The sequence below is a fragment of the Pseudomonas sp. HUK17 genome (genome assembly GCF_001566765.1).
The window spans coordinates 55,059-110,419 of record NZ_LSMW01000008.1 but is presented as its reverse complement, the minus strand read 5'-3'; the positions used below and the strand labels follow the sequence as shown (position 1 = coordinate 110,419).

Below are 55,361 nucleotides of genomic sequence, written 5' to 3'. Positions count from 1 at the left end.
CCGTTCCGAGATGTCGATGGACGATGATATTCGTTATGAACAGCATGTCCGGCGGGTGCTGCGCACCCCCCTGCAGGTATTGCAGCCTCTGATGCTGGCGCTGTGGCCGCTGAGTCTGTGGAGCAATCCGCTGATCGGCAGCCCCTACAAGCCGCGCTACTTCGCCGTGATGCTGCTGTTGCTGGCGATCAGCGCCCTGCTCAGCGTTGCACGCAGCGCGCGCATGATGAGTCTTACCTTTACCGGCAACATCTGGGCGCTCGCCCTCGCCTTTCGCATCCAGATCCAGGATGGCGGCGCCGTGGGCCACTACTGGAATCTGCCCATCGCCGTGATCATCGTCCTGGGCACCTGCGGCATGACCTATCGCCTCTCCCACTACCTGATCACCCTCGCCGGCGCCGCCTTCATCCTGTTCATCGGTCAGACCCAGCTGGTTCCCACCGCCATGCCAATACACCTGGTCTGGTTGCTGGCCAGTGCCACCCTGGCCATCGGCATCGCCTACAACCACGCCAACAGCCAATGGATGCGACGGACCTTCATTCTCAAGGAGCGCTATCGGATCCTGGCGGAAACCGACGAACTGACCGGGATCGCCAATCGCCGCAAGCTCCTGCAGCAGCTGGACGAGTCTCGCGGCGAGAGCGGGCAGACGCCTGCGCATTTCGTCATGCTCGATATCGACAACTTCAAGGAGATCAACGACCGGCACGGTCATCAGGTCGGCGATCAGGTACTGGTCGCCACGGCGCGGGAAATCGATCAGCTCGATCCGAGGCTGCAGGTCGGTCGCCTGGGTGGCGAGGAATTCGGCCTGCTGATCCGCGGCCTGGACGATGCGCGGGTGAGCCACCTGCTGGAAGTCCTGCGTAACCGCCTGGCCGCCGCCGCCCCTCTGGGCATCAGCTTCAGTGCCGGGGCGCTTCGGCTCGACCCGGAAGTTTCTCTCAACGAGCTGCTGCGGCGGGCGGACGAAGGTCTCTATCAGGCCAAACGCCAGGGCAAAGACCAGATGGTCTGGCCACACTGAGTGGCGTTAATCCAGCTTTTCCACCTTTACTGCGGTGGTGCCGTCGTCGACCATGTCCACCCGCCGCGCAGCGGCCCGTGAGAGGTCGATGATGCGACCCCGGATATAGGGTCCGCGGTCATTGATGCGTACCACCACGGCGCGATCGTTTTCCAGGTTGGTCACCTTGACCCGGGTGCCGAGCGGCAGGGTCTTGTGAGCCGCGACCAGTTCGTTGTTGTTGAAGGTCTCGCCACTGGCGGTTTCCCTGCCGTGGAACTTGCGCGCATAGAAGGACGCCTTGCCGCGCTGTTCGAAGCTGGCGTCCTTCTTGATCGGCGCCGCGACGGTCTTGGCGTCCTTTTCCTGGCAGGCGGTGCAGGCAAGCATCAGGAGCAGTACGAGGGATCTGGGACGGCTGAACACGTTTCACCTTCCTCTTCTTCTTCGTTTTGGGAAAGCAACGCACTGGGGAGTGGATTCAGCTAGCTCTGAGCCGATCCGCTACCCAAGGGTTCGCGAAGTATGGCCATAGGCCGCCATATCTGTGACGAACCCCTCAAGACCGCCCTAGGGCACCGGCAGCACATACCTGAGGATGGCGACGAAGTGCAGGGCGCTGCCGGCCATGACGAAGCCGTGCCAGATGCCATGCCAATGACGGAAGCGATCGTCGAAGACGAAGAACAGGATGCCGACGGTGTAAAGCACCCCACCGGCCACCAGCCAGGCGAAGCCTTCACCGCCCAGGCGATCCAGCAGCGGCCCCACCGCCACTAGCACGATCCAGCCCATGACGGCGTAGATCACCAGCGACAGGATGCGCGCTTCCGAACGCGGCTTGAGTTCCTGCGCCATGCCGATCAGCGCCAGGCCCCAGACGATGCCAAACAGCGTCCAGCCCCAGGGCCCGCGCAGGGTCACCAGGCAGAACGGCGTGTAGCTGCCGGCGATCAGCAGATAGATCGACAGATGATCGAGCTTTTGCAGCAGGCGTTTCGCCCGCCCCTTCACGCTGTGGTAGAGGGTCGAGACGCTGTAGAGGATCACCAGCGCCACCCCATAGATGGCCACGCTGACGATGCGCCAGGGATCCCCCTGCAGGCTGGCCAGCACCACCAGAGTGACGGCACCGGCCAGGGCCAGCAGGGCGCCGACCAGATGGGTCCAGGCATTGAGACGTTCGCCGTGATACATGCGTCCTCCGGTATGGGTCGCAAACGGGCTCAGGGTCTCGCCGAGCCCTCGCGATGGGCAGTGAGGCGCTCGTAGCGGTCGAGCAGCGGCTGGATGGAAATCCCATGCACCGCGATGCTCAGGGCCACCACCGACAGTGTCAGGTCGACGATGGTCCCGGCCCACTCGGCCGTGACGTGATGCGTGAGCGCGTAGCACAGATAATACAGGCTACCGATACCGCGGATGCCGAACCAGCCGATCAGCGCCCCCTGCTGGCGATCGATACGGGTGAAGGGCAGCATGGTCGCCACCCCCAGCGGGCGAATGACCACGAACAGCAAGGCGCCCAGCAGCAGCGCGCGGCTGTCCCAGTGGGTGATGAGCACCACGCCCAGCAGGGTCACCAGGAGCACCTCGAAGGAGCGCTCCACCAGGCTGCCGAAGGCCAGCATGTCGCCCATCATCACCCCGGCGGCCATGCGCGGCTCCTCGATGTCCTCCGCCTTGGCGACCGTGGCGTGCTCCGGTGCGCCGGTGAGATGCCCGATCACCGGCTGCGCCAGGTGCTCGGAAGGCGTTTCCGCATGCCCCGATGTCTGGACTTCCGCCTGGCGCAAGCCCAGGCCGGCGGCGAACACCGCGAGAAAGCCGAAGGCGCCGATCTCGTCGGCCAGCACATAGGACAGGGCGATCAGTGCCAGGGCGAGGAAGTCGTTGGGCGAGATGGTGCTGTCGCCATGCCGGGTGCGTAGATAGATCATCAGCCGACCCACGCCCTTGCCCATGAAGTAGCCCAGCAGCAGCCCAGCCGGTACGCCCCAGACCACGCTCTTGAGAAACCACTCCAGGGTCCAGTCCCATTGCAACTGACCATGTTGCAGTAACAACAGGCCGAGCAGGACGAAGGGAAAGGCGGTGCCGTCGTTGAGGCCGGCCTCGCCGGAGAGACCGAAGCGGACCCGGTCGAAATCCTGGGCGTGGTTGACCTGCACCAGCCCGGCCAGCACCGGATCGGTGGGCGCGAGGATGGCGCCGATCAGCAAGGCCACGCCCCAGGGCAGGCCGAGCAGGTAGTGAGCGACCAGGCAGACGCCGGCGATGCTGAGAATCATCACTGGCCCGGCCAGCAGATAGGCGCCGTGCCAGGAGGAACGATGGAAGGACAGCCGCAGCTTGAGGCCGCTGACGAACAGCGAAAAGAGCACCGCCACCTCGGTCAGGTGGCCGATCCAGGTCGCCGATTGCTGGAAGTTGACCTCGGCCAGCCCCAGGCCGATGGGACTGATGAGCATGCCAAAAGCCAGACAGACCACCGAGGTGGTGACCGGTAGCCAGCGCAAATAGGCGGAGGTCAGGGCGAGGATCATCAACAACGATCCCAATACCCCGACCCAGACGAGAAAAGTCATGTGGGTGGCGTGATCCAGAACAGCAGAGGAAGAGTGGGTGACGGACGCCACCCTCTTGATGGAGACTGCGCCAAGGCCTTGGCGGTGCCCCCTATCTGCCGAATGGCGCACCACGCGGTGACCCCGTGGCTCCGGCCAGGGTCCCATGTCCTAATAGTCCCCCTGGAAAGCCTCTTCTCGCATGAGCGATCACCGCCTCCGCAAGCAACGCCGCCTCGAACGCCTGCAACGCTTCCTCGACTGGGCCGGCCGCACCCATCCCGACTTCGTCGCCAGGCAACAGCATCAGGAACTCTGGTTCAAACCCTACTCGGGCTATCCCCTGCCGCACCTGGGCCGTATCGCCAAGGCCTTCTGGCTGGGTCTCGACGAGGCCGCGGCGGTGGCCGCCGGCAGTGCGCCCGATCCCGACCGTCTGCTGGGCCAGGCGCTGCTCAGTGCCAGCAAGACCTTTGCCCATCCGGTGGACGTCTTCGGCAGCGAAAAGCTCTTTACCGGCGGCGCGACGAGCGAGCTGCTCGAACCCCACTGGGCACTGAACCTGGCCGACAGTGACTCCGCCGAGACCTTTGCCGCGGCGGTCGGCCAGCGCCTGGGCGATGCCGTGCGCGAGCGGCTGAGCATCCTGGCGGCCCCCTTCGCCGAGATGGCCGAGGAAGATCGTCAGCGCGTGCTGGAGCGGGTGCCCCAGGCGCTGATCCGCCTGGACGACTTCCTGCCGCGCGCGGTGGAGGTGCTCAATGAGACGCGCCACGAGTTGAGATTCAACGTGGTGCTGACCCACGAGGACATCCGCCTGGAAATCCCCCGACGGCTGGCGGCCAACCAGGGGCGTCTGCTTGGCGACGCCGATGTGGCCGCGCTCAAGGCGGAGGCCGAGCGGGAATTGCGCGAGCGCTTCGCCGTGCTGGTGGGCGAAGCCGATGCTCTGGACTTCGACCTGCACCAGCTCGGCACCCCGCGCCTGCAGGAGCTGATGCGCCTGGAGAGCGACAAGCTGCGTCGCGCCCTACGCCACGCCGTGGGCCAGCAGCGCGAGAAGATGGCCTTCGCCGTGCTGCTGGAAAACAATCCGCGCTTCGGCCAGTACCACCAGAACTATCCGGCCCGGCGCCTGACCCGCACCTGGACCGCGCTGCTCGGCCCCACCAACAGCGGCAAGACCCACAGGTCCATCGAAGCCATGGCGGCGGTGACCCACGCCATCTACCTGTCACCGTTGCGGCTGATGGCGCTGGAGAACCAGGAGCGCCTGGAATCCCTCGGTGTGCCCTGCTCCCTGGTCACCGGCGAGGAAGAGATCATCCGCCCTGGTGCCACCCATTTCTGCTGCACCGTCGAAGAATTTGCCCGCTTCCGCCGCCAGCAATGGGAAGTGGTGGTGGTCGACGAAGTGCAGATGCTCGCCGATCCGCAACGCGGCTGGGCCTGGGTCGATGCCCTGGTCAGCGCCCACACCAAGCGCCTGCTGATGACCGGTCCGGCGCTGATCGAACCCTCGCTGCGCACCCTCTGCGAGCTGTGCGAGGACCGTCTGGAGATCAAGCCCACCAAGCGCCTGTCGCCGGTCACTGTGGCGCGCCACGCCACCACCCTGGAACGCCTGGAACCCGGGTCGCTGCTGGTGGCCTTCAGCCGGCGGCTGGTGCTGGAACTCAAGGGCCTGCTGGAGATGGCCGGCCGCCGGGTCTCGGTGGTCTATGGCGCCCTCTCGCCGGAGGTGCGGCGGGAGCAGGCGCGGCGCTTCCGTGACGGCGAGACCGAGATCATGGTGGCTACCGATGCGGTGGGCATGGGCCTCAACCTGCCGGCCCATACCCTATGCTTCTACACCGACGAGAAGTTCGACGGGGTGCAGAATCGCCCGCTACGGGTGCAGGAGGTCAAGCAGATCGGCGGCCGCGCCGGGCGCTTCGGCCATCATGCCGAAGGCGAGATCACCGCGCTGGAACCCCATGTGCTGCGCAACATCAAGCGGCTGTTCCACAGCCCGGACGATCCGGTGGACCTGCACCAGTTCCAGGTGCGGCCGAGCCTGGAGCACCTGCGCGCCCTGTCCGACTTCATGGAAGAGCCCAGCCTGCTGCGCACCTGGCTGACCTTCAACCGCAACATCAACTATGGCGATGCTTTCGTCTCGGTGCTGCCCGAGGAACTGGCCGAGTGGATCAAGCTGATCGACCTGCCGGGGATCGATTTCCAGCTGCGCTGGATCTTCGCCTGCACGCCGATCCGCGGCGGCCTGGAAGGCCCGGCCAGCGGCCAGGCCCAGCGCTGGCTGCGCCTGGTGGCCCGGGGCGAGCCGGTGGACCTGCCGCGCATCCCCCTGGGAACCGATCTCGCCGGCCTGGAAAGTGCCCTGCACGTGGTGGAAACCTATCTGCACCTGGCGCGCAGCCTGCCCGAACTGTTTCCCGCCCTGGAACGCGGCCAGGAGCATCGTGACCTGCTCAACGACGCCATCACCCGCGAGTTGTCGCGCCGCCGTCGGCCGCGGGGCCAGGAGAAGGGTCAGGGCAAGGGCGGCCGGCGCCAGGGGCGTGGGGAGCGCCGGGGTGGGCGCTTCGGGCGTTAGTTTCGTAGGTTGGCGCTGAGCGCAGCGAAGCCCAACAACGTGGACACCCCTACCCGCGATCGCCTCTCCCCCTTTCCCGCCGGGAGAGGGGGCGGTTGGCCGCGGAGGGTGGATAACGGCGCGGCCTTCCACCGTCTTGCGTTGGGCTTGCCCGTGGAAAACGCTACGCGATTTTCACGCTACCGGCCGGCCGCTCTTACCGAGACGTCGCCACCGGCAGCCGCGCCTTGAAGCTCCAGGTGAAGAAGAATTCCGCCACCTGCTCGCCACTCTCGTCGGTGCCGACGCTGCGCAGTTGCAGCACCTGGGGCTCGCCCGTCTCCCGGGCCAGCCGCAGCGCCGCAGCTATGGCCTCGCCCTGGTCGCAGCGAAAGACGAGGGTGCCCACGGCCTTCTTGGTGAAGCGGGCGCTCATGGCCACCACCAGCATGGCGTAGCGACTACCGGAACGGCGGATGTGCCGGTCGGCGAGGATGCCGGTGGAAAATTCCGCCGCCATGCCCTCCACCGCCCAGAACATGCTCTTGAAGGGATTCTGGTTCAGCCAGCCATGGGTGACCTGAATCTGGCAGCCGGCATCGTCCAGCTGGCGCAGGCGCAGGCCGGCGATCTTGGCGATGGGCACCTTGGTCCAGACGAAGAGATTGAACAGCAGTCGATTCATGGCGAGCGCATCCGGCAGCCTGGCCAAGGCGCCAGGAGCCCGCAGCTTAGCGCTTCGTCTCGGGCCGCTCCACGACTGACGGGCGCGGCCCGGTAGACAGTTCGCGACCCCTGGGTCGCGTACCCGGGGCGCCTCGTCGAGGAGGCGCCCGCAAGCCTTACAGCGGATTGGCGTTGAGTTGCTCGGCGTAGCGGCGGGTCATGAAGACCGCGAACAGCAGGCCGGCCACCGCCAGGCTGCCGCCGACCAGGCCGACGTAGGGCATGCCGACATGGGTCCCCACCACGCTGCCCAGCAGGGCGCCGCCGCCGATGCCGACGTTGTAGATGCCGGAGAACAGCGCCATGGCGACGTCCGTGGCGTCCTTGGCCAGGGCCAGCACCTTGGCTTGCAGCGCCAGGCCGAAACTCATGATGGCGATGCCCCAGACCACGCTCAGGCCCTCCAGCATGAAGCTCTTCCAGGCGAAGGGCAGCAGCAACAGCAGCGACAGGGCGATGCCGGCGATGGCCGCGACCAGAAAGCCATTGGGGAATCTCAGACTGTAGCGGCTGAACAGCAGCGAACCTATGACCCCGGAACCGCCGAACAGCAGCAGCAAGGCGGTGATCTGCATGCCGCCCATGCCCGCCACTTCCACGGCGAAGGGCTCGATATAGCTGTAGCCGGTGAAATGGGCGGTCACCACCAGGGTGGTGAGCAGGTAGATGCACAGCAGCGCGGGGCGCTTGAACAATACCGGCAGGCTGGCCAGGGAACCGGAATTCTCGCTGGGCAGCAGCGGCAGGTTGCGCGCCAGCCAGAGCACCGTGCCCACCGCCAGCGCCGCGATGGCGACGAAGGTGTAGCGCCAGCCCAACAATTCGCCCAGCACCCGGCCCAACGGGATGCCCAGCACCATGGCCAGGCAGGTACCGGTAGCCAGCAGGCCGAGCGCCTGGGTCTGCTTGCCGGCCGGGGCGATGCGCACCGCCAGCGAGGCGGTGATCGACCAGAACACCGCATGGGAGAAGGCGATGCCGATGCGACTGGCCACCAGCACCTCGAAGCTCCAGGCCACCCCGGACAGGCCGTGGCAGGCGACGAACACCGCGAAGACGAACATCAGTAGCCGCCGTCGCTCGATGGAGCGCGTGGCGAGCATCATCGGCAGCGACATCAGGGCGACCACCCAGGCGTAGATGGTCAGCATCAGCCCGACCTGCGAGGGACGCATGTCGAAGCTGCGACCGATGTCGCTGAGCAGCGCCACCGGGACGAATTCCGTGGTGTTGAAGATGAAGGCGGCCAGGGCCAGGGCGATGACACCGGACCAGCTGGGCTTCCGGGCTTCGGCGGTAGCATCCATGGGGGGTCTTCTACTCCAGAGCGAAGGGGTGGATAGCGACTTCCGGTCAGAAAGCCGACGACGAAAACCCACGAGCAAAGGCTTGGCCCGCCTGCGACGCCAGGTCGCGAGCGAGAAGTCTGCTGTAGGTAGGGATTGGAATTGGATGTAGTAAAAATTCTACGCTGCTGCGTCGGACCATCACAACCTCTCGCAGTTGCGCCCAGTGATGGCGATCGCCTGGTCGAAGCGGCCAACTGCCTGATCGGCGTCGCTTTTTCGCCCAGGGTTCAGCGCGCCGACCGCCTGGCGCTGCGACAAAACATCGCGAAACCTTTTATCCAGCTCTGGCTACCAGCGAAACGCGCCGGATGATTTGACCTTACCCCAGGGGCAAGCTCTAGCCTCGGCGTCATCAGCCCAGTCAGGAGTCCGAACATGCGTATTGTCCTTTCCTCCACCCTGCTCGCGCTCACCCTGCTGGCGGGCGGCGTCGCCCAGGCCGCCGAAACCCAGCACCAGAACCACCAGGACATGCAGAAGAGCATGGAGGCCATGCACCAGGGCATGGAAGAAGGCCTCAAGTCCAAGGACCCGGATCTGGCCTTCGCCAAGGGCATGCTGGCCCACCATGAGGGCGCCGTCGACATGGCCCGCTACCAGCTCCAGCACGGCAAGGACCCGGAGATGCGCACGCTGGCCGAGGACATCATCCAGGCCCAGCAGAAGGAGATCGATCAGCTCAATCGCTGGATCAAGGCCCACGCCAAGTGATGGTGCGCCGCGCCCGGGACTGGCACAGTGAAAGACCAGTCCGGTCGCGGAGACCGCCATGCTGATCGATCATCTGGATCATCTGGTCCTGACCACCACGGACCTCGCCGCCTGCGAGGATTTCTACACCCGGGTGCTGGGCATGCGCCTGGAGGTATTCGGTGCGGGGCGCAAGGCGCTGCGCTATGGCAACCAGAAGATCAATCTGCATGAGCGGGGGCACGAATTCGAACCCAAGGCGCACCTGCCGGTGCCGGGCGCCCTCGACCTCTGCTTTATCGCCCACCAGTCGCTGGACGCCGTGATCGCCCATCTCCAACGCGAAGGCTGGCCGATCCTGGAAGGCCCAGTGGCACGCACCGGCGCCACCGGACCGATCCGCTCGGTCTATGTCCGCGATCCCGATCTCAACCTCATCGAGATCGCCGAGTACCCGACCTAGCGCGGCCGGCCGAACACCTGGGTCCAGTAGAGACTGTGGGTGCTGCGCGGATTCAAGGCGTAGGCCGCCCCCATCTCGGTGAACTCCGGATTCATCAGGTTGGCGCAATGCCCCGGGCTGGCCAACCAGCCCTGCATGGCCTGAGCGACCGAACCGGCACCGGCAGCGATGTTCTCGCCGATCCGAGTCCAGCCGTAGCCCTGCTTGGCCACCCGCTCGGCAACGGTGCCGCCGCCGGGCGCCGTGTGGGAGAAGTAGTCGCGGCCGGCCATGTCCTGACTGTGGGCCAGGGCGGCATTGGCCAGGGCCGGATTCCAGCGCAGCGGCGCGGTGGCGGCGAAGCGCCGGGTACCGCAGGTGCGGGCCTGGGCCCGGGCGCGATTGACCTCGGCCAGGACGGCCTTGCCGGCCGTCTGCCAGTCGCCCAGTCCGGCGCTCACCACCGGGCGCGCCAGCACCAGCTGCCAGCGCGGTCCCTGCTGACTCACCCCGATCTGGGCATAGTCGTTGCTGGCCAGCGGCCGGCAGTACTGCTGGCGCAGCCCGGCCATGGCCGCCTGGGCGGTGGGCGCGCCCGCCAGCATGATCACCTGCACCGCCGACGCCTGGTAGCCCGCGGCGCGCAGATCGCTCTGCAGGCGATCCCGGCCGCTCAGCCGGACGGCGGCCAGGCGACTGTCGGCGGCAAGGGGCGCGGCGGCGCGCACGCCGGGGCAGCCCTGGGGCGCGGCGCGATAGGCGTTGATCAGACTGACCAGCCGTGCCTCCTCGGGCGTCGCCGCCAGGGCGACATCGGCCAGCAGGCCTGTGGTCAGCAGCAGGGAAAAGGCAAGAAGGCGAGGCATGGGCGGGCCGATCCGGAAAACAGGGAAGCGCTATTTACCCGCCCGGCACCCGGGGCGCAACCCAAACGGCTCGCCAGCCGAGGAACGGATGGCAGTTTGCTTGCAGGGGTGATTGGAGTAGGCTCGCCCGCTCATTCAACAGGAGTCTCTCCCATGGCCAAAGCCTCTGCCCGCCACATCCTGGTTTCCAGCGAAGACAAGTGCAACGAACTCAAAGCCGCCATCGAAGGAGGCGCCGACTTCGCCCAGGTGGCCAAGGACAACTCCAGCTGCCCCTCCAGCCGTCAGGGCGGCGACCTGGGCACCTTCCGCCCGGGCCAGATGGTCAAGGAATTCGACACCGTGGTGTTCAGCGCCCCGCTGCACCAGGTCCAGGGTCCGGTAAAGACCCAGTTTGGCTATCACCTGGTGGAAGTCACCAGCCGCGAGGATTGATCGCGCCGGTGCTCCCGCTCGCGGCGGGGGCACCTCCCTTCCCTGCGCCCAACCGGCTATCCTGCAGATTTCCTGCCTCCCGAGGATAGCGCCATGTCCCTTCCCCTCGAACGTCACGGCCAATGCCTGTGCGGCGCCGTCCAGCTGGATTGCCGTCTCGACAACGCCCACGTATCCGCCTGCCATTGCCGAACCTGTCGTCGCTGGAGCGGTGGCCCGCTGCTGGCGGTGGAATGCACCCAGCCTCCCGTGATCGGCGGTAGCGACGCCCTGATGGTGCATGCCTCGTCCGACTGGGCGGAGCGTGGCTTTTGTAGCCACTGTGGCACCCATCTGTTCTATCGCCTCAAGGCCGAGCCGCATTACGCCATTCCGGTAGGCCTACTCGAGGGCGAGGACTGGGTGCTGGACAGCGAGATCTTCATCGAGGAACAGCCGGCCTGGTACTGCTTCGGGCACTCGCGTCGTCGGCTGACCGGCGCCGAGGCCTTCGCCGAGCACGGCGAACAGGATTAGTCCAGCCGCGCCCCGTTCTCCGCGTCCGTCATGACCGCCGGTCGCCTGGGTCAGAATGTCCTCAAGGCGCCCGCCGCGATCCTTATCGCGCCAAGGCTCGTGCCAGAGCCTCGGCCTCCTTTCGCCCTCTGATGCAGTTGCCCGCTTGCCTGCGGCCTGGGCGCACACCCCTATCAAGCCGCCGCCAACGGCGCCGATGCCTGGGTGAGCTCCCTTTCCCAGCCTGCCCACAAGAGGAACAATCATGGGGTTTCTGCAACGCTTCGGCGCGCGCGCCCGCCTGGGCGGTAGTGGCGTGTTCAGCCTGACCTGCTCCGCCCGCGAACTAGGCGACCGCCTTGGCGGCGTCGCCCTCCAGCCCACCTTCATCACCGGCTTCGTCTCGCCGCACCTGGACCTGGACGTCATCGCCCGGCAACTGGTGGCCCGCTTTCCCGAAGCCTCCATCAGCCTGTGTACCACCTCCGGCGAACTCTGCGGCAGCGAACAGCGCCTGTACTGCGCCGCCGATGGCGCCTGGGACCGGCTGGTGCTGCAATTCTTCGACGCCTCGGTGATCGCCTCGGCCGAGGTCGTGCACGTGCCGCTTGACAGCGAGGACATCCGCCGTGGCGGACCGCGGCGCAGCATGAAGGAACGCCTGGCCCGCCTGACCGAGTCGCTCAAGCGCCTGCAGGTGCGCACGCCCATCGATCACCGCGATACCCTGGCCTTCGTGCTGTTCGATGGCCTGTCCGCCTCGGAATCCTTCTTCATGGAGGCGCTGTACGAGTCCGGTCGCTTCCCCTGCCTGTTCGTCGGCGGTTCCGCCGGCGGCAAGGGCGACTTCCGCCAGACGCTGCTGCACGATGGCCGCAAGGCCTATGAAAACCACGCCCAGCTGGTCTTTCTGAAGATGGCCAGGAACACCCGCTTCGGGGTGTTCAAGAGCCAGAATTTCAGCGCCACGCCGCTCAGCCTCAATGTCCTCACCGCCTCCCTGGAAGAACGCTACATCAGCCAGGTGGTCGACAGCCGCGGCCAGATCAAGAGTATGGTGGCCGCCCTCTGCGAGGCCCTGAGTTGCCGCGCGGACCAGCTGGAACAGCGCCTGGCGGACTACTCCTTCGCCATCCGCGTCGGCGAGGAGCTGTTCGTTCGCTCCATCGCCCGCATCGACTACGAGCGCGAGCGCATCCACCTGTTCTGCGACGTGGCGCCCGGTGAGGAGCTGGTGATGGTCAAGCGCACCTCCCTGGTGGACACCACCCGCCAGGACTTCGCCCGCTTCCTGCAGGGCAAGAGCGGCACCCCGCTGGTGGGGGTGCTCAACGACTGCATCCTGCGCCGCGCCAACAACGGCGCCGAACTGCCGCGCATGGGCGAGGTGTTCGGCCAGACGCCGGTGGTGGGCTTTTCCACCTTTGGCGAGATCCTTGGCCTCAATCTCAACCAGACCCTCACCGCGGTGTTCTTTTTTCGCACCCCCGAAGGTGCGCCCTTCCGCGACGACTACGTCGACAACTTTGCCGCTCACTATGGCGAATTCAAGGCCTTCTTCCTGCGCCGACAGATCAAGAAGCTGGCGGGCCTGAGCCAGGTGGTGGTCAACCAGATCGACGAATTCAAGCGGCAGAACTTCACCGGCATCGTGGATGCCCAGGGCCTCGACGACTCCATCCAGGCGGTGTTCGGCGGCCTCGCCGATCTGGGCCAGGTCCTGCGCCAGGCGCACCAAAGTCGCCAGGAGATCGGTGAGCAGCTGCGGCACTACTCCGGCGAACTGCACAGCAGCATGGACGATCTGGCCGGCAACATCCTGCAGCAGGGCGAAGTCACCCGCCAGGCCGACGGCACCGTGCAGAACCTCACCGACCAGGCCGAGGAGGTGGTGCGCAGCGCCAACGAGCTGAGCCAGTCGAGCCTGCGCATCCAGTCCATCGTCCAGGTGATCCAGCAGATCGCCGGCCAGACCAACCTGCTGGCGCTCAACGCGGCCATCGAAGCGGCGCGCGCCGGCGAAAGCGGCCGGGGCTTCGCGGTGGTGGCCGACGAGGTACGCAACCTCGCGGCCATCACCCACAAGAACGCCGCCGAGATCGGGGCCGACATCGACCAGCTGTCCCGCGCCATCAGCGAGGTCGGCGCCCATATCGCCGGCCAGGCCAAGGACGTGGGATCGCTGCAGGAGCTGCTCGCCGCCCTGCGCGAGTCCGGTCGCCTCACCGCCCAGACCTCCCACCGCACCAAGGACATCGCCGACACCCTGACCGGCCTCACTGCCGCCACGTCGTCCTAGGCCGCAAGGGACTTACCGTTCGTCGGCACTGACCGGCAAGTCCCACCGCCCTCCTCGCCTCTGCCCCCCACCGGGGGCAAAGACCAGAGCTCCGCGGAGCACCTCCCGAGTGACCGCAGGGTCACGGCCAGTGCCGTGGCTTGCGGCCCTGTTTTGCTCAATCCGGCGACCAATGGGTCAGCAATAGACGCTCCAAACCCGCTCCTGGCCGCCTCTACGACTTTTGTAGTGACTATACGAAAGCACTACAAAACACGGTTGACGAGGCACTGATCTCCTGCAAATCTCTAGTTGCACCGGACGCGAACCCCCTATCCATGCGGGTCGCGCCTGGGCTCCGGGTGACCCTCGGGCCGTCTTGCGTAGTGATGCTCAAGAGGCACTACAAGAGAAGACGACTGAAATGCCGCGCTGCTCGAGGCAGCGTCGCCAGAGGTGACGTCCGGATCCATGCAGGTACGTACGGCGACATGACTCGACAGCTGGGCTGACCTTTCGCCTTCGCGACCGGCATCCGGATGGCAACCGCCATCCCGCTGCCGGACGTTGGGAAAAGACTGGTACCCAAGCCAACCTCATCGAGAAGGATCGACTCATGTCCGCTTACGAGAACGACGTTCAGGCCATCGCCGCCCTCAAGAACAGCACCGGCAATCACTGGAGCGCCATTAATCCGGAATACGCCGCCCGGATGCGCCTGCAGAATCGCTTCAAGACCGGTCTCGACATCGCCCGCCACTGCGCGGCCATCCTGCGCCGGGACATGGCCGTCTACGACGCCGACAGCAGCGCCTACACCCAGTCGCTGGGCTGCTGGCACGGTTTCATCGGGCAGCAGAAGCTGATCGCCATCAAGAAGCACCTGGGCAGCACGAAAGGCCGCTACCTCTATCTGTCGGGCTGGATGATCGCCGCGCTGCGTTCGGAATTCGGCCCGCTGCCGGATCAATCCATGCACGAGAAGACCAGCGTCCCGGCGCTGATCGAAGAGCTCTACACCTTCCTGCGCCAGGCCGACGCCCGCGAGCTGGCCATGCTGTTCCGCGAGCTGGATGCCGCCCGCGGCGCCGACGAGAACGCCAAGGCCGCCGCCATCCAGGCCAAGATCGACAACTACGAGACCCACGTGGTGCCGATCATCGCCGACATCGACGCCGGTTTCGGCAATGCCGAGGCCACCTACCTGCTGGCCAAGAAGATGATCGAAGCCGGGGCCTGCTGCATCCAGCTGGAAAACCAGGTCTCCGACGAGAAACAGTGCGGCCACCAGGACGGCAAGGTCACGGTGCCCCACGAGGACTTCCTGGCCAAGATCAACGCGGTGCGCTACGCCTTCCTCGAACTGGGCGTGGACGAGGGCGTCATCGTCGCCCGCACCGACTCCCTGGGCGCCGGCCTGACCAAGCAGATCGCCGTGAGCAAGCAGCCGGGCGACCTGGGCGACCAGTACAACGGCTTCCTCGACTGCGACGAGGTGGACGCCAGCCAACTGGGCAACGGTGACGTCCTTATCAGCCGCGGCGGCAAGCTGCTGCGGCCCAAGCGCCTGGCCAGCGGCCTGTTCCAGTTCCGCGCCGGCAGCGGCGTGGACCGGGTGGTGCTGGATTGCATCACCTCGCTGCAGAACGGTGCCGACCTGCTGTGGATCGAGACCGAGAAGCCCCACGTCGGGCAGATCAAGGCCATGGTCGATCGCATCCGCGAGGTCGTGCCCAACGCCAAGCTGGTCTACAACAACAGCCCGTCGTTCAACTGGACGCTGAGCTTCCGCCAGCAGGTGTTCGACGCCCTGCAGGCCGAGGGCAAGGACGTGTCCGCCTACGACCGCGCCAAGCTGATGAGCGTGGACTACGACGACACCGAGCTGGGTCGCCTGGCCGATGCGCGGATCCAGAGCTTCCAGCGCGACGCCGCGCGGGAAGCGGGCATCTTCCACCACCTGATCACCCTGCCCACCTACCACACCGCGGCCCTGTCCACCGACAACCTGGCCAAGGGCTACTTCGCCGAAGAAGGCATGCTGGCCTACGTCAAGGGCGTGCAGCGCCAGGAGATCCGCCAGGGCATCGCCTGCGTCAAGCACCAGAACATGGCCGGCTCGGACATGGGCGACGACCACAAGGAATACTTTGCCGGCGAGGCCGCGCTCAAGGCGGCGGGCAAGGACAACACCATGAACCAGTTCCATTGATCACGGCCACTGCGGAGGACACGCTCATGAACCTGAACGACAACCCCAGCCTGGACGACCTCAAGCAACTCTTCGGCCGGCTCAAGGACAAGAACCACACCCATATCCTCTGGGTCTGCGAGAGCGGCGCGGTGCACGTCGACCGCCTGCCCGGCGGCGAGACGCCCGAGCAGTTCGAGGAGCGCCATCCCAGCCTGCGCATCCGCTTCAAGACCTATAACAAGGGCAGCGGCTACGTCGGCAAGTCGGCCGCGGCGGACGACAACTTCATCAGAAGCGTCCACGCCGCCCTACAGGAGCACTGGCGCCTGGCCGGTCGGCAGCAACAGCCGGCCTATGTGGATCGCTACTGCTAGCCATGAAAAAGGGCGCGCCGGGTGATTGACCACCCGCCGCGCCCTGCCCCACCTCCGAGGCGACTCGTCCGCTCCTGCATGGCCTTGCAGGCTCGGGCGAGTCGCCTCTTCTGCTTACAGGACGAACAGATCCACGAAGCGATGCACCGGAGTGGCTTCCAGTCCCGCCTGATCCTTGCACAGCTCGAAGATCTGGGCGCAGCGACCGGCCGGGAAGCGCGTCGCCAGGTTGTTCTGGAACTTGCGCTCCAGCAGCGGAATGCCCTCTTCACGGCGACGGCGATGACCTACCGGGTACTCGATGGCGATCTTCTCGGTACTGCTGCCATCGGTGAAGAACACCTGGAGGGCGTTGGCGATGGAACGCTTGTCGGCTTCCAGGTATTCGCGGCTGTAGCGCTCGTCCTCGACGATCTCCATCTTCTCGCGCAACTGGTCGATGCGCGGATGGGCCTGGTGGAAGGCATCCTCGTAGTGTTCGGCGACCAGATCGCCAAATAGCAGCGGCACGGCGATCATGTACTGCAGGCAGTGGTCACGGTCGGCGGCGTTGGCCATGGGGCCCTGCTTGGAGATGATGCGGATGGCCGATTCGTGGGTGGTCACCACGATCTTCTCGATCTGGTCCACCCGGTCGCAGACCTGGGGATGCAGGATCACCGCGGCCTCGGCGGCGGTCTGGGCGTGGAATTCCGCCGGGAAGCTGATCTTGAACAGCACGTGCTCCATCACGTAGCTGCCGAAGCCCTGGGGGAAGCGGAACTGGCGCTGGTCGACGGGCTTGGTGGCCAAGTCCTTGTTGGTGTGGCTGAACAGCACGTCGTAGAAGCCCCACTGGGGCGCGCTGAGTACGCCAGGGATGCCCATCTCGCCACGCAGGGCGATGTCGGCCAGGCGCACGCCGCGGCTGGAGGCGTCGCCGGCGGCCCAGGACTTGCGGCTGCCGGCATTGGGTGCATGGCGATAGGTGCGCAGCGCCTGGCCATCGACGAAGGCATGGGACAGGGCTGACAGCAGTTGCTCGCGGTTGGCGCCCATCAGCTTGGCGCTGACCGCGGTGGACGCCAGCTTGACCAGGAAGACGTGGTCCAGGCCGACGCGGTTGAAAGAGTTCTCCAGGGCGAACACCCCCTGGATCTCGTGGGCCATGATCATGGCCTCCAGCACCTGGCGCATGGTCAGGGGTGCTTCGCCCTGGGCGACGCGGCGCTGGGAGAGGTGGTCGGCCACCGCCAGGATGGCGCCGAGGTTATCGGAAGGGTGGCCCCATTCGGCCGCCAGCCAGGTGTCGTTGTAGTCCAGCCAGCGAATGATGCAGCCGATGTCCCAGGCCGCCTTGACCGGATCCAGGCGATAGCTGGTGCCGGGCACCCGCGCGCCCTGGGGTACCACGGTGCCTTCCACCTGGGGGCCGAGCAGCTTGGTGCACTCGGGGAAGCGCAGGGACAGCAGGCCGCAGCCGAGGGTGTCCATCAGGCAGTTGCGGGCAGTGTCCAGGGCTTCCCGGGATTCCACCTGGTAGTTCAGCACGTAGTCGGCCAGGTCCTGGATGACCTGGTCGTAGTCGGGCCGGTTGTTGAGATCGACGTTGGCGCTCATGGGGTTTTGGTTCCTTACATCGTGGTCATGGCGGTCCGCCGATGCGGCCGCTCCTACAAGTTTGGTCATGGCTCGCTCCCGCAGGAGCGGCCCATGGCCGCGATCAGAGATGTTCAGCGATTGGCGATGGGCGTGAAGGCCCGCTGCTCGACACCGATGTAGTCCGCGCTGGGGCGGATGATGCGGTTGTCGGCGCGCTGCTCGAAGACATGGGCACACCAGCCGGCCGTGCGCGAACAGACGAAGATCGGGGTGAACAGCGGCGTCGGGATGCCGAGGAAGTGGTAGGCCGAGGCGTGATAGAAGTCGGCGTTGGGAAACAGCCCCTTCTCTTCCTTCATGGTGCGGTCGACGGCCTCCGAGACCGGGAACAGCACCCTGTCGCCCACCTCTGCCGCCAGCTGCCGGGCATAGTCCTTGATCACTTCGTTGCGCGGATCGCTGTCGCGGTAGATGGCGTGGCCGAAGCCCATCACCTTTTCCTTGCGTTCGAGCATCTGCTTGAGGCCGGTGACCGCTTCCTCGGGCGAGGCGAAGCGCTCGATCAGCGCCATGGCCGCCTCGTTGGCCCCACCGTGCAGCGGCCCGCGCAGGGAGCCGATGGCACCGGTGACGCAGGAATAGAGGTCGGACAGCGTCGAGGCGCAGACCCGGGCGGTAAAGGTGGAAGCGTTGAATTCGTGCTCGGCATAGAGGATCAGCGAGACGTTCATCACCCGGGCATGCAGGTCGCTGGGTGCCTTGCCGTGCAACAGGGTGAGGAAGTGGCTGGCGATGTCCGGGGCGTCACTGCTGCAGTCGATACGGGTGCCGCTCTGGCTGAAGTGATGCCAGTAGAGCAGGATCGCCGGGAAGGCGCCGAGCAGGCGGTCGGCGACCTGCTGCTGGTCGGAGAAGCTGTGCTCCGGCTCCAGGGTACCCAGCAGCGAGGCACCGGTGCGCATCACATCCATGGGGTGGGCACTGGCGGGAATGCGCTCCAGGCCTTCCTTGAGCGGCTGCGGCAGGTCGCGCAGAGCAGCCAGGCGCTGGCGATAGGCGTCCAGTTGCGCCTGGGTGGGCAGCTCGCCATAGAGCAACAGGTGAGCCACCTCCTCGAAGTCGGCCCCAGCAGCCAACTCACGGATGTCATAGCCCCGGTAGGTGAGTCCGGCGCCGGTCTTGCCGACGGTGCATAGCGCGGTGCGGCCGGCGACCTGGCCACGCAGGCCGGCGCCGCCGAGGGTTTTGCTGTCTGCCATCGTCTCGCTCCTCTTGGAGTTGTTGTGCGAAAAAGCGGGCGTTCAGGGTGGAGCGTCAGGATTTGCCTTGCTGGAACAGGCGATCCAGCTGGTCCTCATATCGGTGATAGTCGATGCGGTCGTAGAGTTCGGCGCGGGTCTGCATGGTGTCGACCACCGCCTGCTGGCTGCCGTCGCGGCGGATCGCGGTGTAGACGTTTTCGGCAGCGCGATTGGCGGCCCGGAACGCCGACAGTGGATAGAGCACCAGACTGACGTCGGCGCTGGCCAGCTCCTCGGTGGTGAACAGCGGCGTGGCGCCAAATTCGGTGATGTTGGCGAGGATCGGCACCTTCACCGCCTGGGCGAACTGGCGGTACATGGGCAGCTCGGTGATGGCCTCGGGAAAGATCATGTCGGCGCCGGCCTCGACGCAGGCGCAAGCGCGGTCGATGGCGGCCTGCAGGCCTTCCACGGCCAGGGCATCGGTGCGTGCCATGATGACGAAGTCCGGGTCGGTGCGGGCATCCACCGCCGCCTTGATGCGATCGACCATCTCCTGCTGGCTGACGATTTCCTTGCCGGGTCGATGACCGCAGCGCTTGGCGCCCACCTGATCCTCGATATGCATGGCCGCCGCGCCCGCCTTGATCAAGGCGCGGGTGGTGCGGGCGACGTTGAAGGCCGAGGCACCAAAGCCGGTATCGACGTCCACCAGCAGCGGCAGGTCGCAGACATCGGTGATGCGACGCACGTCGATCAGCACATCTTCCAGGCCGCTGATGCCCAGGTCCGGCAACCCCAGGGAGCCGGCCGCGACCCCGCCGCCGGAGAGGTAGACGGCCTGGAAGCCGGCGCGCTTGGCCAGCAGCGCATGATTGGCGTTGAGGGTGCCGACCACCTGCAGCGGGCGTTCGGCGGCAACGGCGGCGCGGAATTTCTGGCCGGGACTGACGGCAGGCATGGCGTTACCTCGACTGATCGGTGACTAGGGGATGGTGCTGCAGGTTGCGCTTGGAGGCGGCGATGTGGCGGCGCATCAGCAGTTCGGCCAGTTCGCCATCGCCTTCGGCCAGGGCATCGAGGATGCGATGGTGCTCGGCGAATGCCTGGCGCGGCCGATTGGGGGTGGCGGAGACCTTGAGCCGGTACATGCGCACCAGGTGATAGAGCTCGCCGCAGAGCAGCCGCACCAGCATGCCGTTGCCGCTGGCCTGGATGATGCGGTAGTGGAAGTCGTGGTCGCCTTCCTGCAGGTAGTAACCGGTGCCGGCCTGGAACGCCGGATCGCGCTCGTGGGTATCCAGCAGCTGGCGCAGTTCGTCGATGCCCTGGGGCGTGAGGCGTTCGGCCGCCAGGCGGCAGGCCATGCCTTCGAGGGATTCGCGGATCTCGTAGAGCTCGACCAGCTCAGCCAGACTCAGGGCGGCGACCCGCGCGCCGGCATGGGGCACCCGCACCACCAGGCGCTGGCCTTCCAGCCGGTGGATGGCCTCGCGCAGCGGCCCGCGGCTGATGCCGTAGGTGCGCGCCAACTCGGGCTCGGAAATCTTGCTGCCCGGCGCCACGTCGCCACGGACGATGGCCTCGCGGATCCGGCGGAAGACCTGCTCGGAGAGGGTCCCACTGTCGGTCTCGGGCGCTTCGACCTGGAGGGGGCTATCGATCATTGTCGACACCTTTTGTGTTTATGGGTCAGATAACTACGCCTGAACGCCATTACAGTCAATCTTTGTCGACAATCCAGCTGTGACACCCTGTATCTCGCTCTCGCCCCAGGCGGTTCGCTACACTAGCGCGCCGCCCACCCCAGCCGACCTCGCCATGCCCCTCTGCCAGTTGCATCCCCTGCCCTACCACGCCGATCCCACGGTGCGGTTCGCCCTGTTGCAGGGCGAGCCCGGCGCGGTGCTGCTGGACTCCGGGCGGCCGGTAGCCGAGCGCGGTCGCTACGACCTGATGGCGGCCTGGCCGCGCGAAGTGCTGCAACCCGACTTCGGCGAGTCGGGGCGAGCCTTTTTCGCCCGGACACGCACCGCCCTGGCCAGCCTGGGCCAAGCGGACCTGCCGGAGGGCGTGGACCTGCCCTTCGCCGGTGGCCTGCTGGGTTATCTCGGCTATGACTTCGGTCGCCGCCTGGAGCGCCTACCGGACGGCGCCCGCGCTGACCTGCAGCTGCCCGATGCCCGCCTGGGCCTCTATGCCTGGGCGCTGATCAGCGATCATCAGGCGCGGACCAGCCAACTGGTCTTTCATCCCAGGCTGGACGAGACGGAAAGGCAACGCCTGATCGCGCTGTTCGCTGCCGATGCACGCCCCGAGGCCGACGGCTTCCGCCTGACCGCGCCCTTCGCCGCCGACATCGACCGCGCCACCTATCGCCAGCGCATCGAGGCCATCCAGGCCTATATCGCCGCGGGCGACTGCTACCAGGTCAACTTCGCCCAGCGCTTCCGCGCGCCCTTCCAGGGTTCGCCCTGGCGCGCCTACCGGGCCCTGCGTGCGGCCTGCCCGACGCCCTTCTCCGGCTACCTGGCACTGGACAGGGGCGCCCTGCTCAGCCATTCGCCCGAGCGCTTCCTCCGAGTGAGTCGCGGCCAGGTGGAGACCCGGCCGATCAAGGGCACCCGGCCACGCCGTACCGATCCCACCGCCGATGCCGCCGAATCCCGCGCCCTGCTGGCCAGCCCCAAGGACCGCGCCGAGAATCTGATGATCGTCGACCTGCTGCGCAACGACCTCGGCCGCAGCTGTCGGACCGGCTCGGTACGGGTGCCCGAGCTGTTCGCCCTGGAGAGTTATCCCAACGTCCACCACCTGGTCAGCGCCGTCACCGGTGAACTGGCCGCTGGGCTGGACGCCCTGGACCTGCTGGCCGGCAGTTTCCCTGGTGGCTCCATCACCGGGGCACCGAAGATCCGCGCCATGCAGATCATCGACGAGCTGGAAGAGACCCGCCGTGGCCCCTACTGCGGCTCGCTGCTCTATCTGGACGTACGCGGCGAGAGCGACAGCTCCATCCTGATCCGCAGCCTGCTGGCCGAAGACGGGGTACTCAGTTGCTGGGGCGGCGGCGGCATCGTCATGGATTCCCACTGGGAAGACGAATACGCCGAATCCCTGGCCAAGGTGCGGGTGCTGCTGGAGACGCTGGAAGCCCACAGCTGATCCGGCTTTGCTACCATGGGGGCATCCTCTCGCCGGCTGGAGCCCGCCATGTCTCTCGATCTCGCCCGCATCAACGCCGACCTTGGCCGCGATCCCGAAAAGCTCGTCGCCTGGGCCCTGGGGCTGGGTAAAAGTGCCATCGTCACCACCAACTTCCGCCCCTTCGAGGCGGTGATCCTGCATATGGTCAGCCAGGTCAAGCCGGACATCCCGGTGGTCTGGATGGACAGCGGCTACAACACCCCCGCCACCTACCGTTGCGCCGACGAGATCGTGCGCAAGCTGAACCTCAACCTGGTGACCTACCTGCCCAAGCGCTCCCGCGCCCACCGCGAGGCCATCGACGGCCCGGTGCCGGGGCTGGACGATCCGCGCCACGCCGCCTTCACCGAAGAGGTCAAGCTGGAGCCCTTCGCCCGCGCCCTGCGCGAGACGGCGCCCGAGGTCTGGTTCACCGCCCTGCGCGCCACCGACACCGCGGTGCGTGCCCAGATGGATCCGGTCAGCGTCAATCCGGACGGCCTGATCAAGGTCGCGCCGCTGCTGCACTGGACCTCCAAGGACCTCTACCAGTACCTCACCGCCCACGACCTGCCCAACGAATTCGACTACTTCGACCCCACCAAGGGTGACGAAAACCGCGAGTGCGGCCTGCACCTCGCCCACTGAGTCGATGCCTCCCGCGCGCCCCCTCCCGGGCGCGCCCTGCTCCTGCTGAAACCTCGCCCATGATCGCTTCCCGCCCTATCCACTCCCGCAAGGGCGTCTTTGCCGTGGTGCTCGGCAACGCCGTGGAGTTCTTCGACTTCGGCGTCTACGCCACCTTCGCCGTGCTGATCGGCCAGGTGTTCTTTCCTTCTGACAATCCTTTCGCCAGCCTGATGGCCAGCGTCATCACCTTTGGCGTCGGCTTCGTCGTCCGCCCGCTGGGCGCCATTCTCATCGGCGCCTGGGCCGACCGCGTTGGGCGCAAACCGGCGATGCTGCTGACCATGGTGCTCATGGCCCTGGGCACCGGTGGCATCGCCGTGCTGCCCGGCTACGAGCAGATCGGCATCGCCGCGCCCATCCTGCTGGTGCTCACTCGGCTGTTGCAGGGCCTGGCCTGGGGTGGCGAGGCCGGCCCGGCCACCACCTACATCCTGGAAGCGGCGCCGCTGCACAAGAGGGGCACCTACGCCTGCTGGCAGGTAGTGGCCCAGGGGCTGGCCGCGGTGGCGGCCGGGCTGATCGGCTACGGCCTGACCCTCTGGCTGACGCCCGAACAACTGCTGGCCTGGGGCTGGCGCCTGCCCTTCCTGCTGGGCTTGGCGATCCTGCCCATCGGCCTCTATATCCGTCGCGGCCTGGTGGATACCCATGTAGGGGAAACACGAGGTACCGGGGCGGTGCTCGGCGAGGTACTGGCCACCCAGCGGCGACCGCTGCTGCTGGGCCTGCTGATCCTCTCCGGCAGCACCATCACCCAGTACTTCCTCAACTACATGACCACCTTCGCCCTGGTGGAACTGAAGCTGCCGGCCGGGATCGCCATGCTCGCCACCCTGGTGATGGGCGCGGCCATGGCGGTGTGCTCGATCCTGGGCGGCGTGCTCAGTGATCGCTATGGCCGGCGCATCGTGCTGATCCTGCCGCGATTACTGCTGCTGGTGCTGCTCTATCCGGCCCTGGAACTCATCACCCAGGCGCCTGGCTCCGGCACCTTCCTGTTGACCTTGGCGGTGCTCTCCGGCCTGCACGGCATGAGCGGCGCGGCGCTGATCGTGCTGCTCGTGGAAAGCTTTCCCCAACGGGTGCGGGCCACCGGTTTCTCCCTGGTGTACGCGGTAGGCGTGGCGGCCTTCGGCGGCACGGCCCAGATCGTGGTGACCTGGCTGATCGGCGCCACGGGGGATCGCATGGCGCCGGCCGCCTATCTGCTGCTGGCCAATCTGGTCTGTCTCGGCGCCGCCTGGTTCGCCGCCGAGACCTGCCCGGGGCGTCAGCCGGCGGAGCGCTCCGCGGCATAACCCTCTTCCCGACGGTTCTTGCGCTCCAGGCGGGTATAGACGATGCCGGTCAGCAGCAGGCCGAATACCAGCACCGCGGCCAGCAGATAGAGCCCCGAAGCCAGGGTACCGGTCGCGGCCTTGAGCGCGCCGATGCCATAGGGGCCGAGATAGCCGCCGAGGTTGCCCACCGAATTGATCAGGGCGATACCGGCGGCGGCGCTGGCCCCGGCGAAGAAGCGACCCGGCAGGGTCCAGAACAGCGCGGTGAGGGAAAACAGACAGAAGGCCACCACCGACAGCGCCGCCAGCTGCAGCACCGCGGTACCGAACCAGGCACTGCCGGCCATGGCCAGGGCGCCCACGGCATAGAGCACCGCCAGGTGCCCATAGCGATCGCCCAGACGATCGGAACTGCGCGGCACGATGAGCAGGCCGAGGATGCCGAAAGCATAGGGGATGGCGGAGATGAAGCCGGTGGTGAGATCGCTGCCACCGAACTGGTGGATCAGCGTCGGCAGCCACAATCCGAGACCGTAGATGCTCAGGGTCACCGGCAGGTAATACAGCGCTAGCAGCAGTACCCGACGATCCTTGAGCGCATGCAGGGGATTGCCATGGCGGGTCTGGTCGAAAAGGTGCAGGTCCTTTTCCAGCTCCGTGGCCAGCCAACGCTTTTCCTCGGCGTCCAGCCAGGTGACCTGCTGCGGGCCGTCCGGCAGCCGGGTCAGGGTCGGCCAGGCCAGCAGCACCGCCGGGGCGCCGATGCAGAGGAACAGCCACTGCCAACCGTGCAGACCAAGGGCGCCATCCAGCTGCAACAGCATGCCCGACAGCGGTCCCGTCACCAGCATGGCGATGGGCTGGGAGAGGATGAACAGCCCCATGATCTTGCCGCGGTGGCGCACCGGGAACCACTGGGTGAGGTAGTAGAGCACCCCGGGAAAGAAGCCGGCCTCGGCGACCCCTAGCAAGAAGCGCATGACATAGAAACTGTTGGGCCCCTGCACGAAGGCCATGCCCATGGTGATGGCACCCCAGGTGATCAGGATGCGGGCGAACCAACGACGCGCACCGAAGCGTTCCAGCAGGAGGTTGCTGGGCACCTCGAAGAGGAAATAACCGATGAAGAACAGGCCGGCACCGAGGCCATAGGCAGCATCGCCGATGCCGACGTCGGCGCCCATGTGCAGCTTGGCGAAGCCCACGGCAGAGCGGTCGATGTAGGCGACCAGATAGAGCAATACGAGAAAGGGGATCAGCTTACGCGTGATCCGGCGGATGAGGACGGATTCGGGGTGCATGGCGTTCTCCGACTTGTTGTTGTTGTGCGGTTGAAGCGCAGATTGCTCAAAATTCTAACGTACTATCATTGAATCGTTAAACACCCAATTTAGGCCATTAATCGACTCTTAAGGTAATTTTGATAATACTAAAATATTGTTACGAAGTAGGAAATCTTACCTCTTGATTTCCGCTGATCCCCGTTACAGAGCCGCTTGGCCCGCGATAACATCGGTTATCGCGCTGATGGTGTTATAGTGATGGCACGACGACTTCGGATGCCTTTCGATGAATTACAAGACACCGCTGCCGCGCAAAAGCAGACACGCTCGCATCGTCCACGAACTCGGTACTCAGATCGTGTCTGGCCAGTTTTTGCCAGAACAACGCCTGCCTCCCGAGTCGCAACTGTGCGAAGACTACGAGGTGAGCCGGCCCGTCCTGCGGGAAGCCACCAGAGTGCTGGTCGCCAAGGGCTTGGTCAGATCCAAGCCCAAGGTCGGAACTGTTGTGAAGCCACGCAACGAGTGGCATCTGCTCGACCCCGACGTCCTGCATTGGCTGTTGCAGAGTGATTCCCGGCACTCCTTTTTTGAAACCCTGGTCAAGGTGCGTAACATCATCGAGCCGGAGGTCGCTGCCATGGCGGCGGCCAATGCCCAGCCCGAAGACCTGACGGCGATCGAAGAAGCCTATGAGCGCATGGAGCAGGCCGAGGATCTGACCGCCATGGCCGAGCCGGACATGGCCTTTCATCTGTCCATCGCCAATGCCACGCACAACGAGTTGCTCATTCACCTCTACAGCATCATGCTGATCCCGGTACGGGACTACCTGGAACGCTCTGCGGCGCTGTTCAAGGATGAAAGCCTCGGTCTGCTAGTACCGCGACACAAGGCCATCCTGACCGCCATTCAGCATCGCGATCCGATCTGCGCCCGCCATGCCGCTATCGCGCAGCTGGCCGGGGTCGATGACCTGGTCACCGAGACCTTCCGGACGGATCCCTTGTCTGCCAAGGAAGTTTCGTATGATCATTAAGGGCAATAACCCACTCGCGGTATGCCCTCATGTCCAGCAGCTACCACGCTTCCACCGTCGAACAGCTCGGCCAGCGTCTGGCGGCTGGGCAATTCCCACCTGGTAGCTCGCTCAAGGTAGAGGCGGACCTCTGCCAGGAACTCGGCGTCAGCCGTACCATCCTGCGCGAGGCGATCAAGACCCTGGCGGCCAAAGGCATGCTGGAAGTCGGCCCCAAGGTCGGTACCCGGGTCCTGCCGCTCAGCCGCTGGAACCTGTTCGACACCCAGGTGGTGGGCTGGTTGGCCACGGGCGGCCTGCCCGCGCATTTCGTCAAGGACCTGCTGGACCTGCGCCACGCCATCGAGCCGGCCGCGGTGCGCTGGGCCTGCGAAAGAGCCACCCCCGAGCAGGTCCAGGCGATTCAGGTCGCCTACCAGCATCTGGAAGCCTCCCTCGACGGTGGCGACTACAACACCGCCGACCAGCGCTTCCACGAATGTGTCCTGGCGGCCAGTCACAATCAGTTCATCGAGCAGATGGTGCCCGCGCTGGGCGCGCTGCTGGCAGCCTCCTTCACCCTGTCGTCGGCCGACCCTGACGAGCTGCGACGCACCCTCCCCCTGCACAAGACCCTTGCCGATGGCATCGCGTCCCGCGATGCCGCGCGCGCCGTCTGGGCCTGCATGATGCTGATCGACAGCGCAGCGGTGACCCTCGCCCGCTATACCGACTGACGTCCCGGTCGGCAACCTCGGCGTCTCTCCAGGTTCCTATGCTTGGATTTTCCGTCCTGCCACAACAAGAGAGGTGAACGATGGATTGGCAGCCGCTGCTTCCCCAGCGCTTCAAACTGGCCGAGGGTCCCTTCTGGGACCAGGAGACCCAGGCGCTCTACTGGGTGGACATCGCCGGCTTCAAGGCCTGCCGCCTGCGCGGCGAGCACTACCAGGAATGGCAATTGGATAGGCCCTGCTCCGCCTTCGTGCCTACAATCCGTGGCGACGCCCTGGTGACCTTGCCGGATGGCGTCTTCCGCCTGGATCTCGATTCCCCGCCAGAGCGTCCCGCCCTGGAGCTGTTCTGCGTCGCCGATCCCGATCCAGGCAATCGCGGCAATGAAGCGCGCTGCGATGCCCAGGGCCGGCTCTGGCTCGGCACCATGCAGAACAATCTCGATGCCCAGGGTGGCGATGTGGCCATCGATCGCCATTCGGGCGGGCTGTTCCGCATCGACCCTGATGGCAGCGTCAGTCGTCACGCCAGCGATCTCGGCATCGCCAACACCCTGGTGTGGAGCGCAGCCGACAACCACGTCATCAGCGCCGATACCCTGAAGGACACCCTCTATCGCTATCCACTGGATGCCAGCGGCAACCTGGGCGAACCCACCGTTTGGGCCGGTCCCCACGAGCGCGGCTCGCCGGATGGCTCGGCCATCGACAGCGAAGGCTGTGTGTGGAACGCGCGCTGGGACGGCAACTGCCTGCTGCGTTTCTCGCCCGAGGGCGAGTTGCTGGAGATCGTCGAGCTGCCGGTCCAGCGCCCCACCAGTTGCGTCTTCGGTGGACCGGATCTGCGCACCCTCTACGTTACCAGCGCCGCCGCCGATGGCGCTCTCGACGGCGCCCTGCTCACGGCGACCGCGCCGGTAGCCGGCATGCCCTGCCACCGTTTCGCCGGCTGATTCATCCTACCGACCCTGGCGCCCTCTGCAGCGCCTTTCAGCGCTAGACCCTATGTAACAGCCTGGTGACAGAGGTGACGAAAAATCTCGTCACCTTTTCCTTGCGCCCGCATTCATCCAATCATACTATCAATAAAGAGCGGCGTCGTCTGACCTCCACGACGGCAGCCCGCCGCCTTGCATTGCCTGGCCACACCAATAAAAACAAGGAGTTCCAGCTATGTTCCGTGTTCCGGGAGTTCGTTCTCTGCTGCGTGCCGCCCTCGCCGCCGGTGCCGTCAGCCTGTCTCTCTCCGCCTTCGCCGCCGATCCGGTCAAGATCGGCTTCCTGGTCAAGCAACCCGAGGAACCCTGGTTCCAGACCGAGTGGGCCTTCGCCGAGAAAGCCGCCAAGGACAAGGGCTTCACCCTGCTCAAGATCGCCGTGCCGGATGGCGAGAAGACCCTTGCCGCCATCGACAGCCTGGCTGCCAACGGCGCCAAGGGCTTCGTGATCTGCCCGCCCGACGTCTCCCTCGGCCCGGCCATCGTGGCCAAGGCCAAGCTCAACGACCTCAAGGTGATGGCGGTGGACGACCGCTTCGTCGACGCCAAGGGCAAGTTCATGGAAGACGTGCCCTACCTGGGCATGGCCGCCTTCGAGGTCGGTCAGCAGCAGGGCGCGGCCATGGCCGCCGAAGCCGAGAAGCGTGGCTGGAAGTGGGATGACACCTATGCGGTGATCAACACCTACAATGAGCTGGATACCGGCAAGAAGCGCACCGACGGTTCGGTGGAAGCCCTGAAGAAGGCCGGCCTGCCCGCCGACCACATCATCTTCGCCCCGCAGAAGACCCTCGACGTGCCTGGCAGCATGGACTCCACCACCTCGGCCCTGGTCAAGCTGCCCTCGGGCGCCAAGCACCTGATCATCGGCGGTATGAACGACAACACCGTGCTGGGCGGCGTCCGCGCCACCGAAAGCGCCGGCTTCAAGGCCGAGCAGGTGATCGGCATCGGCATCAACGGCACCGACGCCATCGGCGAACTGAAGAAACCCAACAGCGGCTTCTTCGGCTCCATGCTGCCCAGCCCCCACGAAGAGGGCTACCAGACCGCCAGCATGATGTACGAGTGGGTCACCACCGGTAAGGAACCGCCCAAGTACACCGCGATGGACAAGGTCACCCTCATCACCCGCGCCAATTTCCAGCAAGAGCTGGAAAAGATCGGCCTCTGGAAGTGATGACCCCGGCGGCGCCGGTCCTGGCGCCGCCCCCTTTCATATTGGAGCCTTTATTACGATTTAGCGAGCTAGCGACAAACAAGGCGAAAAGGCTTTAGGAAGCGCAGTTTACGATTAGTAAATGAGCATTCCGACGGGGCTGGCCCTCCAGAGGCTTTTCAACACAGTTTGGCCGACGCGCAGCAGATCGTAAAAAGGTTGTGACGGGAGTGCCTCATGGCAGCCTTGGAACACACCACCGCCCAGAGCGCCGACAGCCTCGGTTTCGTCGGCATCGGCAAGACCTTTCCCGGCGTCAAGGCGCTCGCCGACATCTCCTTCAGCGTGCGTCCCGGCTCGGTGCACGCCCTCATGGGCGAGAACGGCGCCGGCAAGTCGACCCTGCTGAAGATCCTCAGCGGCTACCACGCCCCCACCACCGGACATCTCAACATCGACGGCCAGGAGCTGGTGTTCAAGAGCACCGCCGAAGCGATCCGCGCCGGCGTCGCGGTGATCCAGCAGGAGCTGCAGCTGGTGCCGGAGATGACCGTCGCCGAGAACCTCTTTCTCGGTCACCTGCCCGCGCGTTACGGCATCGTCAATCGCGGCCACCTGCGCCGCCAGGCCCTGGACCTGCTCAAGGGTCTGGCCGAAGAGATCGACCCCAATAACAAGGTCGGGCGCCTGTCGCTCGGTCAGCGTCAGCTGGTGGAGATCGCCAAGGCGCTCTCCCGCGGCGCACGCGTCATCGCCTTCGATGAACCCACCAGCTCGCTGTCCGCCCGCGAGACCGATCGGCTGATGACCATCATCGCCCGGCTGCGCGACGAAGGCCGGGTGGTGCTCTATGTCTCCCACCGCATGGAAGAGGTCTTCCGCATCTGCGACGCGGTGACGGTATTCAAGGACGGTCGCCACGTGCGCACCATCGAGCGCCTGGCCGACATCACTCCCGACCAGCTGATCACCCTGATGGTCGGCCGGGATCTCGCCGACATCTACGACTACCGGCCGCGTGAGATCGGCGGCGGCTGCCTCAAGGTCGAGGGCCTGCTCGGCCAGGGCCTGCAGCAGCCGGTGGGCTTCGAGGTCTGCCAGGGCGAGATCCTCGGCCTTTTCGGCCTGGTCGGCGCCGGCCGCACCGAGCTGCTGCGCCTGCTGGCGGGCCTGGAAAAGCACAAGGCTGGCAGCCTGAGCCTCAAGGGCGCCCCGGTCAGCCTCAGGTCCCCACGCGACGCCATCGCCGCCGGCATCCTGCTGTGCCCGGAAGATCGCAAGAAGGAAGGCATCGTGCCCCTGGCCAGCGTGGCCGAGAACATCAACATCAGCGCCCGCGCCCACCATGCCAGCCTCGGCTGCCTGATCCAGGGTCGCTGGGAAAAGGCCAACGCCGAAAAGCAGATTCGCGCGCTCAACGTGAAGACGCCCCATGCCGGGCAGAAGATCAAGAATCTCTCCGGCGGCAACCAGCAGAAGGCCATTCTCGGTCGCTGGCTGTCGATGCCCATGCAGGTGCTGCTGCTCGACGAACCCACCCGCGGCATCGACGTGGGTGCCAAGTCGGAGATCTACGCCATCATCCATGACCTCGCCGCCCGCGGCATCGCCGTGGTGGTGGTCTCCAGCGACCTGATGGAGGTCATGGGCGTGGCCGACCGCATCCTGGTGATGAGCGAAGGCGCCATCACCGGCGAGGTGGCCCGCGCCGAGTTCAACGACGAGCGGCTGCTGCAGCTCGCCCTGCCCCGTACCCGCGCCTGAGGGCGCGCCTTGCTGGTCGAGATAACAATAAAGAGGTCCTATCCATGTCCGCTCAACCCCACAGCCTGACCCCGCCGCGCCGCGGCTTCGACATGCGTCGCTTCCTCGACGACTGGGCCATGATGCTGGCCGCGCTGGTCATCTTCGCCCTCTGCGCGCTGTTCGTGCAGAACTTCCTCTCGCCGCTGAACATGCGCGGGCTGGGCCTGGCGATCTCCACCGTGGGCATCGCCGCCTGCACCATGCTGTTCTGCCTGGCCTCAGGCCACTTCGACCTCTCGGTGGGCTCGGTCATCGCCTGTGCCGGCGTGGTCGCGGCGGTGGTGATGCGCGACTTCGACAGCGTCTTTCTCGGCGTCGCCGCCGCCCTGGCCATGGGCCTGGTGGTGGGCCTGATCAACGGGCTGGTGATCGCCAAGCTCAAGATCAACGCCTTGATCACGACCTTGGCGACCATGCAGATTGTGCGCGGCCTGGGCTACATCTTCTCCGACGGCAAGGCCGTGGGCGTCTCCCAGGAGCAATTCTTCGTGTTCGGCAACGGCCAGCTGTTCGGCTTGCCGGTGCCCATCGTCATCACCCTGCTGTGCATCCTGTTCTTTGGCTGGCTGCTCAACTACACCACCTTCGGCCGCAACACCATGGCCATCGGTGGCAACGAGGAGGCCGCGCTGCTGGCCGGTGTCCACGTCGACCGCACCAAGATCATCATCTTCGCCATGCATGGGGTGATCGGCGCCCTGGCCGGCGTGGTACTGGCCTCGCGCATGACCTCGGGCCAGCCGATGATCGGCCAGGGCTTCGAACTCACGGTGATTTCCGCCTGCGTGCTGGGCGGGGTCTCCCTGGCCGGCGGCATCGGCATGATCCGCCACGTGATCGCCGGCGTGCTGATCCTGGCGATCATCGAGAACGCCATGAACCTGAAGAACATCGACACCTTCTACCAGTACGTCATCCGCGGAACCATCCTGCTGCTGGCGGTGGTCATCGACCGCTTCAAGCAGCGCTAAACCCAGACTCTGCCCTCCCCCGCGGCGCCAGGTGCGCCGTGCCAGGGACCGATTTGCCCGTGAAATGCCCGAGGACAAGACAATGACCACGCCCAAACGCCCGCTCCGCTCCGCCCAGTGGTTCGGCAGCAACGACAAGAACGGCTTCATGTACCGCAGCTGGATGAAGAACCAGGGCATCCCGGACCATGAATTCCAGGGCAAGCCCGTCATCGGCATCTGCAACACCTGGTCCGAGCTGACCCCCTGCAACGCCCACTTCCGCAAGATCGCCGAACACGTCAAGCGCGGTATCTACGAAGCCGGCGGCTTCCCGGTGGAATTCCCGGTGTTCTCCAATGGCGAGTCCAACCTCAGACCCACCGCCATGCTGACCCGCAACCTGGCCAGCATGGACGTGGAAGAAGCCATCCGCGGCAATCCGGTGGACGCCGTGGTGCTGCTGACCGGCTGCGACAAGACCACGCCAGCGCTGCTGATGGGCGCCGCCAGCTGTGACGTGCCGGCCATCGTCGTCACCGGTGGCCCCATGCTCAACGGCAAGCACCACGGTCGCGACATCGGCGCTGGCACCATCGTCTGGCAGATGCACGAGGCCTACAAGGCGGGCGCCATCGACCTCAACGAATTCCTCTCCGCCGAAGCCGGGATGTCACGCTCGGCCGGCACCTGCAACACCATGGGCACCGCCTCCACCATGGCCTGCATGGCCGAAGCCCTGGGCACCTCGCTGCCGCACAACGCCGCCATCCCGGCGGTGGATTCGCGTCGCTACGTACTGGCGCACCTGTCCGGCATGCGCATCGTCGAGATGGTGGAAGAAGACGTCCGGCTATCGAAGATCCTCACCAAGGAAGCCTTCGAGAACGCCATTCGCGTCAACGCCGCCATCGGCGGTTCCACCAACGCGGTGATCCATCTCAAGGCCATCGCCGGCCGCATCGGCGTGGACCTGGAGCTGGACGACTGGACCCGGGTCGGCCGCGGCACCCCCACCATCGTCGATCTGCAGCCCTCCGGCCGCTTCCTGATGGAGGAGTTCTACTATGCCGGCGGCCTGCCGGCAGTGATCCGCCGCATGGGCGAAGCCAAGCTGCTGCCCCACCCCGAGGCCCTGACCGCCAACGGCAAGAGCCTCTGGGCCAACTGCGCCGAGGCGCCCATCTACGGCAACGACGAGGTCATCCGCGCCCTGGACAACCCGCTACGCGCCGACGGCGGCATCTGCGTGCTGCGCGGCAACCTGGCACCCAAGGGCGCGGTGCTCAAGCCCTCGGCCGCGACCCCGGCGCTCATGCAGCATCGCGGTCGCGCCGTGGTGTTCGAGAACCTGGAAGACTACAAGGCGCGCATCGTCGACCCGGACCTGGATATCGACGAGACCTGCGTGATGGTGCTGAAGAACTGCGGACCCAAAGGGTATCCGGGCATGGCCGAGGTGGGCAACATGGGCCTGCCAGCCAAGCTCCTGGCCAAGGGCATCACCGACATGGTGCGCATCTCCGACGCCCGCATGAGCGGCACCGCCTACGGCACCGTGGTCCTGCACGTGGCGCCCGAGGCCTCGGCCGGCGGTCCGCTGGCGGTGGTGCGCGAAGGCGACATGATCGAGCTGGACTGCGCTTCCGGCCGCCTGCACCTGGACATTCCCGACGAAGAACTGGCTGCGCGCCTGGCCGACTGGCAACCGCCGGCGGATCAGCTGCTGGCCGGCGGCTACCGGCGCCTCTACGTCAACCACGTGCTGCAGGCCGACGAAGGCTGCGACTTCGACTTCCTGGTCGGCTGCCGCGGTTCCGAAGTGCCACGCCACTCCCATTGACCGGCTCTACCCCCTCTCCCACCGGGAGAGGGTCGGGGTGAGGGGCTGGCGCAGCCTCTCTTTCCGGAACTCGGGGCCCTCTGCCCCACTCTTGCACAACAACAAACCGAAAAGGTGGTCGAGATGAAACGCACGTTAGCCCTCACCGGACTTGGACTGTCACTCATGATCAGCACCCTTACCGCCCAGGCGGCCGGCCTCACCAGCCAGCAGTCGAGCTTCGGCAAGCTGCCCGATGGCACTCCCATCGAGAAGTTCGTCCTGACCAACAGCCACGGCATGCAGGCCACGGTCATCACCTACGGTGGCGTGCTGCAGGCGCTTAAGGTGCCCGACCGCAAGGGCCATGGCGAAGACGTGGTCCTGGGCTTCGATGACGTCCAGGGCTATCTCGACAACCCCAACGTATTCTTTGGCGCCACCATCGGCCGCTTCGGCAACCGCATCGCCGAGGGCCGCTTCAGCCTCGATGGCAAGAGCTACCAGATCCCCCAGAACGACAAGACCAACGCCCTGCACGGCGGCCCCCAAGGCTTCAACACCAAGGTGTGGAAGGCCGAGCCGGCCAAGGGCGACGGCTGGGTCGGCGTGACCCTGAGCTATGTCTCCCCCGATGGTGAGATGGGCTTTCCCGGCACCCTGACCACCCAGGTGACCTACCAGCTGGACGAGCACAACCAGCTAACCCTCAAGTACCGCGCCACCACCGACAAGCCGACGGTACTCAACCTGACCAACCACAGCTACTTCAACCTGGCGGGCGCTGGCAGTGGCACCGTGCTCAAGCAGGTGGCGATGCTCAATGCCGACAAATACACGCCAGTGACCGCCAAGCTGATCCCCACCGGCGAATTGCCACCGGTGGCCGGCACGCCCATGGACTTCCGCAAGCCGACCGCCATCGGCAAGCACATCGCCGACGACAACCAGCAGCTGAAGTACGCCGAACCCAAGCAGGGTGGCTATGACTTCAACTGGGTGCTCAACACCGCTGGCGATCTGCAGAAAGCCGCTGCCGTGGTGACCGACCCGGGCTCCGGCCGCACCCTGACCCTCTACACCACCGAACCAGGCGTGCAGTTCTATACCGGCAACTTCCTGGAGGGGAACATCAAGGGCAAGGCCGGCAAGACCTATGGCCACTGGGGTGCCTTCACCCTGGAAACCCAGCACTACCCGGATGCCCCCAACCAGCCCAACTTCCCCACCACCCGCCTGGATCCCGGCCAGACCTACACCCAGACGACCATCTTCAAGTTCGCCAGCAAGTAAGGCTGCTCCTGATGCAAGAAAGGCCGCTCTCAGGAGCGGCCTTTTCTGTTGGGCTCGTGCCGGGCGCTTCCCTCACCCCAACCCTCTCCCAGAGGGAGAGAGGGTTGCTCCGACGCGGCCCGTAGCCTGGTGCCTGGTAGCGTGGAAAGCAGCGAGCCCTTTCCACCACCCAATAAAAAACCCGGCGTCTCGCGACACCGGGTCTTCTTTCACTCAAGACAGCGCGATCAGATCGCGGCCTTGGTGTTCTCGCCGTTCACCAGGCGCTGGATACCCAGCGGGTTGGCGTTCTGCAGGGCTTCCGGCAGGAAAGCATCCGGGTAGTTCTGGTAGCACACCGGGCGCAGGAAGCGATCGATGGCCAGAGTGCCGACCGAAGTGCCGCGGGCATCGGAGGTCGCCGGATAGGGACCGCCATGGACCATGGCATCGCAGACTTCCACGCCGGTGGGATAGCCGTTGAGCAGCAGGCGACCGGCTTTCTGCTCCAGCAGGCCGATGATGGCCTCGAAGCGCTGCAGATCGGCCGGTTCGGCCAGCAGGGTGGCGGTCAGCTGACCGTGCAGGCCTTGCAGCGCCTGCTGCAGCTGGGCTTCGTCGGCTACCTCGACCACCACCGTGGTGGGGCCGAAGACTTCTTCCTGCAGCAGCTCGTCGCTTTCCAGCAGCAGATTCACGTCAGCTTTGAACAGCTGCGGACGCGCCTGGTTGCCTTCCTGATTGGCGCCGGCAAGGTGTTGTACACCCGAATGGGCCAGCAGCGCCGCGACGCCCTTCTCGTAGCTCTTCAGGGTGCCCGGATTGAGCATGGTCTGGGGTGCCTGCTCGTTCATGGCACCGGCCAGGCGTTCCAGGAAGCTGCTGAATTCCGGCGAACGCACGCCGATGACCAGGCCCGGATTGGTGCAGAACTGGCCACAGCCCAGCACCACGGAGGCCGCGAGTTCACCGCTGATGGCGTCGCCACGGGCCTTGAGCGCCTCGGGCAGCACGACCACCGGGTTGATGCTGGACATCTCGGCGAAGACCGGGATGGGTTGCGGACGAGCCGCGGCCATGTCGCACAGGGCACGACCACCACGCAGGGAGCCAGTGAAGCCCACCGCCTGAATGGCCGGGTGCTTGACCAGCTGCTCGCCCACGCCACCGCCGTAGATCATGTTAAACACGCCCTTGGGCATGCCGGTCTTCTCGGCGGCGCGGATCACCGCGTCGGCCACGTATTCGGCGGTGACCATATGGCCACTGTGGGCCTTGAACACCACCGGACAACCGGCGGCCAGGGCCGCGGCGGTATCGCCACCGGCGGTGGAAAACGCCAGCGGGAAGTTGCTGGCGCCGAACACGGCCACCGGACCCAGGCCGATGCGGTACTGACGCAGGTCAGGACGCGGCAGAGGCTTGCGGTCGGGCAGCGCGGTGTCGATACGGGCACCATGGAAGTCACCACGCCGCAGCACCTTGGCGAACAGGCGCATCTGGCCGCTGGTACGGCCACGCTCGCCCTGGATACGGCCAGCCGGCAGCGCGGTTTCCTGGCAGACCAGCTGGACGAAATCATCGCCCAGGGCATCCAGTTCGTCGGCGATGGCGTCGAGGAAGCTCGCGCGCTTCTCGGCGCTCAGCTTGCGGTACAGGGGCGCGGCCTGCTCGGCGGCACGGGCGGCGGCATCGACTTCGGCCGCGGACGCCTGGAAGAATTCGTAGGGCAGTTTCTCGCCGGTCGTGGCGTCGATGCTATAGACCCGCACCTCGCCCTCGCCGCTGCGAGCGCCACCGATGTAGTTCTTGCCTTGGATCTGCATTGTTCTCGACTCCTTATACCTAGGGGTTCAGGGAAGACCACCCGCGTCGGGGCGGTCTTCGAAAGGGTGGCACGCTCAGCGTCTGAGCGGCCGGACCAGCCTGTGCGATACCCACTCTAGCATTCGCATAGTCAGCAGTCATCATACAACTATCAGAGTTGGCGGACCTGCCCTGGCTGGAAGGCGGCCGTGCTGGCCTTGACGCCATTGCTCAGCGGCTCGCCGAATTCCGGCACCGCGATCTCGAATCTGTCGCCCGGTTCGACGCGCACACCGTCGGCGAAGGACAGGGTCGCCGTGCCGAAGAAATGCACATGGACATCGCCCGGCCGTAGGAACTGCGCATACTTGAAGTGGTGATACTCCAGGTTCTCCAGGCTGTGGCACATGTTGTCCTCGCCCGAAAGAAACTCCTTCTCCCAGACCACCTGCTCGCCGCGACGGATGCGGCTGGTACCCACCAGATGGCGCGGCAATTCCCCAGTACGCAGCGCCGGCCCAAAGCTGCAATAGCGTAGTTTGGAATGGGCCAGATAGAGATAGTTCTTGCGCTCCAGCACGTGGTCGGAGAATTCGTTGCCCACCGCATAACCCAGGCGATAGGGCTTGCCGTCGTCGCCGATCACATAGAGACCGGTCAACTCGGGCTCTTCCCCCGCGTCCTCGGCGAACTCCGGCAGCGGGATGTCGGCACCTGGGCGCACCAGGATGCCGCCGTCGCCCTTGTAGAACCATTCCGGTTGGGCACCGGCGGTGCCGGTCGCGGGCCGACCGCCCTCCACGCCCCATTTGAACATGCGCATGGAGTCGGTCAGCTTGGCCTCTTCCTGGCTGTTCTGCTGGTGCATCTTGTCGCGGGTAGCGGCGCTGCCCAGGTGGGTCAGGCCGGTTCCGGTGACCAGGCAGTGCGCCGGATCTTCATGGTCCAGCGGCGGCAGCAGACGGCCGCCGTCGAGCAGCTCGGCATAGGCTGGTCCGGGCTCCAGGCCCAGGGTCTGCACCTGAGACTCTAGCGAAACGCCGGCACGGATGGCCTGCAGCGCCAGGGTCCGGGTGCTGGTGGCACCGCGGACCTGCTGGACTTCGCCGCGCTCGACCACGCCGACGCGACGCTGGCCCTGTTGGTCTTCGAACTGAATCAGGTGCATGGCATTCTCCTTGTTGGTTATCGCCTGAGGAAGACTTTACTCGGCGCTACAGGGCCTGCCTAATGAGAACTCCCTATCCCGTGATAACCAACGGTTATTCCCATGCTGCCATCCCTGGGCTCCATCGCCTCTCGCCTACGCCTGCGTCAACTACGGTTGCTGATCGCCCTCGACGAAGAAGGCTCGCTGCACAAGGCCGCCGAACGCATCGCCATTTCCCAGCCCGGGGCCACCAAGGCCCTGCACGAAATCGAAAGCACCCTGGGCGCCACCCTCTTCCTGCGCACCCACCAGGGCCTACAGCCCAATGACCTGGGCCGCTGCGTGATCCGCTATGCACGACTGATCGAGAGCGACCTGGCCCATCTGCGCGAAGAGATGCTCGGCATCCTCCAGGGGGAAGGCGGCCGTCTGGCAGTGGGGGTGATCATGGGCGCCGTGCCGCGATTGATCGCCGCGGTGTCCCGCCTGGGCGCGGCGCAACCCCAGCTCGGCATCGAGATCATCGAGGACACCAGTGTGCGCCTGCTCGATTTGCTCGACGCCGGCCGCATCGAACTGGCCATCTGCCGCAGCAGCGTCAGCCGTCGTCCGGATGCCTATGACTGCCTGGAGGTGCGCGAAGAGCGGCTGGAGATCGTCTGCCATCCCCGCCATCCCCTGGCCGAGGCGCCAGAGCTGAGCCTGGCCGACCTGGTCGACAGTCGCTGGATCGTCTATCCGGCCAATCTGCCGATGCGCCTGACCCTGGAACGGGAATTCCGCGCGGCGGAGCTGGAGTTTCCTCGCTATCCGGTGGAAACCGCCTCCACCTTCACCCTGCTCGGCTTGCTGCAGGAAGACCCCAACCAGGTGGCCATGCTGCCCAGCGACATCGCCCAGTTCGGCGCAAGACACGGCCTGCTGCGTCGCCTGCCGGTCGTCCAGCGCACCCGCAACGAACCCTATTCGATCCTGGTGCGCCAGGGCGCGGGGTTGTCGGCCGCGGCGCAGCTGCTGCTGGAGCAGTGGCGGTTGGAGGGGTGAGGTAGGTGGGCAAACGCATCGCGGCCATGGGCCGCTCCTACATTAGCGTCCGTGCTTGTAGGAGCGGCCCATGGCCGCGATTGGTCTGACTTGCTGCAGCGGCCGCATCGGCGGACCGCCGTGGCCGCGATAACGCCGCTAAGAAGCCCTCTTAATACGTCGGCAGCGTCACCCCATGGAACAGCGTCTCCAGCTCCTGGCGGGTCGGCGTCTGCATGGCCTCGGTCAACACATCGCGGGTCAGGTGTGGCGCGAAGCGGCCGATGAAGTCGCACATGAAGCCGCGCAGGAAGGTGCCGCGGCGCAGGCCAATCTTGGTCACGCTGGCTTCGAAGAGGTGGCTGGCGTCCAGGCAGACCAGGTCGGCATCGGCTTTGTGATCCACCGCCATGTCGGCGACGATGCCCACGCCCAGGCCCAGGCGCACATAGGTCTTGATCACGTCGGCGTCCGCGGCGGTCAGCACCACGTTGGGTTCCAGCCCGTGACGGGCAAAGGCCTCGTCGAGCTTGGAGCGCCCGGTGAAGCCGAAGACGTAGGTCACCAGCGGCTGTTCCGCCAGTTGTTCCAGGGTCAGATTCTCGACCTTGGCCAACGGATGGTTCTGCGGAACGATGACGCAACGGTTCCAGCGATAGCAGGGCATCATCACCAGATCATTGAAGCGCTCCAGGCCTTCGGTAGCGATGGCGAAGTCGACGGTGCCGTCGGCGGCCATCTCGGCGATCTGGGTCGGCGAGCCCTGATGCATGTGCAGGGCCACGTCCGGATACTGCTTGATGAACTCGCTGATCACGTCCGGCAGCGCATAGCGCGCCTGGGTGTGGGTGGTGGCGATGGACAGGGTGCCCTTGCGCTCGTTGGAGAATTCCTGGGCGATCTGCTTGATGCTCTCGCACTTGCGCAGGATCTCGCCCGCGGTCTGGATGATGCGCTCGCCGGCCGGCGTTACCCGGGTAAGGTGCTTGCCGCTGCGGGCGAAGACCTCGACCCCCAGCTCGTCCTCGAGCAGGCGGATCTGCTTGCTGATGCCGGGCTGCGAGGTATAGAGGCTCTGGGCCGTGGCGGAGACGTTCAGATCGTGGTGGGCGACTTCCCAGATATATCGCAACTGTTGCAGCTTCATGCCGGCTCCTCGCTGACCCATGCGCAAGCATATAACAGTAAAGCAGGCTTCAAGCTTTTTCTAGACCGAAATCGAATTAAGTCGCTGGGGGACAAGGGCTGACGCTGGCGGATCACCCCTGGCGCAGCGGCACCAGGTACACAGGGATGCGCGCGGTCTGCAGCAGGCGGCTGGCAGTACGACCCAACGGCGCGACCTGGGCATCGCCCTGGCTGCGACCGCCGATCACCAGCAAATCCGCGGCGAACTCCTGAGCCTGCTTGAGGATGACCACTGGCGGATCGCCCTGCACCACCCGTACGGCCCTCACCAGGCCCACGGTGGCGGGGGTTTCCTGCAGGTCCTCGCGCAGGGACTCGAACACCTGCTGTTCGATGGTCTCCAGGACGAGGTCCAGACCGCCATTGCGCAGGCGATCCAGAGATTCGCCATCCAGATACTGCTGCAGCAGGGTGGAGGCCAGGAGGCCGAGCGGCTCCACCACATGGACGACATACAGCCGGGCCTGATGGATGCGAGCGAGATTCAAGGCGTGCTGAAAGACATAGGACGAACACAGGCCCAGGTCCGTGGCATAGAGCAGCGAGCGGATCACGATTCCTCCTGGCCAGATCAGCCGATCAGGCCGGTACGACGCGGGATAGCCCTTTCCAGCGTAGCAGGGGATTGCGGTTCACGCTGCGAACCGCACACCAGAGCCCTTTCAGGGCAGCTCCTCGGGCTCGCGCTCCGCGGCGGTCAGGATCGCCGCCACCAGCGCCGGCTCCCGTAGCGGCGCCTGCACCGGACCGAGAAAATCGCCATCCCGGACCAGGAACAACGCCGGCAGATGAAAGACGCCATAGCGCTGCACCAGTCCCCCGCTGCGTTCGGCATCCACCCAGTACAGTCGCTCGACCGGCAACGTCGCCACAGGCAGTACCTGGCGTGCCAGGCGGCAGGTGGCGCAGCCAGCGCTGGTAAAGATCAGCAGCGAGCGCCCAGACGCCGCCAGCAGGACGGCATCCGCCGTGCCATCGTCCAATTCCATCGCTTCCTCGTCGCGATCATCGCCAAAGCCCGCCCTCGGGCGCGCCAATAGCGTCGTAACCATTGTGAGCGGGCGGGACACGCGTTAAGGTGCCCCACCCTCTCCACCGTATTTTGCCTGCACGGGCCCCGTCCTGTCGCAGCGCCGTGACCGACGAGTAGCACCATGGCCGCACAGCCCCGCCTTAACGACCTCAACATCGAAGCCAACGAGCCGCTCATCACGCCCGAGCAGCTCAAACAGGAGATCCCGCTGAGCGATCTCGCCGCCGACACCGTCGCCCAGGGCCGCCAGGTCATTCGCGACATCCTCGACGGCAAGGACCATCGCCTGTTCGTGGTGATCGGCCCCTGCTCGATCCATGACATCAAGGCCGCCCACGAATACGCCGAGCGGCTCAAGACCCTGGCCGCCCAGGTCAGCGACAGCCTCTATCTGGTCATGCGCGTCTACTTCGAGAAACCCCGGACCACGGTGGGCTGGAAGGGTCTGATCAACGATCCCTATCTGGACGACTCCTTCAAGATCCAGGACGGCCTGCACATCGGCCGCCAGCTGCTGCTGGACCTGGCGGAAAAGGGCCTGCCCACCGCCACCGAGGCCCTGGATCCCATCTCCCCCCAGTACCTGCAGGACCTGATCAGCTGGTCGGCGATCGGCGCCCGCACCACCGAATCCCAGACCCACCGGGAAATGGCCTCGGGCCTTTCCTCCGCGGTCGGCTTCAAGAACGGCACCGACGGCAGCCTGACCGTGGCCATCAATGCCCTGCAGTCGGTTTCCAGCCCGCACCGCTTCCTGGGTATCGACCAGCGCGGCCAGGTTTCGGTGGTGATGACCAAGGGCAATCCCTACGGCCACGTGGTGCTGCGCGGCGGCAACGGCAAGCCCAACTACGATTCGGTCAGCGTCACCCTGTGCGAGCAGGCGCTGGTCAAGGCCAAGGTCAAGCCGAACATCATGGTCGACTGCAGCCACGCCAACTCCAACAAGGATGCGGCCCTGCAGCCGCTGGTGATGGACAACGTCGCCAACCAGATCGTCGAGGGCAACAATTCCATCGTCGGCCTGATGGTGGAAAGTCACCTGGGCTTCGGCAGCCAGCCGATTCCGGCGGATCTGTCGCAGCTGGAGTACGGCGTCTCGGTGACCGACGCCTGCATCGACTGGGCCATGACCGAGAAGAGCATTCTCGACATGCACCGCAAGCTCAAGGATGTGCTGCCGCGCCGCGCGCGCAGCTGATCCAGCAGCGGATACGAAAACGCCGGGCTCAGCCCGGCGTTTTTCATGGCGCGGCCGTTTAGGCCAGCGGCGTCACCTGGCCACGCCGCTCCAGGTAGTGCTCCACATAGGAGCAGGAGGGAATGACGCTGTAGCCGCGACTCTCGGCGTAGTTCAGCGCATGCTCGGTCAGCCGCGCTGCCAGGCCGCGCCCACGCAGGGTATCGGGTACGAAGGTGCGATAGAAATCCATCGTCTGCTTGCCCAGATCCATATAGGCGAGATAGGCGCGCTGGCCGTCGACGGAAAGCTGGAACTGATGATTGGCTTCATCGTGTTCCACGTGCAGGGACTCGTTCATGACTACTCCTTGGCGGTTTGGCTCCGCCTTATCCATTGTTATCGGTGTACCCGAAGACGAGAACGCACCCTTCCTGTGCGGGACTGAGCCACAGCGCGTCAGACCCCTCCGGAAGAAGCAGGTTCTGACCAGCCGTCGCACCGAGAAATCACACTATATCAGGCGGCATACGCGGGAGCAGGCGCGGCTTTGAACTTGACAACTTCCGGTCATCCTCTAACGTTTTGTTTTGAAACGTTCGTGGCTTTCAGCCATCCAAGCAGTTGCTGATACCGGCTGCACGCATTCGGGGACGAACTCGGGGGAGCGAAGGAGGATTTCCGCAAAAAATCTTTCTTCAACGGGTTTAGCTCAGTTTACTTACGACCGGTAATGAGTAGTATGTAGCCGCAATTTTCCACCTGGAAAATTGATCTTAAAACAGGATGTCTACCTCAAGGGGTTTACGATGAACAATGCTCTGAAATTCGCCGCCCTGGCTCTGGCCGCTGCTCTGGCCACTGGTTGCAGCACCGCTAACAAGGAAAGCGAAGCTCGCCTGACCGCTACCGAAGACGCCGCTGCCCGCGCCCAGGCTCGTGCTGACGAAGCCTACCGTCACGCTGACGAGGCTCTGGCCGCCGCTCAGAAAGCTCAGCAGACCGCTGACGAAGCCAACGAGCGCGCCCTGCGTATGCTGGAAAAAGCCAGCCGCAAGTAAGCGCCTCGGCTGGAAAGGCGAGTGGCAACAGTCGCCTTTCCCGGAGCAAACAAAAAGCCCGCCATCTCAGATGGCGGGCTTTTTGTTTGCCTGGCCGGCTGAGCGCGCTCAGCCAGTCCAGCTCACAGCGACTTGGCGGGCGCCTTGGCCACCGTACCGGTAACCATGCCGGCAGGCAGGTCGGCGATTTCCACCGGCAGGCCGTCCTGGCCCTGGACCACGTCACGCACCGTGTTCCAATTCACCGCGCTGTTGGCCTGCAGCAGGTCGTCACGCTTGATCAACGCATTGACCACCGCGGCCTGACGGTCGATCTCGGTCGGATCGCCCTTCACCGTCACCGGCTGATGAGCTTCCAGATAGAGCTTGCCCTGGCTCACGCCGAACTTGTAGGGCTCATCGATGATGCGCACCGGGGTACCCACGGGCAGCATGCTGACCAGTTCGGTCACATTGAAGTTGTACATGCGGAAGCAGCCATGGCTGACCTGCATGCCGATGCCGAATTTCTTGTCCGAGCCATGGATCAGATAGCCAGGCAGGGTCAGGCGGATCTTGTAGGGACCCAGGGGATTGTCCGGACCGGGCGGCACCACCTTGGGCAGCGGATCGCCTTCGGCGGCGTGCTCGGCACGCACCGACTCCGGCGGATACCAGGCCGGATCCTTGATCTTGTCCACCACCTTGGTCACGCCGATGGGCGAGCCCCAGCCTTCGCGGCCGATGCCCAGCGGATAGGTGAACACCGAGTGACCACCCTTGGGGTAGTAGTACATACGGTACTCGGCGATGTTGATGACGATGCCTTCGCGCGGGCCGGGCGGCAGGATGAAGCGCGTCGGCAGCACGATCTCGGTACCGGCGCCCGGCAGCCAGGCATCCACGCCCGGGTTGGCGGCCACCATCTCGGTGTAGCCCAGATCGTACTTCTGGCCGAGGTCGGCAAAGGTGTCTTCGTAGGCGGCCTTGATGACCTGAACCTCGCCGACCACGTCTTCACCGGGCGGCGGCAGCGGCAACTCCAGTGCCTGCGCCGTACCCGCGCTCAACAGACCAAACAGCGAGAGGGAACCGACCAGGGTCGAAACGCGCGCGGGCATGGGATGAATCCTTGCAAGGAGCAAAAAGGTGACGGCGCGAATTGTACACGCCTCGATCCGCGTCCGGCAGGGCCTCAAAAAGCCTGTAACGGATTGGGCAGCCCCCGTTTGGCGCCTTGCAACCGCTGCAGGCAGGCCGGGCACAGGGTCTTGAGCGCCAGTCCGCGGCGATCCAGCGGGTGCAGCCGCGGCCGCGCCGGCAGCAGGGTGCCGCACAGGGTCCGGTCGGTAGGCGAGCCCAGCTCCAGCTGCCGGGCGACGATATGGACCCGACCCTCGCGGCAGGCGAACAGGTCGAGCTGGGCATCGGGCTGGATCAGCTGATAGCCGTGCATGGACCGGGAAAGGCGGGACATCGGGATACTCCAGGGGCGGTTCCGCCGGGCGGTCGATTGGCCGGACCGGCGGGGCGCGCAACCTTAGCGGAAAGCCCCGTCGGGGAAAAGTCCGACGTTCAGTCGCGCAGCAGCGGCTGCAGCTGCGGCCAGGCGTTGTCCAGCAGCCGTTGCTGGGCATTGGCTTGGGGATGAATGCCGTCCGGCTGCATGAAGGCGGGATCGCCCCCTACCCCTTCGAGCAGGAAGGGCACCAGGGCCACCTGCTGGGCCTTGGCCACGTCCGTGTAGACCTGGGCGAAGCCGTCGGTATAGCGCGGCCCGTAGTTGGGTGGCAGGCGCATGCCCAGCAGCAGGACACGGGCACCCTGGGCCTTGGCCTGCGCCACCAGGGCGGTGAGGTTGCGCTCGATCTGGGCCAGGGGCTGACCGCGCAGGCCGTCGTTGCCGCCCAGCTCGATGGCCACCACCTCGGGCTGGTGATCGGCCAGCAGTCTGGGCAGTCGCGCCAGGCCACCGGTGGTGGTGTCGCCGCTGATGGAGGCATTCACCACCTGATAGTCGAGCTGTTGCTCCTGCAGGCGCCGCTCCAGCAGCCGCACCCAGCCCTGACCCTCGGCCAGGCCGTAGCCAGCGCTGATGCTGTCGCCCACCACCAGCAGGGTGCGCGCCATGGCCAGCGGTGTCAGGGTCAGACAGAGCAGGGCCAGCAGCCAGGCAATGCCTTGGCGCAAAGGTGCGCTGGACTTCGTCCGGCTTTTTGACTCTAACTCGCCACAGCCGCCCGCGTGCGGGCCCCTCGAATACGGCATCGGATACCTCATGAGCGAAGTCATTTTGCTGGCACGCGACCTTAGCAAGGTCGTCACGGGCGCGGAAGGCGCGCTGCCAATCCTCCAGGCGCTGGATCTGCAACTGGAAGCCGGCGACAGTTTGGCCATCGTCGGCAGCTCGGGTTCCGGCAAGTCCACCCTGCTGGGGCTGCTGGCCGGTCTCGACCTGCCCAGCAGCGGCGAGGTGCATCTCGCCGGCCAGCGCCTGGACACCCTCGACGAAGACGCCCGCGCCCGCCTGCGTGCGGAACGGGTGGGCTTCGTCTTCCAGTCCTTCCAGTTGCTGGACAGCCTCACCGCGCTGGAAAACGTCATGCTGCCGCTGGAGCTGGAGGGTGCGCGCCAGGCCCGCGAGCAGGCGGTGGCCCTGCTCGAACGGGTCGGCCTGGGCGAGCGACTGCGGCACTACCCGCGCCAGCTCTCCGGGGGCGAGCAGCAGCGGGTGGCCCTGGCCCGCGCCTTCGCCCCGCGCCCCAGTATCCTCTTCGCCGACGAGCCCACCGGCAATCTCGACAGCCGCACCGGCGCCCACATCAGCGATCTGCTGTTCGAGCTCAATCGCGAGCGGGGCACGACCCTGGTGCTGGTGACCCATGACGAGCGCCTGGCCGCGCGCTGCGCCCGCCAACTGCGCCTGGAAGGCGGCCGGCAGGTCGCGGCATGAGGCGCACCGGTCTACCGCTGAAGCGGCTGTTCGGACTGGCCTGGCGCCAGAGTCTGCGCGAGCTCCGCGCCGGCGAGATCCGCATGCTCTGCCTGGCGCTGGTGGTGGCGGTCGCCGCCAGCGTCGCCATCGGCTACTTCACCGCCCGCCTCGGCGCGGGCATGGAAAATCGCGCCAGCGAATTCCTCGCGGCCGACCTGGTGCTGCTGGGCAGCGAACCGGCGCGACCGGAGCAGGTGGACGCCGGTCTGCGGCTCGGCCTCGACCACAGCCGCTCGCTCAACTTCAGCACCATGGCGGCGGGTGCCGAGGCCCTGCAGCTGGCCAGCGTCAAGGCGGTCCAGGCCAACTTTCCGCTTCGCGGCGAGGTGCGCAGCGCCGTGGCGCTAGAGGCGCCCGACCAGCCGGGTGGCGCCCCGGCGCCCGGGGAGGCCTGGGTCGAGCCGCGCCTGCTGCTGGCCTTGGACGCCAAGGTCGGGGATCGCCTGGACATTGGGCGCAAGACCCTCACCATCACCCGGGTGCTCACCTATGAACCGGATCGCGCCGGTGACTTCTACAGCCTGACGCCGCGGGTGCTGATCAATCTCGACGACGTGGCCGCCACCGGGGTCATCCAGCCCGGCAGCCGGGTGCGCTATCGCGAACTCTGGCGCGGCGAAGCCCAGGCCCTGGCCGCCTATCGCCAGGCGCTCACGCCGGCTCTGGCCGCCAACCAGCGCTTCGAGGGACCGGGCGACGGCAATCGGCAGCTGGGTGACGCCCTGGAGCGCGCCCAGCGCTATCTCGGCCTGGCCAGTCTGGTGGCGGTGGTGCTGGCGGGCGTGGCCGTGGCGCTGTCGGCCAATCGCTTCGCCACGCGGCGCTTCGACGCCAGCGCCCTGCTGCGTTGCCTGGGCCTGACCCGCCGTGACGCCCTGCTGCTCTATGGCCTGCAACTGGGCCTGCTGGGGCTGGCGGCGAGTCTGCTCGGCGCCCTGCTCGGCTGGCTGGCACAGCTGGTGTTGTTCGAACTGCTGCACGGACTCCTGCCAGCGCGCCTGCCAGCGGCCGGGATAGGTCCGGCGCTGGCCGGCATGGGTACCGGGCTGGTGGCCCTGGTCGGCTTCGCCCTACCGCCCCTGGCCGCCCTGGGCCGGGTACCGCCGCTGCGGGTACTGCGCAGCGATCTGCAACCCGTGCCCCTGCGGACCTGGCTGGTCTACGGCTGCGCCCTGCTCGCCCTGGGGCTGATCATGTGGCGCCTGTCGCTGGATCTGCGCCTGACCCTGGCGCTGCTGGTGGGCGGCCTGGTCGCCGGCCTGCTGTTCGGCAGCCTGCTGTACCTGGCCCTGCGCGGCCTGCGTCGGGCCATGCAGGGTGCGCCCCTGGCCTGGCGGCTGGGTCTGGGCCAGTTGCTGCGTCATCCACTGGCGGCGGTGGGCCAGACCCTGGCCTTCGGCCTGATCCTGCTGGCCATGAGCCTGGTGGTGCTGCTGCGGGGCGAGCTGCTGGAGCGCTGGCAGGCGCAACTGCCGGCCGAAGCGCCCAATCACTTCGCCCTCAATGTGCTGCCGGACGAGCGCCAGGCCTTCGCCACGGCGGTGGCCGGCCTTTCACCCCACGCCAGCCCGCTCTATCCCATCGTCCAGGGCCGCCTGGTCAGCGTGAAGGGCCATCCGGCCCAGGAAGGCCTGGAGGACGACTCCCGCGGCGGTCGCGCCACTCGACGCGACCTCAATCTGACCTGGTCGGCTGGGTTGCCGGATGGCAACCGCCTGGAAGCCGGTCACTGGTGGGATGCGCTGCCCGCGGGCGATCTGCCCGGCGTCTCGCTGGAAAGCGAGCTGGCGCGCAGCCTCGGTGTTGGGCTGGGCGACACCCTGGGCTTCGTCATCGGCGACCGCCAGATCGAGGCGCGAGTCAGCAGTCTGCGCCAGGTCGGCTGGGACAACTTCCAGCCCAACTTCTTTGTCATCTTCGCCCCGGGCGCCCTGGAAGACGTGCCTTTCACCTACCTGGGCAGCTTCTACCTGCCGCCCGGCCACGACCGCGAATTGCTGGCCCTGGCCCGGCAATTCCCGGCGGTGACCCTGCTGCCCATCGACGCCTTGCTCGACCAGCTGCGCAGCATCCTGCGCCAGGTCAGCGTGGCGGTGGAATTCGTGCTCCTGTTCGTGCTGGCCGCCGGTATCGCCGTGCTGCTGGCCGGCTTGCAGGCGACCCTCGACGAGCGCATTCGCCAGGGTGCCCTGCTGCGTGCGCTAGGCGCCCGGCGGGAGTTGCTGCAACGAGCGCGGCGGACCGAATTCATCCTGCTCGGCGGCGCCAGCGGCTTGCTCGCGGCGCTCGGTTGCGAGATCGTCAGCGCCCTGCTCTACCGGCTGGCCTTCGACCTGGACTGGCAACCCCATCCCTGGCTGCTGCTCTTGCCGGTGCTGGGCGCCCTGCTGGTCGGCGCGGCCGGTCTGCTGGGCACGCGGCGGGCCATTACCGCCAGTCCGTTACTGATCCTGAGAGAAAGCTGATCCATGAGTCGTTATCGTCCGCCGCGCACCGTCGGCACGCCGCTGATCACCGCCGCCGGCGAAGCCCGGCTGCGCGCCGAACTCCACGAGCTGTGGAACGTGCGCCGGCCCCAGGTCACCCAGGCGGTGAGCGAGGCGGCCGCCCTGGGGGATCGTTCGGAGAACGCCGAGTACATCTACGGCAAGAAGATGCTGCGCGAGATCGACAGCCGGGTACGCTTCCTGCGCAAACGCCTGGAAAATCTCAAGGTGATCGACGAGCGGCCCGCCGATCCTACCAAGGTCTACTTCGGCGCCTGGGTCACCCTGGAAGACGAAGCGGGCGCCGAAAAGCGCTACCGCATCGTCGGCCCGGACGAACTGGACCTCAGGCAGAATCTCATCAGCATCGACTCGCCCCTGGCGCGCGCCCTGGTGGGCAAGGCACTGGACGCGGAAGTCCGCCTGCAGACGCCGGCCGGCGAACAGTGCTGGTATATCGTCGAGATCGAGTACCTCGATAACTGATCGCTTCGGCAGGCGCTTCCGTCTGAAAAAATGTGATTCAAGTCACATAAATAGGGCAACATCTAGGGCGCAACTGGCGGAGGACCGCCACCTTCTCAAGCAAGGATTCGCTGCATGAGAGCGCCGACGCTTTACGCTTTGCCTAATCAACGCCTACTGCGCTGGCTCGTGACCAGCCGGGACCCGCTCGACGAAAATCTGCTGCGGCAGCTGCTGGCCGGCCCGTTTTCCTCGCGGGGCTCTATGTTCGTCGGGGCCCTGAACAGTCTGTTGATCAGTTGGACCTGCGCCCTCCTGCATCCCACGCCCTTGTTCATCGGCTGGATGATTCTCGATACCCTGATCTGGATCACCCGCCTGTTGCTGCTGCACTGCATCCAGCTGATGGAAGGGCTCGCGCCGCCGCGGCTCAGCGAAGTCTCCCTGCTACTCGGGCTGCTGTGGACGGCCACCCTGGGCCTGGGCACGGCCGCCTGCGTCCTCAGCGGCGATGTGGTGCTGCAGGTGCTGGGCTGTACCTCGGCGGTGGCCATGAACGGTGCCATCACCATGCGCAACCAGGGCATCCCGCGCTATGCCTTCTTGCAGATCCTGCTGACCGACATCCCGATGAAACTGGCCACCCTGTTCCAGCCCGAGCCCATGCTGCGACTGTTCCTGCTGCAGGCACCGCTCTATCTGACGGCCAACTGGATGCTGCTGGACAGGCTCAACCGCACCCTGGTGCGCGCCCTGACGGCCGAAGTCGATAGCCGTTGGCATGCCACTCACGACAGCCTGACCGGACTCTACAATCGCGCTGGCATTCTCGCGCTGCTCGAAGGCGCCCTGTACCGGCCTCGCTCGGAGTCCGGGCGCGTAGCGGTCTTCTATATCGATCTGGACGACTTCAAGGGCGTGAACGACTCCCAGGGCCATGCTGCCGGCGATCGTCTGCTGCAAGCCTGCGGCGAGGTGTTGACCCTGAGCGTGCGGCAGAGCGATTTCGCCGGACGCCTGGGCGGCGACGAGTTCCTGCTGGTGATGCAGGACGCCACCGAAGACGGGGCTCGGGACCTGGCCCAGCGTATCCTCGGACGCCTGGTGTCACAGGGCACGAGCGTGAGCATCGGCATCGCCCTGCAGCGGGCCATGGAGGACAGCCCGACCCTACTGGCGCGGGCGGACCAGGCGCTCTACACCACCAAGCTGGCCGGCAAGGGCGGCTTCAGGCTGGCGGATACCTGTGCTAGCGCCGTCGGGTAATCACGCCCTGGCGCGCCACCCGAGTCAATTCCCGCACCAGGGCTGCGAGACCGGCTTGGCCCGGCGACTGCACCACGGCGAAGTCGAAGCTGTCGTCGCCGAAGCCGCGCAACTGCTCGGCGCGGTCGGCGAAGCGGATTTGCAGGGTACGGCTGTGGGGCCAGCGCTTGGGCCAGCCTTCGAGATAACGCAGCAGGGTGGGCTGGTCGGGACCGCCGAGCAGGATGGCCGGATGACAGGCGAGCTTGCCCTGGGTGAGCGGAGTAAGGCGTAGCGGGAGCGGTAGCATGGACGAAATTCCGCCTCGTGGATCCAGCTGGGCGGTAGTACGAGGCCTGTTCCGTCCAGCGCTTTAGCGGTATTTGGGAGCGCCCCGCAAGTTGCTGTTTAAATCGGCGCAGGATCATCCTAGGGAGGGCTCGACCGCCCTGTCAAGCGACCCTCAACCGTCTTCGTGCCTGGCACCTTTGGCGTTCGTCGTGGCCACTGCCGGCGCCTCGAGACGCGCTCGTTCGCGACTGAAGGCCACCCGATACTTGTTGACGCTGGCCACGTAGTTGACCACCCCGATGCCCACCTCCTCGGCGGCGATGCGTTCGACCTGGAAGAACCAGCGATCACCGTCCAGCCCCTGTTTGCGGGCCTTGGCCCTGAGCGCCTGGACGCGCTCCGGGCCCAGGTTGTAGGCCGCCAGGGTAAAGGCGCGGCGTTCGCGCTCGGTCAGGCGTGGACTGGAAAAGAATTCCCGGCGCAGGCGAGCCAGATAACGGGTGGCGGCCTTGACGTTGTCTTCGGCGGAATGCAGGTTGCGCACCCCGACACTGCGCGCCGCCCGGGGGGTGATCTGCAGCAATCCTGCGGCGCGTCCGGCGCCGCGGGCGTGGGGATCCAGGCCGGACTCCTTGTAGGCCATGGCGGCCAGGGTCAGCCAGTCGAAGTCGTAAGCCTTGGCGTAGCGTTGCAGCAGCGGTCGCACCTGGGCCAGGCGCTTGCGGTCGTGGGCTTGCAGCGGATCGCGCACCTGGTAGCGGCGGGCAGAGGCCTGGCGAAAGGCCTTGTCGTCGTCATGCGCCTGGGGTTGCCGGGCGAAGGCCCGTATTCGTTCGGCGAGCTGGTGCGCCGGGGCGCGCAGATACCAGAGCTGTGCCTGGTCATGGGCCACCACCACCCGATCAGCCACCCGCAGGCGCGACAGCACCCGCGCCCAGCGATGGGCCAGCCCGGACTCGACGACGGTGAGCGGATAGATGCCGGCCTGGGTCAGTTCCAGGACGTCTTCCACCGCCAGGGTCGGATCGGCCCACTCGACCTGTACCGGCCGCAGCCGGCGCCTTTCCAGCTGGGCGTTGAGCCGTGCCAGGGCCGGGCCGGCGGCACTGCCCTGGGGCAGCACCACCCGGCGCCCGGCCAGTTGTTCCAGCTGACGCGGCAGGCGCTGGCCGCGTCCACCCACCACCACCAGGCTGGTGGGCGCCGCCACCGACGCGGCGATCAGCGCCGAATGCGGCGGTGGCAGCAGGGTTTCGCCCGGCGCCACCAGATCGCCCTCGCCTCTCTGCAGCGCCGCCAGCAGATCGTCCTTGGCCTTGGGGACAAGGACCAGGCGCAACGGCCGGCCCCCCGGTTGGTGCCGCAGGTAGCGGGCGAAGGCCTCCAGACGCCGATACTCGATGCCCAGGGCCTGACCGTTCCATTCGCCAGAGCTGTGGCGACTCTGGTTGACCAAGACGCGCAATTCTCCGGCACGCTCGATGGCGACCAGATCGCGGGCCGCGACATGGCGCGGCGCCTCGGGTGGCAGGGCGCCGAGCCGCGCCTGGGCGGAACCGGCGAGCAGGCAGCCGAGGATGGCAAGGGTGAATCGAAACGGCATCCAGGACTCCTGACCTGGCCGGGACAGCGCCGATAGCACCCGGACTACGGATAGAATGAGAGAACAAAGTCTGTAGAAGGTCCGCACCATGCAATTGATCGACATCGGCGTCAACCTCACCCACCCCAGTCTGCTCAAGGAAGTGGACGCGGTGATCGAGCGGGCCCAGGCCGCCGGTGTGATGCAACTGGTGCTGACCGGTACCACCCTGGAAGACAGTGAGAACGCCCTCAATCTCTGCCTGCGCCTGGACGCGGGCGAAGCGCTGTTCAGCACCGCCGGCGTCCATCCCCACGAAGCCTCGACCTGGAACGCGGCCGCTGCCAGGACCCTGCGTGACCTGGTCAGCCAACCCAAGGTGCGGGCCCTGGGCGAATGCGGCCTGGATTTCAATCGCGACTTCACCCCGCGACCGCAGCAGGAGCGCTGCTTCGAGGAACAGCTGGCGCTGGCCGCCGAACTACACCGCCCGGTGTTTCTCCATGAGCGCGACGCCAGCGAGCGAATGCTGGCGATCCTGCGCGACTATCGCGACCATCTGCCGGCGGCGGTGGTGCACTGTTTCACCGGCGAGCGCAAGGCGCTCTATGGCTACCTGGATCTCGACCTGCACCTGGGCATCACCGGCTGGATCTGCGACGAGCGCCGTGGCCTGCACCTGCACGAGCTGGTCGGGCAGATCCCGGTCGGGCGGCTGATGCTGGAAACCGATGCCCCCTTACCTGCTGCCACGCACCCTCAGACCCAAGCCGCGCCATGGCCACAACGAACCGGCCTTCCTCCCCGAGATCCTGCGTACCGTGGCGCGCCTGCGCAACGAAACGCCCGAGCAGACCGCCCTGCACACCACCGCCACCGCTCGTGCCTTCTTTGCGCTGCCGGAGATCGCCGTGCCAGAGCGGGTCGAGGAATTCGACTAGGCGCAGGACGCCGTTGCGCTAAAGTCGAGGCCGCGCGGGCCGTTAAACTCAGGGCTTGTTCCACGGCGTTGCGCCCCTGTTCGCGGGACGTTGACGCCAGTCAAGATCCGGGGCGCGCCGGCCTGCCAGGCTGTGCGGCCCCGCCGACTGGAGGCCCCCTATGTTTGCCTGGCTGCGCGATATCTCTCTCAAGTACAAGTTCTGGGCGGTCAATGCCGTTGCCTTCGTCACCAGCCTGCTGCTGGTGCTGTTCGCCATGCAGCTGGAAGTCTCCGGTCGCGCCGAACAGCTCAAGGCGGTCAAGGCCGCCGTGGGCGACGCGGCGGCCAAGCTGAGCGCCCCGACCTTCGGCGACATCTTCCTGGCCCGAGCGCCGGAATACGCCCTGGCCGTGGGTGTGCTGATGCTGGTGCTGCTGGTGGCCTCGCAGCTCCTGATCCGCTTCATCCTCGGCAATCTGCAACGCCTCAAGGACACCATGCTGCGGGTGGAGCGCGACGGCGATCTCACCGCCCGGGTCGAGGTGCGCGGGCATGACGAGGTCGGGCAGATGACCCAGGCCTTCAACGCCATGCAGGACAGCTACACCCGCGTTGTCGGTACCGTGGCCGCCAGCGCCTCGCGGTTGGACGAAGGCGCCGGGCGCCTGGCCAGCGGCATGCAGGGCGTCCGCGGCGGCATGCAGGATCAACAGCACGAGACCGATCAGGCCGCCACCGCCATCAACGAGATGAGCGCCACCGTGCAGCAGATCGCCGAGCACGCCGCCGGCACCCGCGACCAGTCCCAGGAAGCCGACCGCCTGGCCGGCGCCGGCCAGCAGGCGGTGGAGCGCGTCAGCCATTCCATCGCCGACCTGTCCCAGGGCGTGCAGCAGACCGCGGTGATGATCCAGGAGCTGGCCGAGAACAGCGAGCGCATCACCAGCGTGGTCAACGTCATCCATGGTATCGCCGAGCAGACCAACCTCCTGGCGCTCAACGCCGCCATCGAAGCCGCCCGCGCCGGCGAGGCCGGCCGTGGCTTCGCCGTGGTGGCCGACGAGGTACGCAACCTGGCCAAGCGCGTCCAGGGTTCCACCGACGAGATCACCCGCATGGTCGACGGTCTCCAGGCGGGCACCCGCGATGCCGTGGAATTCATGCGCGAGAGTTCGCTCAAGGCCGACGACTGCGTGGTCCAGGCCGGCGCCGCCGGGCAGGCCCTGGCCGACATCACCGCCGCCGTGACCCTGATGCGCGACAGCAACACCCAGATCGCCGTGGCCGCGGAACAGCAAGCCCAGGTGGCGGAAGAGATGAGCAGGTCGGTTGTAGGCATCCGCGATGTCACGGAAAGGACCATGCTGCTGACGCAGGAGTCGGCCAGCACCAGCACCGAACTGGCCGCCCTCGCAGGAACCCTGAATCAGGCGATCCGCCAGTTGCGCCTATAGCCTCCATAGCGAGAGCGCATTCGCACGGTTGCACGACAGGCGGCAAGATGCCCGCACGTTTTCGGAGAACCGTCATGCGCTCGGTCACCACCCTCACTTCCGCCGTGCTGTTGTTGCTGGGCCTGGGCTGCATTGCCCAGGCGCTGGGCAGCGCACACCCTCAACCGCTGATCCTGGCGGCCGTCGTCTGCCTGGTGGCCTTCGCCCTGCAAGCGCCTGACGCCCTTCCCGTGCCTCAGTCGCTGCGCGCCTGACGGCCACGCAGCTGGCGTTTCAATCGCTTCAGCGTCCTGGCCAGAGCCGCCGTGTCCTGCGGCCGACCGGCATAGCGCTGCGCCTGGAATTCCTGGGCAAAGGCCAGGATCGCCGCGCGTGCCGCTGGCAGTTCCGCCATGGCGCGCCCGGCGAAGCGGCCGGCCGTTTCGCCGCTTTCGCGCGTCACCCCCTGGCGTGCCAGCAGGCGTTCGAACTGGGCGAA

General features: G+C 66.2%; 52 protein-coding genes and 2 pseudogenes (1 of these 54 only partly in view). 31 read left to right on the top strand and 23 right to left on the bottom strand.

All coding sequences use genetic code 11. The features are described from left to right. Window positions 1-16 precede the first annotated feature (16 nt). Complete coding sequence (locus AX284_RS05005) at window positions 17-1,033, top strand: GGDEF domain-containing protein (RefSeq protein ID WP_068383869.1); 1,017 nt, start codon at window positions 17-19, stop codon at window positions 1,031-1,033. A 6-nt stretch (window positions 1,034-1,039) separates the two neighbouring features. Here the strand turns inward: AX284_RS05005 and AX284_RS05000 are convergent, their stop codons facing one another. From AX284_RS05000 to AX284_RS04990, 3 genes are all read right to left on the bottom strand, one after another. Continuing rightward, window positions 1,040-1,438, bottom strand: a complete 399-nt coding sequence (locus AX284_RS05000) for a septal ring lytic transglycosylase RlpA family protein (RefSeq protein ID WP_017641951.1) — start codon at window positions 1,436-1,438, stop codon at window positions 1,040-1,042. Window positions 1,439-1,582: 144 nt separating this feature from the next. After that, the gene (gene trhA / locus AX284_RS04995; protein ID WP_064309224.1) at window positions 1,583-2,209 is read right to left on the bottom strand and encodes a PAQR family membrane homeostasis protein TrhA; all 627 of its coding nucleotides are present in this window, start codon (window positions 2,207-2,209) and stop codon (window positions 1,583-1,585) included. A 29-nt stretch (window positions 2,210-2,238) separates the two neighbouring features. Next, complete coding sequence (locus tag AX284_RS04990; RefSeq protein WP_177329646.1) at window positions 2,239-3,600, bottom strand: cation:proton antiporter; 1,362 nt, start codon at window positions 3,598-3,600, stop codon at window positions 2,239-2,241. A 181-nt stretch (window positions 3,601-3,781) separates the two neighbouring features. Here AX284_RS04990 and AX284_RS04985 point away from each other — a divergent pair, with 181 nt between their 5' ends. Continuing rightward, window positions 3,782-6,175 (top strand): DEAD/DEAH box helicase, encoded by a 2,394-nt coding sequence (locus AX284_RS04985; protein ID WP_068383867.1) that lies wholly within the window; start codon window positions 3,782-3,784, stop codon window positions 6,173-6,175. 196 nt (window positions 6,176-6,371) lie between these two features. Here AX284_RS04985 and AX284_RS04980 read toward each other — a convergent pair whose 3' ends face one another. Next, a complete protein-coding gene (locus tag AX284_RS04980) occupies window positions 6,372-6,839 on the bottom strand; it encodes a DUF4442 domain-containing protein (protein WP_017641947.1) in 468 nt (155 codons plus the stop codon). A gap of 157 nt (window positions 6,840-6,996) precedes the next feature. Continuing rightward, window positions 6,997-8,187, bottom strand: a complete 1,191-nt coding sequence (locus tag AX284_RS04975) for a sugar transporter (RefSeq protein ID WP_064307474.1) — start codon at window positions 8,185-8,187, stop codon at window positions 6,997-6,999. A gap of 417 nt (window positions 8,188-8,604) precedes the next feature. Here AX284_RS04975 and copM point away from each other — a divergent pair, with 417 nt between their 5' ends. Both copM and AX284_RS04965 read left to right on the top strand, forming a co-directional pair. After that, on the top strand, window positions 8,605-8,940 hold the full coding sequence (gene copM / locus AX284_RS04970; protein ID WP_068383865.1) for a CopM family metallochaperone: 336 nt from the start codon (window positions 8,605-8,607) through the stop codon (window positions 8,938-8,940). Window positions 8,941-9,001: 61 nt separating this feature from the next. Continuing rightward, the gene (locus tag AX284_RS04965; protein WP_026083944.1) at window positions 9,002-9,382 is read left to right on the top strand and encodes a VOC family protein; all 381 of its coding nucleotides are present in this window, start codon (window positions 9,002-9,004) and stop codon (window positions 9,380-9,382) included. Here AX284_RS04965 and AX284_RS04960 read toward each other — a convergent pair. After that, window positions 9,379-10,227: a CAP domain-containing protein gene (locus AX284_RS04960; RefSeq protein WP_064307473.1), complete on the bottom strand. Its 849-nt coding sequence runs from the start codon at window positions 10,225-10,227 to the stop codon at window positions 9,379-9,381. The two genes, AX284_RS04965 and AX284_RS04960, sit on opposite strands and share 4 nt — an antisense overlap. A 153-nt stretch (window positions 10,228-10,380) precedes the next feature. Between AX284_RS04960 and AX284_RS04955 the strand changes: the two genes are divergently transcribed. From AX284_RS04955 to AX284_RS04935, 6 genes and pseudogenes are all read left to right on the top strand, one after another. Continuing rightward, window positions 10,381-10,662, top strand: coding sequence for a peptidylprolyl isomerase (locus AX284_RS04955; protein ID WP_064307472.1), 282 nt, complete (start codon window positions 10,381-10,383; stop codon window positions 10,660-10,662). Window positions 10,663-10,755: 93 nt separating this feature from the next. Continuing rightward, a complete protein-coding gene (locus AX284_RS04950) occupies window positions 10,756-11,178 on the top strand; it encodes a GFA family protein (RefSeq protein WP_064307471.1) in 423 nt (140 codons plus the stop codon). Window positions 11,179-11,422: 244 nt separating this feature from the next. Further along, a pseudogene (locus AX284_RS12265) lies at window positions 11,423-12,532 on the top strand (FIST signal transduction protein); the annotation flags it as partial. A gap of 3 nt (window positions 12,533-12,535) precedes the next feature. Beyond that, the gene (locus AX284_RS12260) at window positions 12,536-13,456 is read left to right on the top strand and encodes a methyl-accepting chemotaxis protein (RefSeq protein WP_437181175.1); all 921 of its coding nucleotides are present in this window, start codon (window positions 12,536-12,538) and stop codon (window positions 13,454-13,456) included. Between the two features lie 595 nt (window positions 13,457-14,051). After that, window positions 14,052-15,647 (top strand): isocitrate lyase, encoded by a 1,596-nt coding sequence (locus AX284_RS04940; RefSeq protein ID WP_068383861.1) that lies wholly within the window; start codon window positions 14,052-14,054, stop codon window positions 15,645-15,647. Between the two features lie 26 nt (window positions 15,648-15,673). Beyond that, entirely contained in the window at window positions 15,674-16,003 is a 330-nt protein-coding gene (locus AX284_RS04935; protein WP_068383859.1) for a hypothetical protein, read from the top strand. A gap of 114 nt (window positions 16,004-16,117) precedes the next feature. Here the strand turns inward: AX284_RS04935 and prpD are convergent, their stop codons facing one another. The 4 genes from prpD to AX284_RS04915 form a co-directional block, all read right to left on the bottom strand. Then, the gene (gene prpD, locus AX284_RS04930; protein ID WP_017641938.1) at window positions 16,118-17,602 is read right to left on the bottom strand and encodes a 2-methylcitrate dehydratase; all 1,485 of its coding nucleotides are present in this window, start codon (window positions 17,600-17,602) and stop codon (window positions 16,118-16,120) included. 113 nt (window positions 17,603-17,715) lie between these two features. After that, window positions 17,716-18,843, bottom strand: coding sequence for a bifunctional 2-methylcitrate synthase/citrate synthase (gene prpC / locus AX284_RS04925; RefSeq protein ID WP_068383857.1), 1,128 nt, complete (start codon window positions 18,841-18,843; stop codon window positions 17,716-17,718). A 55-nt stretch (window positions 18,844-18,898) separates the two neighbouring features. Then, the gene (gene prpB / locus AX284_RS04920) at window positions 18,899-19,786 is read right to left on the bottom strand and encodes a methylisocitrate lyase (protein ID WP_068383855.1); all 888 of its coding nucleotides are present in this window, start codon (window positions 19,784-19,786) and stop codon (window positions 18,899-18,901) included. A gap of 4 nt (window positions 19,787-19,790) precedes the next feature. Then, complete coding sequence (locus tag AX284_RS04915) at window positions 19,791-20,492, bottom strand: GntR family transcriptional regulator (protein ID WP_068383852.1); 702 nt, start codon at window positions 20,490-20,492, stop codon at window positions 19,791-19,793. Between the two features lie 154 nt (window positions 20,493-20,646). Between AX284_RS04915 and pabB the strand changes: the two genes are divergently transcribed. Genes pabB through AX284_RS04900 form a run of 3 tightly spaced genes read left to right on the top strand, consistent with a single transcriptional unit; the run spans window position 20,647 to window position 23,999 of the window. After that, the gene (gene pabB / locus AX284_RS04910; protein ID WP_064307464.1) at window positions 20,647-21,990 is read left to right on the top strand and encodes an aminodeoxychorismate synthase component I; all 1,344 of its coding nucleotides are present in this window, start codon (window positions 20,647-20,649) and stop codon (window positions 21,988-21,990) included. A gap of 48 nt (window positions 21,991-22,038) precedes the next feature. Beyond that, window positions 22,039-22,659, top strand: a complete 621-nt coding sequence (locus tag AX284_RS04905; protein WP_064307463.1) for a phosphoadenosine phosphosulfate reductase domain-containing protein — start codon at window positions 22,039-22,041, stop codon at window positions 22,657-22,659. A 59-nt stretch (window positions 22,660-22,718) separates the two neighbouring features. After that, window positions 22,719-23,999, top strand: a complete 1,281-nt coding sequence (locus AX284_RS04900) for an MFS transporter (RefSeq protein WP_068383850.1) — start codon at window positions 22,719-22,721, stop codon at window positions 23,997-23,999. Here AX284_RS04900 and AX284_RS04895 read toward each other — a convergent pair. Next, on the bottom strand, window positions 23,972-25,282 hold the full coding sequence (locus AX284_RS04895; protein WP_017641931.1) for an MFS transporter: 1,311 nt from the start codon (window positions 25,280-25,282) through the stop codon (window positions 23,972-23,974). The two genes, AX284_RS04900 and AX284_RS04895, sit on opposite strands and share 28 nt — an antisense overlap. A gap of 268 nt (window positions 25,283-25,550) precedes the next feature. Between AX284_RS04895 and AX284_RS04890 the strand changes: the two genes are divergently transcribed. From AX284_RS04890 to AX284_RS04855, 8 genes are all read left to right on the top strand, one after another. Next, window positions 25,551-26,303 (top strand): FadR/GntR family transcriptional regulator, encoded by a 753-nt coding sequence (locus AX284_RS04890; RefSeq protein WP_017641930.1) that lies wholly within the window; start codon window positions 25,551-25,553, stop codon window positions 26,301-26,303. A gap of 29 nt (window positions 26,304-26,332) precedes the next feature. Beyond that, complete coding sequence (locus tag AX284_RS04885) at window positions 26,333-27,019, top strand: FadR/GntR family transcriptional regulator (protein WP_017641929.1); 687 nt, start codon at window positions 26,333-26,335, stop codon at window positions 27,017-27,019. An 80-nt stretch (window positions 27,020-27,099) separates the two neighbouring features. Next, window positions 27,100-27,969: an SMP-30/gluconolactonase/LRE family protein gene (locus tag AX284_RS04880; RefSeq protein ID WP_017641928.1), complete on the top strand. Its 870-nt coding sequence runs from the start codon at window positions 27,100-27,102 to the stop codon at window positions 27,967-27,969. A 220-nt stretch (window positions 27,970-28,189) separates the two neighbouring features. Beyond that, a complete protein-coding gene (locus tag AX284_RS04875) occupies window positions 28,190-29,194 on the top strand; it encodes a substrate-binding domain-containing protein (protein ID WP_007160547.1) in 1,005 nt (334 codons plus the stop codon). 216 nt (window positions 29,195-29,410) lie between these two features. Further along, a complete protein-coding gene (araG, locus tag AX284_RS04870) occupies window positions 29,411-30,937 on the top strand; it encodes an L-arabinose ABC transporter ATP-binding protein AraG (RefSeq protein WP_068383848.1) in 1,527 nt (508 codons plus the stop codon). 44 nt (window positions 30,938-30,981) lie between these two features. After that, window positions 30,982-31,950, top strand: a complete 969-nt coding sequence (gene araH / locus AX284_RS04865) for an L-arabinose ABC transporter permease AraH (protein WP_059315695.1) — start codon at window positions 30,982-30,984, stop codon at window positions 31,948-31,950. 82 nt (window positions 31,951-32,032) lie between these two features. Then, a complete protein-coding gene (locus AX284_RS04860; RefSeq protein ID WP_068383846.1) occupies window positions 32,033-33,772 on the top strand; it encodes an IlvD/Edd family dehydratase in 1,740 nt (579 codons plus the stop codon). 123 nt (window positions 33,773-33,895) lie between these two features. Then, window positions 33,896-35,044 carry an aldose epimerase family protein gene (locus AX284_RS04855; RefSeq protein ID WP_068383845.1) on the top strand — a complete coding sequence of 383 codons (1,149 nt, stop codon included), beginning with the start codon at window positions 33,896-33,898 and terminating at the stop codon, window positions 35,042-35,044. Between the two features lie 227 nt (window positions 35,045-35,271). On the opposite strand, the gene AX284_RS04850 is transcribed toward AX284_RS04855, so the two are convergent. Both AX284_RS04850 and araD1 read right to left on the bottom strand, forming a co-directional pair. Further along, window positions 35,272-36,849 carry an aldehyde dehydrogenase (NADP(+)) gene (locus AX284_RS04850; RefSeq protein WP_068383843.1) on the bottom strand — a complete coding sequence of 526 codons (1,578 nt, stop codon included), beginning with the start codon at window positions 36,847-36,849 and terminating at the stop codon, window positions 35,272-35,274. Window positions 36,850-37,001: 152 nt separating this feature from the next. Further along, window positions 37,002-37,997 carry an AraD1 family protein gene (gene araD1, locus AX284_RS04845; RefSeq protein ID WP_068383841.1) on the bottom strand — a complete coding sequence of 332 codons (996 nt, stop codon included), beginning with the start codon at window positions 37,995-37,997 and terminating at the stop codon, window positions 37,002-37,004. A 102-nt stretch (window positions 37,998-38,099) separates the two neighbouring features. Here araD1 and AX284_RS04840 point away from each other — a divergent pair, with 102 nt between their 5' ends. Next, entirely contained in the window at window positions 38,100-39,023 is a 924-nt protein-coding gene (locus tag AX284_RS04840; RefSeq protein WP_068383839.1) for a LysR family transcriptional regulator, read from the top strand. Between the two features lie 151 nt (window positions 39,024-39,174). Here AX284_RS04840 and cysB read toward each other — a convergent pair whose 3' ends face one another. The 3 genes from cysB to AX284_RS04825 all read right to left on the bottom strand — a co-directional run bounded on the left by cysB (window position 39,175) and on the right by AX284_RS04825 (window position 41,179). Next, window positions 39,175-40,149 carry an HTH-type transcriptional regulator CysB gene (gene cysB / locus AX284_RS04835; protein WP_017641921.1) on the bottom strand — a complete coding sequence of 325 codons (975 nt, stop codon included), beginning with the start codon at window positions 40,147-40,149 and terminating at the stop codon, window positions 39,175-39,177. A 112-nt stretch (window positions 40,150-40,261) separates the two neighbouring features. Next, window positions 40,262-40,744, bottom strand: a complete 483-nt coding sequence (locus AX284_RS04830; protein WP_068383837.1) for a universal stress protein — start codon at window positions 40,742-40,744, stop codon at window positions 40,262-40,264. A gap of 108 nt (window positions 40,745-40,852) precedes the next feature. Then, entirely contained in the window at window positions 40,853-41,179 is a 327-nt protein-coding gene (locus tag AX284_RS04825; RefSeq protein WP_068383835.1) for a thioredoxin family protein, read from the bottom strand. Between the two features lie 165 nt (window positions 41,180-41,344). Between AX284_RS04825 and AX284_RS04820 the strand changes: the two genes are divergently transcribed. Continuing rightward, a complete protein-coding gene (locus tag AX284_RS04820; RefSeq protein ID WP_017641918.1) occupies window positions 41,345-42,424 on the top strand; it encodes a 3-deoxy-7-phosphoheptulonate synthase in 1,080 nt (359 codons plus the stop codon). 58 nt (window positions 42,425-42,482) lie between these two features. Here the strand turns inward: AX284_RS04820 and AX284_RS04815 are convergent, their stop codons facing one another. Further along, window positions 42,483-42,764, bottom strand: a complete 282-nt coding sequence (locus AX284_RS04815; protein WP_064307454.1) for a GNAT family N-acetyltransferase — start codon at window positions 42,762-42,764, stop codon at window positions 42,483-42,485. Window positions 42,765-43,212: 448 nt separating this feature from the next. On the opposite strand from AX284_RS04815, the gene AX284_RS04810 reads away from it, so the two are divergent. Further along, entirely contained in the window at window positions 43,213-43,464 is a 252-nt protein-coding gene (locus AX284_RS04810) for an Lpp/OprI family alanine-zipper lipoprotein (RefSeq protein ID WP_007160560.1), read from the top strand. Between the two features lie 122 nt (window positions 43,465-43,586). On the opposite strand, the gene AX284_RS04805 is transcribed toward AX284_RS04810, so the two are convergent. The 3 genes from AX284_RS04805 to AX284_RS04795 form a co-directional block, all read right to left on the bottom strand. Beyond that, on the bottom strand, window positions 43,587-44,564 hold the full coding sequence (locus AX284_RS04805; protein WP_017641916.1) for a L,D-transpeptidase family protein: 978 nt from the start codon (window positions 44,562-44,564) through the stop codon (window positions 43,587-43,589). A 74-nt stretch (window positions 44,565-44,638) separates the two neighbouring features. Continuing rightward, a complete protein-coding gene (locus AX284_RS04800; RefSeq protein ID WP_017641915.1) occupies window positions 44,639-44,920 on the bottom strand; it encodes a hypothetical protein in 282 nt (93 codons plus the stop codon). Between the two features lie 98 nt (window positions 44,921-45,018). Continuing rightward, a complete protein-coding gene (locus AX284_RS04795; protein WP_236712144.1) occupies window positions 45,019-45,573 on the bottom strand; it encodes an arylesterase in 555 nt (184 codons plus the stop codon). 148 nt (window positions 45,574-45,721) lie between these two features. Between AX284_RS04795 and AX284_RS04790 the strand changes: the two genes are divergently transcribed. From AX284_RS04790 to AX284_RS04775, 4 genes are all read left to right on the top strand, one after another. Further along, the gene (locus tag AX284_RS04790; protein ID WP_017641913.1) at window positions 45,722-46,396 is read left to right on the top strand and encodes an ABC transporter ATP-binding protein; all 675 of its coding nucleotides are present in this window, start codon (window positions 45,722-45,724) and stop codon (window positions 46,394-46,396) included. Continuing rightward, entirely contained in the window at window positions 46,393-48,903 is a 2,511-nt protein-coding gene (locus AX284_RS04785) for an ABC transporter permease (protein WP_068383834.1), read from the top strand. The genes AX284_RS04790 and AX284_RS04785 overlap by 4 nt, the downstream gene beginning before the upstream one ends. Before the next feature lie 3 nt (window positions 48,904-48,906). Beyond that, window positions 48,907-49,410: a transcription elongation factor GreB gene (greB, locus tag AX284_RS04780; RefSeq protein WP_068383832.1), complete on the top strand. Its 504-nt coding sequence runs from the start codon at window positions 48,907-48,909 to the stop codon at window positions 49,408-49,410. A gap of 270 nt (window positions 49,411-49,680) precedes the next feature. Then, window positions 49,681-50,655, top strand: a complete 975-nt coding sequence (locus AX284_RS04775) for a GGDEF domain-containing protein (RefSeq protein WP_236712143.1) — start codon at window positions 49,681-49,683, stop codon at window positions 50,653-50,655. Here the strand turns inward: AX284_RS04775 and AX284_RS04770 are convergent. Together AX284_RS04770 and AX284_RS04765 are read right to left on the bottom strand one after the other, a co-directional pair. Further along, complete coding sequence (locus tag AX284_RS04770; protein WP_064307449.1) at window positions 50,639-50,944, bottom strand: hypothetical protein; 306 nt, start codon at window positions 50,942-50,944, stop codon at window positions 50,639-50,641. The genes AX284_RS04775 and AX284_RS04770 overlap by 17 nt on opposite strands. A 153-nt stretch (window positions 50,945-51,097) precedes the next feature. After that, on the bottom strand, window positions 51,098-52,528 hold the full coding sequence (locus tag AX284_RS04765) for a transglycosylase SLT domain-containing protein (protein ID WP_068383828.1): 1,431 nt from the start codon (window positions 52,526-52,528) through the stop codon (window positions 51,098-51,100). An 88-nt stretch (window positions 52,529-52,616) separates the two neighbouring features. Here AX284_RS04765 and AX284_RS04760 point away from each other — a divergent pair. The 3 genes and pseudogenes from AX284_RS04760 to AX284_RS04750 all read left to right on the top strand — a co-directional run bounded on the left by AX284_RS04760 (window position 52,617) and on the right by AX284_RS04750 (window position 55,137). Next, window positions 52,617-53,448: pseudogene (locus tag AX284_RS04760) on the top strand (TatD family hydrolase). 160 nt (window positions 53,449-53,608) lie between these two features. Then, window positions 53,609-54,883 carry a methyl-accepting chemotaxis protein gene (locus tag AX284_RS04755; RefSeq protein WP_068383826.1) on the top strand — a complete coding sequence of 425 codons (1,275 nt, stop codon included), beginning with the start codon at window positions 53,609-53,611 and terminating at the stop codon, window positions 54,881-54,883. 74 nt (window positions 54,884-54,957) lie between these two features. Further along, window positions 54,958-55,137: a hypothetical protein gene (locus AX284_RS04750; RefSeq protein WP_068383824.1), complete on the top strand. Its 180-nt coding sequence runs from the start codon at window positions 54,958-54,960 to the stop codon at window positions 55,135-55,137. Here the strand turns inward: AX284_RS04750 and AX284_RS04745 are convergent. Continuing rightward, window positions 55,119-55,361 carry the 3' end of a transglutaminase TgpA family protein gene (locus tag AX284_RS04745; RefSeq protein ID WP_068383822.1) on the bottom strand. 1,767 nt of this gene lie beyond the right edge of the window, so 243 of the gene's 2,010 nt are visible here — the last part of the coding sequence; its start codon lies off the right edge, out of view; its stop codon occupies window positions 55,119-55,121. The genes AX284_RS04750 and AX284_RS04745 overlap by 19 nt on opposite strands.

What these genes read in the sequence shown, in the direction of transcription:
- AX284_RS04950 (WP_064307471.1), top strand. Translation starts at nt 10,756, where the DNA reads ATGTCCCTTCCCCTCGAACGTCACGGCCAATGCCTGTGCGGCGCCGTC.
- araD1 (WP_068383841.1), bottom strand. Translation starts at nt 37,997, where the DNA reads ATGCACCTGATTCAGTTCGAAGACCAACAGGGCCAGCGTCGCGTCGGC.
- AX284_RS04940 (WP_068383861.1), top strand. Translation starts at nt 14,052, where the DNA reads ATGTCCGCTTACGAGAACGACGTTCAGGCCATCGCCGCCCTCAAGAAC.
- AX284_RS04980 (WP_017641947.1), bottom strand. Translation starts at nt 6,839, where the DNA reads ATGAATCGACTGCTGTTCAATCTCTTCGTCTGGACCAAGGTGCCCATC.
- AX284_RS04915 (WP_068383852.1), bottom strand. Translation starts at nt 20,492, where the DNA reads ATGATCGATAGCCCCCTCCAGGTCGAAGCGCCCGAGACCGACAGTGGG.
- AX284_RS04755 (WP_068383826.1), top strand. Translation starts at nt 53,609, where the DNA reads ATGTTTGCCTGGCTGCGCGATATCTCTCTCAAGTACAAGTTCTGGGCG.
- prpB (WP_068383855.1), bottom strand. Translation starts at nt 19,786, where the DNA reads ATGCCTGCCGTCAGTCCCGGCCAGAAATTCCGCGCCGCCGTTGCCGCC.
- AX284_RS04905 (WP_064307463.1), top strand. Translation starts at nt 22,039, where the DNA reads ATGTCTCTCGATCTCGCCCGCATCAACGCCGACCTTGGCCGCGATCCC.
- AX284_RS04890 (WP_017641930.1), top strand. Translation starts at nt 25,551, where the DNA reads ATGAATTACAAGACACCGCTGCCGCGCAAAAGCAGACACGCTCGCATC.
- AX284_RS04805 (WP_017641916.1), bottom strand. Translation starts at nt 44,564, where the DNA reads ATGCCCGCGCGCGTTTCGACCCTGGTCGGTTCCCTCTCGCTGTTTGGT.
- AX284_RS04795 (WP_236712144.1), bottom strand. Translation starts at nt 45,573, where the DNA reads ATGGCGCGCACCCTGCTGGTGGTGGGCGACAGCATCAGCGCTGGCTAC.
- AX284_RS04900 (WP_068383850.1), top strand. Translation starts at nt 22,719, where the DNA reads ATGATCGCTTCCCGCCCTATCCACTCCCGCAAGGGCGTCTTTGCCGTG.
- copM (WP_068383865.1), top strand. Translation starts at nt 8,605, where the DNA reads ATGCGTATTGTCCTTTCCTCCACCCTGCTCGCGCTCACCCTGCTGGCG.
- AX284_RS04955 (WP_064307472.1), top strand. Translation starts at nt 10,381, where the DNA reads ATGGCCAAAGCCTCTGCCCGCCACATCCTGGTTTCCAGCGAAGACAAG.
- AX284_RS04975 (WP_064307474.1), bottom strand. Translation starts at nt 8,187, where the DNA reads ATGGATGCTACCGCCGAAGCCCGGAAGCCCAGCTGGTCCGGTGTCATC.
- greB (WP_068383832.1), top strand. Translation starts at nt 48,907, where the DNA reads ATGAGTCGTTATCGTCCGCCGCGCACCGTCGGCACGCCGCTGATCACC.
- AX284_RS04765 (WP_068383828.1), bottom strand. Translation starts at nt 52,528, where the DNA reads ATGCCGTTTCGATTCACCCTTGCCATCCTCGGCTGCCTGCTCGCCGGT.
- AX284_RS05005 (WP_068383869.1), top strand. Translation starts at nt 17, where the DNA reads ATGGACGATGATATTCGTTATGAACAGCATGTCCGGCGGGTGCTGCGC.
- prpD (WP_017641938.1), bottom strand. Translation starts at nt 17,602, where the DNA reads ATGAGCGCCAACGTCGATCTCAACAACCGGCCCGACTACGACCAGGTC.
- AX284_RS04840 (WP_068383839.1), top strand. Translation starts at nt 38,100, where the DNA reads ATGCTGCCATCCCTGGGCTCCATCGCCTCTCGCCTACGCCTGCGTCAA.
- AX284_RS04860 (WP_068383846.1), top strand. Translation starts at nt 32,033, where the DNA reads ATGACCACGCCCAAACGCCCGCTCCGCTCCGCCCAGTGGTTCGGCAGC.
- AX284_RS04820 (WP_017641918.1), top strand. Translation starts at nt 41,345, where the DNA reads ATGGCCGCACAGCCCCGCCTTAACGACCTCAACATCGAAGCCAACGAG.
- AX284_RS04810 (WP_007160560.1), top strand. Translation starts at nt 43,213, where the DNA reads ATGAACAATGCTCTGAAATTCGCCGCCCTGGCTCTGGCCGCTGCTCTG.
- AX284_RS04850 (WP_068383843.1), bottom strand. Translation starts at nt 36,849, where the DNA reads ATGCAGATCCAAGGCAAGAACTACATCGGTGGCGCTCGCAGCGGCGAG.
- AX284_RS04990 (WP_177329646.1), bottom strand. Translation starts at nt 3,600, where the DNA reads ATGACTTTTCTCGTCTGGGTCGGGGTATTGGGATCGTTGTTGATGATC.
- trhA (WP_064309224.1), bottom strand. Translation starts at nt 2,209, where the DNA reads ATGTATCACGGCGAACGTCTCAATGCCTGGACCCATCTGGTCGGCGCC.
- AX284_RS04960 (WP_064307473.1), bottom strand. Translation starts at nt 10,227, where the DNA reads ATGCCTCGCCTTCTTGCCTTTTCCCTGCTGCTGACCACAGGCCTGCTG.
- AX284_RS04935 (WP_068383859.1), top strand. Translation starts at nt 15,674, where the DNA reads ATGAACCTGAACGACAACCCCAGCCTGGACGACCTCAAGCAACTCTTC.
- AX284_RS04880 (WP_017641928.1), top strand. Translation starts at nt 27,100, where the DNA reads ATGGATTGGCAGCCGCTGCTTCCCCAGCGCTTCAAACTGGCCGAGGGT.
- AX284_RS04895 (WP_017641931.1), bottom strand. Translation starts at nt 25,282, where the DNA reads ATGCACCCCGAATCCGTCCTCATCCGCCGGATCACGCGTAAGCTGATC.
- AX284_RS04750 (WP_068383824.1), top strand. Translation starts at nt 54,958, where the DNA reads ATGCGCTCGGTCACCACCCTCACTTCCGCCGTGCTGTTGTTGCTGGGC.
- AX284_RS04875 (WP_007160547.1), top strand. Translation starts at nt 28,190, where the DNA reads ATGTTCCGTGTTCCGGGAGTTCGTTCTCTGCTGCGTGCCGCCCTCGCC.
- AX284_RS04785 (WP_068383834.1), top strand. Translation starts at nt 46,393, where the DNA reads ATGAGGCGCACCGGTCTACCGCTGAAGCGGCTGTTCGGACTGGCCTGG.
- cysB (WP_017641921.1), bottom strand. Translation starts at nt 40,149, where the DNA reads ATGAAGCTGCAACAGTTGCGATATATCTGGGAAGTCGCCCACCACGAT.
- AX284_RS04815 (WP_064307454.1), bottom strand. Translation starts at nt 42,764, where the DNA reads ATGAACGAGTCCCTGCACGTGGAACACGATGAAGCCAATCATCAGTTC.
- AX284_RS04855 (WP_068383845.1), top strand. Translation starts at nt 33,896, where the DNA reads ATGAAACGCACGTTAGCCCTCACCGGACTTGGACTGTCACTCATGATC.
- AX284_RS12260 (WP_437181175.1), top strand. Translation starts at nt 12,536, where the DNA reads ATGGGCGAGGTGTTCGGCCAGACGCCGGTGGTGGGCTTTTCCACCTTT.
- prpC (WP_068383857.1), bottom strand. Translation starts at nt 18,843, where the DNA reads ATGGCAGACAGCAAAACCCTCGGCGGCGCCGGCCTGCGTGGCCAGGTC.
- AX284_RS04825 (WP_068383835.1), bottom strand. Translation starts at nt 41,179, where the DNA reads ATGGAATTGGACGATGGCACGGCGGATGCCGTCCTGCTGGCGGCGTCT.
- AX284_RS04790 (WP_017641913.1), top strand. Translation starts at nt 45,722, where the DNA reads ATGAGCGAAGTCATTTTGCTGGCACGCGACCTTAGCAAGGTCGTCACG.
- AX284_RS04885 (WP_017641929.1), top strand. Translation starts at nt 26,333, where the DNA reads ATGTCCAGCAGCTACCACGCTTCCACCGTCGAACAGCTCGGCCAGCGT.
- araH (WP_059315695.1), top strand. Translation starts at nt 30,982, where the DNA reads ATGTCCGCTCAACCCCACAGCCTGACCCCGCCGCGCCGCGGCTTCGAC.
- AX284_RS04985 (WP_068383867.1), top strand. Translation starts at nt 3,782, where the DNA reads ATGAGCGATCACCGCCTCCGCAAGCAACGCCGCCTCGAACGCCTGCAA.
- AX284_RS04770 (WP_064307449.1), bottom strand. Translation starts at nt 50,944, where the DNA reads ATGCTACCGCTCCCGCTACGCCTTACTCCGCTCACCCAGGGCAAGCTC.
- AX284_RS04800 (WP_017641915.1), bottom strand. Translation starts at nt 44,920, where the DNA reads ATGTCCCGCCTTTCCCGGTCCATGCACGGCTATCAGCTGATCCAGCCC.
- araG (WP_068383848.1), top strand. Translation starts at nt 29,411, where the DNA reads ATGGCAGCCTTGGAACACACCACCGCCCAGAGCGCCGACAGCCTCGGT.
- pabB (WP_064307464.1), top strand. Translation starts at nt 20,647, where the DNA reads ATGCCCCTCTGCCAGTTGCATCCCCTGCCCTACCACGCCGATCCCACG.